This is a genomic window from Sodalis sp. RH16, from assembly GCF_047324245.1.
GTDB lineage: Bacteria > Pseudomonadota > Gammaproteobacteria > Enterobacterales > Enterobacteriaceae > Acerihabitans > Acerihabitans ligni.
The window spans coordinates 5400833-5458503 of record NZ_CP178737.1 but is presented as its reverse complement, the minus strand read 5'-3'; the positions used below and the strand labels follow the sequence as shown (position 1 = coordinate 5458503).

General features: G+C 54.7%; 49 protein-coding genes, 1 pseudogene and 1 riboswitch (1 of these 51 cut by a window edge). Of the genes and pseudogenes, 25 read left to right on the top strand and 25 right to left on the bottom strand.

Annotated features, from left to right (window positions below; genetic code table 11):
* Positions 1-1204: the 3' portion of a sigma 54-interacting transcriptional regulator gene (locus ACL2XJ_RS25070; protein WP_413724905.1), read on the top strand. 425 nt of this gene lie to the left of the window's left edge; the window shows 1204 of its 1629 coding nt (coding positions 426-1629); its start codon lies beyond the left edge, outside the window; the stop codon is at positions 1202-1204.
* On the opposite strand, the gene atzF is transcribed toward ACL2XJ_RS25070, so the two are convergent.
* The 12 genes from atzF to ACL2XJ_RS25010 form a co-directional block, all read right to left on the bottom strand.
* Entirely contained in the window at positions 1191-2999 is a 1809-nt protein-coding gene (gene atzF, locus ACL2XJ_RS25065; protein WP_413724904.1) for an allophanate hydrolase, read from the bottom strand. The genes ACL2XJ_RS25070 and atzF overlap by 14 nt on opposite strands.
* An 87-nt stretch (positions 3000-3086) precedes the next feature.
* Positions 3087-6701 (bottom strand): urea carboxylase, encoded by a 3615-nt coding sequence (uca, locus tag ACL2XJ_RS25060; protein WP_413724902.1) that lies wholly within the window; start codon positions 6699-6701, stop codon positions 3087-3089.
* 172 nt (positions 6702-6873) lie between these two features.
* Positions 6874-7512, bottom strand: a complete 639-nt coding sequence (locus tag ACL2XJ_RS25055) for an urea amidolyase associated protein UAAP2 (RefSeq protein ID WP_413724901.1) — start codon at positions 7510-7512, stop codon at positions 6874-6876.
* Positions 7505-8305 carry an urea amidolyase associated protein UAAP1 gene (locus ACL2XJ_RS25050; protein WP_413724900.1) on the bottom strand — a complete coding sequence of 267 codons (801 nt, stop codon included), beginning with the start codon at positions 8303-8305 and terminating at the stop codon, positions 7505-7507. Before ACL2XJ_RS25050 ends, ACL2XJ_RS25055 begins: the two co-directional genes overlap by 8 nt.
* A gap of 21 nt (positions 8306-8326) precedes the next feature.
* On the bottom strand, positions 8327-9106 hold the full coding sequence (locus ACL2XJ_RS25045) for an ABC transporter ATP-binding protein (RefSeq protein ID WP_132921028.1): 780 nt from the start codon (positions 9104-9106) through the stop codon (positions 8327-8329).
* Between the two features lie 10 nt (positions 9107-9116).
* Positions 9117-9929 carry an ABC transporter permease gene (locus ACL2XJ_RS25040; protein WP_132921029.1) on the bottom strand — a complete coding sequence of 271 codons (813 nt, stop codon included), beginning with the start codon at positions 9927-9929 and terminating at the stop codon, positions 9117-9119.
* Positions 9930-9944: 15 nt separating this feature from the next.
* Complete coding sequence (locus tag ACL2XJ_RS25035) at positions 9945-11012, bottom strand: putative urea ABC transporter substrate-binding protein (RefSeq protein ID WP_413724899.1); 1068 nt, start codon at positions 11010-11012, stop codon at positions 9945-9947.
* Positions 11013-11080: 68 nt separating this feature from the next.
* Positions 11081-11198, bottom strand: a riboswitch (guanidine-I (ykkC/yxkD leader).
* A gap of 364 nt (positions 11199-11562) precedes the next feature.
* Positions 11563-11793, bottom strand: a complete 231-nt coding sequence (locus ACL2XJ_RS25030; RefSeq protein ID WP_413724897.1) for a hypothetical protein — start codon at positions 11791-11793, stop codon at positions 11563-11565.
* Between the two features lie 310 nt (positions 11794-12103).
* Positions 12104-13150 (bottom strand): 5'-nucleotidase, encoded by a 1047-nt coding sequence (locus ACL2XJ_RS25025; protein ID WP_413724896.1) that lies wholly within the window; start codon positions 13148-13150, stop codon positions 12104-12106.
* A 328-nt stretch (positions 13151-13478) separates the two neighbouring features.
* Positions 13479-14849, bottom strand: coding sequence for an efflux transporter outer membrane subunit (locus ACL2XJ_RS25020; protein ID WP_413726966.1), 1371 nt, complete (start codon positions 14847-14849; stop codon positions 13479-13481).
* 6 nt (positions 14850-14855) lie between these two features.
* Positions 14856-17975 (bottom strand): efflux RND transporter permease subunit, encoded by a 3120-nt coding sequence (locus tag ACL2XJ_RS25015; RefSeq protein WP_413724895.1) that lies wholly within the window; start codon positions 17973-17975, stop codon positions 14856-14858.
* Entirely contained in the window at positions 17975-19108 is a 1134-nt protein-coding gene (locus ACL2XJ_RS25010; protein WP_413726965.1) for an efflux RND transporter periplasmic adaptor subunit, read from the bottom strand. The genes ACL2XJ_RS25015 and ACL2XJ_RS25010 overlap by 1 nt, the downstream gene beginning before the upstream one ends.
* 648 nt (positions 19109-19756) lie before the next feature.
* On the opposite strand from ACL2XJ_RS25010, the gene ACL2XJ_RS25005 reads away from it, so the two are divergent.
* Positions 19757-20242: a PadR family transcriptional regulator gene (locus ACL2XJ_RS25005; protein ID WP_132921033.1), complete on the top strand. Its 486-nt coding sequence runs from the start codon at positions 19757-19759 to the stop codon at positions 20240-20242.
* Positions 20243-20244: 2 nt separating this feature from the next.
* Here the strand turns inward: ACL2XJ_RS25005 and ACL2XJ_RS25000 are convergent, their stop codons facing one another.
* The 3 genes from ACL2XJ_RS25000 to ACL2XJ_RS24990 are packed head-to-tail and all read right to left on the bottom strand — an operon-like array spanning position 20245 to position 23256.
* Positions 20245-21600 carry a peptidase gene (locus tag ACL2XJ_RS25000; protein ID WP_413724894.1) on the bottom strand — a complete coding sequence of 452 codons (1356 nt, stop codon included), beginning with the start codon at positions 21598-21600 and terminating at the stop codon, positions 20245-20247.
* Positions 21601-21613: 13 nt separating this feature from the next.
* Positions 21614-22990: a hypothetical protein gene (locus ACL2XJ_RS24995; protein WP_413724893.1), complete on the bottom strand. Its 1377-nt coding sequence runs from the start codon at positions 22988-22990 to the stop codon at positions 21614-21616.
* Positions 22987-23256: a hypothetical protein gene (locus ACL2XJ_RS24990; RefSeq protein ID WP_413724892.1), complete on the bottom strand. Its 270-nt coding sequence runs from the start codon at positions 23254-23256 to the stop codon at positions 22987-22989. The genes ACL2XJ_RS24995 and ACL2XJ_RS24990 overlap by 4 nt, the downstream gene beginning before the upstream one ends.
* Before the next feature lie 180 nt (positions 23257-23436).
* Here ACL2XJ_RS24990 and ACL2XJ_RS24985 point away from each other — a divergent pair, with 180 nt between their 5' ends.
* Complete coding sequence (locus ACL2XJ_RS24985; RefSeq protein WP_413724891.1) at positions 23437-24108, top strand: TetR/AcrR family transcriptional regulator; 672 nt, start codon at positions 23437-23439, stop codon at positions 24106-24108.
* Between the two features lie 15 nt (positions 24109-24123).
* On the opposite strand, the gene ACL2XJ_RS24980 is transcribed toward ACL2XJ_RS24985, so the two are convergent.
* Positions 24124-26250, bottom strand: coding sequence for a TonB-dependent siderophore receptor (locus ACL2XJ_RS24980; RefSeq protein WP_413724890.1), 2127 nt, complete (start codon positions 26248-26250; stop codon positions 24124-24126).
* Between the two features lie 523 nt (positions 26251-26773).
* Here ACL2XJ_RS24980 and ACL2XJ_RS24975 point away from each other — a divergent pair.
* The 5 genes from ACL2XJ_RS24975 to ACL2XJ_RS24955 are packed head-to-tail and all read left to right on the top strand — an operon-like array spanning position 26774 to position 31542.
* A complete protein-coding gene (locus tag ACL2XJ_RS24975) occupies positions 26774-27598 on the top strand; it encodes an ABC transporter ATP-binding protein (protein WP_413724889.1) in 825 nt (274 codons plus the stop codon).
* On the top strand, positions 27598-28623 hold the full coding sequence (locus tag ACL2XJ_RS24970) for a FecCD family ABC transporter permease (protein WP_413724888.1): 1026 nt from the start codon (positions 27598-27600) through the stop codon (positions 28621-28623). The genes ACL2XJ_RS24975 and ACL2XJ_RS24970 overlap by 1 nt, the downstream gene beginning before the upstream one ends.
* Positions 28620-29672, top strand: a complete 1053-nt coding sequence (locus ACL2XJ_RS24965) for a FecCD family ABC transporter permease (RefSeq protein ID WP_413724887.1) — start codon at positions 28620-28622, stop codon at positions 29670-29672. Before ACL2XJ_RS24970 ends, ACL2XJ_RS24965 begins: the two co-directional genes overlap by 4 nt.
* 16 nt (positions 29673-29688) lie before the next feature.
* Positions 29689-30636: an ABC transporter substrate-binding protein gene (locus ACL2XJ_RS24960; RefSeq protein WP_413724886.1), complete on the top strand. Its 948-nt coding sequence runs from the start codon at positions 29689-29691 to the stop codon at positions 30634-30636.
* Positions 30637-30648: 12 nt separating this feature from the next.
* On the top strand, positions 30649-31542 hold the full coding sequence (locus tag ACL2XJ_RS24955; protein ID WP_413724885.1) for a MurR/RpiR family transcriptional regulator: 894 nt from the start codon (positions 30649-30651) through the stop codon (positions 31540-31542).
* A gap of 154 nt (positions 31543-31696) precedes the next feature.
* On the opposite strand, the gene ACL2XJ_RS24950 is transcribed toward ACL2XJ_RS24955, so the two are convergent.
* Positions 31697-32593 carry a LysR substrate-binding domain-containing protein gene (locus ACL2XJ_RS24950; RefSeq protein ID WP_413724884.1) on the bottom strand — a complete coding sequence of 299 codons (897 nt, stop codon included), beginning with the start codon at positions 32591-32593 and terminating at the stop codon, positions 31697-31699.
* A 124-nt stretch (positions 32594-32717) separates the two neighbouring features.
* Here ACL2XJ_RS24950 and ACL2XJ_RS24945 point away from each other — a divergent pair, with 124 nt between their 5' ends.
* From ACL2XJ_RS24945 to ACL2XJ_RS24930, 4 genes are all read left to right on the top strand, one after another.
* The gene (locus ACL2XJ_RS24945; protein WP_132921044.1) at positions 32718-33131 is read left to right on the top strand and encodes a GlcG/HbpS family heme-binding protein; all 414 of its coding nucleotides are present in this window, start codon (positions 32718-32720) and stop codon (positions 33129-33131) included.
* Between the two features lie 64 nt (positions 33132-33195).
* On the top strand, positions 33196-33990 hold the full coding sequence (locus ACL2XJ_RS24940; RefSeq protein WP_413724883.1) for a siderophore-interacting protein: 795 nt from the start codon (positions 33196-33198) through the stop codon (positions 33988-33990).
* A gap of 200 nt (positions 33991-34190) precedes the next feature.
* On the top strand, positions 34191-34919 hold the full coding sequence (locus ACL2XJ_RS24935) for an SDR family oxidoreductase (RefSeq protein ID WP_413724882.1): 729 nt from the start codon (positions 34191-34193) through the stop codon (positions 34917-34919).
* A gap of 121 nt (positions 34920-35040) precedes the next feature.
* Complete coding sequence (locus tag ACL2XJ_RS24930) at positions 35041-35961, top strand: alpha/beta hydrolase fold domain-containing protein (protein ID WP_413726964.1); 921 nt, start codon at positions 35041-35043, stop codon at positions 35959-35961.
* Positions 35962-36168: 207 nt separating this feature from the next.
* Here the strand turns inward: ACL2XJ_RS24930 and ACL2XJ_RS24925 are convergent, their stop codons facing one another.
* Positions 36169-37284, bottom strand: a complete 1116-nt coding sequence (locus ACL2XJ_RS24925; protein WP_413724881.1) for an oxidoreductase — start codon at positions 37282-37284, stop codon at positions 36169-36171.
* Between the two features lie 162 nt (positions 37285-37446).
* Here ACL2XJ_RS24925 and ACL2XJ_RS24920 point away from each other — a divergent pair, with 162 nt between their 5' ends.
* The 7 genes from ACL2XJ_RS24920 to ada all read left to right on the top strand — a co-directional run bounded on the left by ACL2XJ_RS24920 (position 37447) and on the right by ada (position 43960).
* On the top strand, positions 37447-38949 hold the full coding sequence (locus tag ACL2XJ_RS24920; RefSeq protein ID WP_413724880.1) for a sugar ABC transporter ATP-binding protein: 1503 nt from the start codon (positions 37447-37449) through the stop codon (positions 38947-38949).
* Complete coding sequence (locus ACL2XJ_RS24915; RefSeq protein WP_413724879.1) at positions 38946-39941, top strand: ABC transporter permease; 996 nt, start codon at positions 38946-38948, stop codon at positions 39939-39941. The genes ACL2XJ_RS24920 and ACL2XJ_RS24915 overlap by 4 nt, the downstream gene beginning before the upstream one ends.
* A gap of 19 nt (positions 39942-39960) precedes the next feature.
* On the top strand, positions 39961-41025 hold the full coding sequence (locus ACL2XJ_RS24910; protein WP_413724878.1) for a sugar ABC transporter substrate-binding protein: 1065 nt from the start codon (positions 39961-39963) through the stop codon (positions 41023-41025).
* Between the two features lie 9 nt (positions 41026-41034).
* The gene (locus tag ACL2XJ_RS24905) at positions 41035-42279 is read left to right on the top strand and encodes an LVIVD repeat-containing protein (protein ID WP_413724877.1); all 1245 of its coding nucleotides are present in this window, start codon (positions 41035-41037) and stop codon (positions 42277-42279) included.
* A 6-nt stretch (positions 42280-42285) separates the two neighbouring features.
* Positions 42286-42498, top strand: coding sequence for a hypothetical protein (locus ACL2XJ_RS24900; RefSeq protein WP_413724876.1), 213 nt, complete (start codon positions 42286-42288; stop codon positions 42496-42498).
* The gene (locus ACL2XJ_RS24895) at positions 42495-42632 is read left to right on the top strand and encodes a hypothetical protein (protein ID WP_413724875.1); all 138 of its coding nucleotides are present in this window, start codon (positions 42495-42497) and stop codon (positions 42630-42632) included. Before ACL2XJ_RS24900 ends, ACL2XJ_RS24895 begins: the two co-directional genes overlap by 4 nt.
* Before the next feature lie 263 nt (positions 42633-42895).
* Positions 42896-43960, top strand: coding sequence for a bifunctional DNA-binding transcriptional regulator/O6-methylguanine-DNA methyltransferase Ada (ada, locus tag ACL2XJ_RS24890; RefSeq protein ID WP_413724874.1), 1065 nt, complete (start codon positions 42896-42898; stop codon positions 43958-43960).
* Between the two features lie 266 nt (positions 43961-44226).
* Here ada and ACL2XJ_RS24885 read toward each other — a convergent pair whose 3' ends face one another.
* Complete coding sequence (locus tag ACL2XJ_RS24885) at positions 44227-45267, bottom strand: aldo/keto reductase (protein ID WP_132921054.1); 1041 nt, start codon at positions 45265-45267, stop codon at positions 44227-44229.
* Between the two features lie 82 nt (positions 45268-45349).
* On the opposite strand from ACL2XJ_RS24885, the gene ACL2XJ_RS24880 reads away from it, so the two are divergent.
* Positions 45350-45901 carry a TetR/AcrR family transcriptional regulator gene (locus ACL2XJ_RS24880; protein WP_413724873.1) on the top strand — a complete coding sequence of 184 codons (552 nt, stop codon included), beginning with the start codon at positions 45350-45352 and terminating at the stop codon, positions 45899-45901.
* A 122-nt stretch (positions 45902-46023) separates the two neighbouring features.
* On the opposite strand, the pseudogene ACL2XJ_RS24875 reads toward ACL2XJ_RS24880, so the two are convergent.
* Positions 46024-46249, bottom strand: a pseudogene (locus ACL2XJ_RS24875) (Arm DNA-binding domain-containing protein); the annotation flags it as partial.
* A gap of 427 nt (positions 46250-46676) precedes the next feature.
* On the opposite strand from ACL2XJ_RS24875, the gene ACL2XJ_RS24870 reads away from it, so the two are divergent.
* From ACL2XJ_RS24870 to ACL2XJ_RS24850, 5 genes are all read left to right on the top strand, one after another.
* Positions 46677-47048, top strand: a complete 372-nt coding sequence (locus tag ACL2XJ_RS24870) for a hypothetical protein (protein WP_413724872.1) — start codon at positions 46677-46679, stop codon at positions 47046-47048.
* Positions 47045-47578, top strand: coding sequence for an RES family NAD+ phosphorylase (locus ACL2XJ_RS24865; RefSeq protein ID WP_413724871.1), 534 nt, complete (start codon positions 47045-47047; stop codon positions 47576-47578). Before ACL2XJ_RS24870 ends, ACL2XJ_RS24865 begins: the two co-directional genes overlap by 4 nt.
* Positions 47579-47786: 208 nt before the next feature.
* On the top strand, positions 47787-48068 hold the full coding sequence (gene tnpA / locus ACL2XJ_RS24860) for an IS66 family insertion sequence element accessory protein TnpA (protein WP_413726963.1): 282 nt from the start codon (positions 47787-47789) through the stop codon (positions 48066-48068).
* Positions 48062-48397, top strand: coding sequence for an IS66 family insertion sequence element accessory protein TnpB (gene tnpB / locus ACL2XJ_RS24855; RefSeq protein ID WP_413724870.1), 336 nt, complete (start codon positions 48062-48064; stop codon positions 48395-48397). Before tnpA ends, tnpB begins: the two co-directional genes overlap by 7 nt.
* A gap of 65 nt (positions 48398-48462) precedes the next feature.
* Entirely contained in the window at positions 48463-49161 is a 699-nt protein-coding gene (locus ACL2XJ_RS24850) for an IS66 family transposase zinc-finger binding domain-containing protein (protein ID WP_413724869.1), read from the top strand.
* On the opposite strand, the gene tldD is transcribed toward ACL2XJ_RS24850, so the two are convergent.
* From tldD to ACL2XJ_RS24825, 5 genes are all read right to left on the bottom strand, one after another.
* Complete coding sequence (tldD, locus tag ACL2XJ_RS24845) at positions 49124-50575, bottom strand: metalloprotease TldD (protein WP_413724868.1); 1452 nt, start codon at positions 50573-50575, stop codon at positions 49124-49126. The genes ACL2XJ_RS24850 and tldD overlap by 38 nt on opposite strands.
* 4 nt (positions 50576-50579) lie before the next feature.
* The gene (locus tag ACL2XJ_RS24840; RefSeq protein WP_413724867.1) at positions 50580-51935 is read right to left on the bottom strand and encodes a TldD/PmbA family protein; all 1356 of its coding nucleotides are present in this window, start codon (positions 51933-51935) and stop codon (positions 50580-50582) included.
* 11 nt (positions 51936-51946) lie between these two features.
* The gene (gene trxA, locus ACL2XJ_RS24835; RefSeq protein WP_413724866.1) at positions 51947-53203 is read right to left on the bottom strand and encodes a thioredoxin; all 1257 of its coding nucleotides are present in this window, start codon (positions 53201-53203) and stop codon (positions 51947-51949) included.
* A gap of 3 nt (positions 53204-53206) precedes the next feature.
* A complete protein-coding gene (locus ACL2XJ_RS24830) occupies positions 53207-54919 on the bottom strand; it encodes an ABC transporter ATP-binding protein/permease (RefSeq protein ID WP_413724865.1) in 1713 nt (570 codons plus the stop codon).
* 109 nt (positions 54920-55028) lie between these two features.
* The gene (locus ACL2XJ_RS24825; RefSeq protein WP_413724864.1) at positions 55029-57452 is read right to left on the bottom strand and encodes a TonB-dependent siderophore receptor; all 2424 of its coding nucleotides are present in this window, start codon (positions 57450-57452) and stop codon (positions 55029-55031) included.
* Between the last annotated feature and the right edge of the window lie 219 nt (positions 57453-57671).

Genomic DNA, 57671 nt, shown 5'->3' with positions numbered 1-57671 from the left:
GTTTTTTTTCCCTATAGTCCTGGATGGTAAAACCCGCGGGGTGTTTTGCGCCAACCGTTTTCGCGGCATATCGCGCAACCTGACCGCGGATATCGGGATCATGCACGAGGTGGTGGGACATATTGGCCAGATGCTGCGGGTTGAAGAACTGATTGCCGAACGGGTGCAAACCCACACCGTGGCGCTGGAGCATGAAAACCGGGCATTACGCCAAGCCTTGAAGCACGATACGCTCAAGTACGGCATCTATGGCGATTCCGGCAAGGTCCGTACCGCCATCCGGCAAATCGAACAGGTGGCGGCTAGCGATGTCACGGTATTGCTGGTGGGGGAATCGGGCACCGGCAAGGAGCTTTTTGCCAACGCGTTGCATATCGCAAGCCGGCGCGCCGAGGGCAAATATATCAAAATGAACTGCGCAGCGGTGCCGGAAAGTCTGTTCGAGTCCGAATTATTCGGTCATGAAAAAGGGGCCTTTACCGGTGCGATGACGGCAAAAGCCGGACAGTTTGAACAGGCTGACAATGGGACTCTTTTTTTAGATGAAATAAGTGAATTACCGCTTAACTTGCAGGCAAAGCTCCTGCGGGTATTGCAGGAGAAAACCATACAGCGCATCGGTGGCAGGGAACGGGCGGTGAACGTGCGGATCATCGCCGCCACCAACCAGGATTTACGCCAGCGGGTGGCGGAAGGCCGATTTCGGCTGGATCTCTTCTATCGGCTGTATGTGGTGCCGATTTTCCTGCCCTCGCTGCGGGATCGGCCGGAAGATATACCGATTTTGATTCAGCATTTTATCGAGGAAGCCAATGTTGCTTTTCAACGGCGGGTTCACTGCTCGGGGGATGCTTTAGCCGCCCTGATCCGCTATTCCTGGCCCGGAAACGTTCGCCAATTGCAAAATGTGGTAAACCGGCTGGTCCTGCTGTCCGAGTCGCCCCTGGTTGACGCGGCCGAGGTGGCGCCCATCTTGGCAAACGAAGAGGGCACCACGTCCGCGCCGGCGGAAAATCCGGCGCCGGAACCGGAGAAAAAATGGATGGGGGTGCCGGCGGCGCGCATCGAAGCCGACGATGCGCAGGCAATATTGCAGGCGCTTCGCCAGTCGGACGGTAATAAGTCCCGTGCGGCGCAGAAACTGGGCCTGACGCTGAGCCAGCTGGTCTACCGGTTACGCAAATTCGGCCTTACTTCGGGATAGCGGCCATATAGTTTCTCCAGCCGCCATAGGCGGTAATATCCTTCGCATTGCGCAGCGCCTCCGGTTCGCAGATAAAACCTTTAACATGGCGACCGTCCGCCAGCGTCAGGGTGCCTATGCCCAGGGGGGCTGGTATTTCGGCGACGAACTCCCCAAAGCGCGCCAGAGGGATATCCCACAGCTCCACCTCAATGAACCCGCCATCATCGGTCTTTACCAGCCCGGGCTTAGGCGGCTGCGTGTTCGCCAAGGCATAGAGACGATATTGCCGCGCGGTTTGCGTTTTTTCCACCAGTACTCCATTCCGGTCGGTAAGCTGGAAATTGAGCGGCATACCGCTGAGATGGGCGCCCACCACCGCGACCCGCACCTGATGGGCCGGCGCAGCGGGTAACCCTGCGTCCGGCGGCGGCAATGGGCGGCCGGTCGCCCCCAGCGTAAGACCGAGGGCCTGTTGCCAACGCCGGCCGAAATCCGCCAGCGCGTGGTCATGCCAGGCAGGGGCTATCAGGGTAATGCCGGCCGGCAAACCGTCATCCCGTAAGAAAGAAGGGAGCGCCAGCGCGCAGAGATCGGCCAGATTAACAAAGTTGGTGTAAGTACCGAACTGCGAATTATAACGAACCGGCTCCTGTTTCATTTCTTCCAGGGTACGGATGGTGGGGGAGGTGGGCACTACCAGCGCATGGTACCCCGCCAGCGCCCGGTTGATAGTTTGTGCCAGTTCGGCGCGCAGGTATTCGGCCCGCCAGGCATCGCAGGCGCTGAAGTTAAAACCGTTGGCGACAATGGCGCGCACCACCGGATCCAATGAATCGGGGTTGGTCTGCAAACGATCGCCGATTCCCACGGTGCGCTCGGCTACCCAGGCGGCACTGTAGAGTTGTTCCGCCAATTGAGCGAAAGGGGCGAAATCGATGCTTTCAAGCGTGGCGCCGCTGGCTTCCAATTGCCGTAAAGCCTGCCGGAAAGCTTGTTCGCTGTGCCTATCGCCAAAAAACTCCAGACGTTGCGGTACGGCGAAGCGCGGCGCGGCGGGCATTGCCGCCGGCGTGGTGTGGGGATTGCCGCGTGAATAGGCATCATTCTTATCATAACCGCCGGCCAGATGGGCTATCCGCTGGGCATCGTCGACGGTCAACGCAAAAATAGAGACGCAGTCCTGCAGGCGGCAGGCGGGCACCACGCCCGAGGTAGACAGCCACCCTTTGGTGGGCTTGAGCCCGACGATATTATTGAATCCGGCCGGAACGCGACCGGAGCCGGCGGTATCCGTCCCCAGCGCGAAAGGAACCAGCGCGCGCGCCACCACTGAAGCCGATCCGGAACTTGAGCCGCCGCTGACATAGGCGGGATTGAAACTGTTGGGTACGGCACCGTATGGAGACCGCGTACCCACCAGTCCGGTGGCGAACTGATCCAGATTGGTTTTGCCGATGACGATGGCGCCGCATGCCCGCAGCCGGGCGACCACTTCCGCATCCCGTTCCGCTTGATAAACAAAATCAGGACAAGCCGCGCTGGTGGGCCAGCCGGCCACGTCGATATTGTCTTTGACCGCAAAGGGAATACCGTAGAGCGGTAACGACAGCGGATCTCCCCCCAGATCCGCCAAGCGCCGCGCCAGTTCGGCCAACTGCGGCGCCAAACCTTCGGCGCCGGGCAGATAAATCCATGCCGTATCGTGTTTAGGAAGTCCGTCCAGCAGGGCGGTTAAGGTCGCCCTTACGCTGTCCGGATCGTTTTGGTAATGCCGTTGCCATTCATGCAGCGTGCCAAGGGTCATAGGTTGCATAATCCGATTCCTGTCAGGTCGGTAAAGAAATGATTTTGGCGCCGATTATCGGGATCGAGCGCCTGGCCCAGGTTTTCATCGGGAGGGTTAATCTCCTTCCTGTTCAAGTATCAGCAGCAGTTGGCCCGCATGGACCTGCTGTCCCGCCGTACGCACTACGCGGCGCACCCGGCCCGCGCCAGGGGCCGGAATGGGAATTTCCATTTTCATCGATTCAAGGATTCCCAGGGTCTGGCCCTCTTTCACCCGGTCGCCGGGTTTTACCTGCCACTGCCAGATGTTGCCCGCCACCTGGCTGTCAACGCCCAGGCAGCCCGGCGGCAGCATATCCGTATCCGCGATGGATTCTTCCGGCGGGGCGCTGTCAAAGGTGAACTGGCCTTCGGCGCGCCAGCGCGCCAGTTCCTGGTCGAACGCCAGCCGGCGCCGCTGGGTGAATTGCGTAATGTCTTGATGCTGTTCCGCTAACAGCCGCTGGTAATCCGCCAGGCGAAAATGTCCCGGTTCGGTGCGCAGCGGGTAAAGTCCGTAGGGAAAACGCTGGCGGATATCCTGGAGTTCGGCGGCGCTCACCGGATAAAACCGGATTTGATCGAAAAAACGCAGCAGCCAGGGTTGGGTAAATTCAGCGGTCTTGCGATCACGGTTCCACATTTGCAGGGTTCGTCCGACAAACTGGTAACCGCCGGGGCCTTCCATACCGTAAACGCAAAGATAGGCGCCGCCGATACCCACTGAATTCTCCGCGGTCCAGGTCCGCGCCGGATTGTATTTGGTGGTCACCAGACGGTGAAGGGGACTGAGGGGGACGGCAACCGGCGCGCCGAGATAGACATCTCCCAGCCCCATGACCAGATAACGGGCATTGAAGACGATGTCCTTGACCCGATCCACCGAGTCCAGGCCGTTGATCCGCCGAATGAATTCGATATTGCTGGGACACCATGGCGCGCCCGGGCGTACCGATTGGCTGTATTTATCGATGGCCTCCCGGCAGGCGTCATCATCCCAGCTTAAGGGAAGCCAGACGGTGCGTGAGGGGACGTCGACCTGCGATAAATCCCCTAATGCCTGCTCCCCTTGCTGCAAATGCGCGATCAGGGCGTCCCGCGGGCACTGCAGGCTGTCGAAGTGAATCTGCAGGGAGCGGATCCCCGGCGTAAGCTCCTGCATCCCCGGCAAGGTATGCCGTTCCAGCCATTGCATTAACGCATGGGCGCGAAAACGCAGCGAAATATCCGCTACCTGTTCACCGTATTCCACCAGGATGAAGCGATCGCCGGCGGCGCGGTAGCTCACCGCGGGGTAGGGGGATAGCGCGGGCCGGTGCCAAAGCAATGGTGAAGTACGGCAGCGGGCCGCCGCGCCCGGTTCCCAACCCCGCAACGCGGCGATGTCCTCTTCCGCCTGTTGCGCCAGCTGGTCGGCCTGTTCCAGCGATACCGGTACAAAACGCACCCGATCGCCGGCTTTGAGCTGGCCCAGTTGCCACAGGTCGGCATGGATAACCGTCGCCGGGCAGACGAACCCGCCCAGGGATGGCCCGTCGGGACCTAGGATCACCGGCATATCGCCGGTAAAGTCCACGGTACCGAACGCATAGGCGTTATCGTGGATATTGGACGGGTGCATACCCGCTTCGCCGCCGTCGCTCCGCGCCCACTGCGGTTTCGGACCGATCAGCCGGATGCCGGTGCGGCTGGAGTTATAGTGAACCTGCCAGACCGCGCCGAAAAACAGGTCGATGTCCTGTGGGGTAAAAAAGTCCGGTGCGCCCTGGGGGCCATATATCACCCGCAGTTGGCGAATATCCGCCAGGGCCGGCCGCAGATCCATGGGCCGCACGTCCGGTTGGGTCCTGTCGATGTCCGGCGGCGTAAAGTGAAGAACATCGCCGCTGCGCAATTGACGCCCGCCATGTCCGCCAAAACGGCCCAGCGTAAAGGTACTTCGGCTGCCAAGATAAGCAGGGCAACGCAATCCCCCCGCCAGCAGCAGGTAGCTGCGGCAGCCGTTGCCGTAGACGTTGCCCAATGCTAACGTTTGACCGGCGCGGACCCGGCATACACGCCACATGGGGAGGGCGGCGCCGTCAAGGGCCGCTTCGATATCCGCGCCGGTGATGACCAGCGAGCAGTCATGATTGATGCGCAGCACCGGCCCGCGCAGGGTGATTTCCAGCCCCGCGGCATCAGCGCCGTTGCCTAGCAGGTGGTTGCCGAGACGGAAAGCGCGGCTGTCGAAAGGACCCGATGGCGGTACGCCCACATGCCAGTAGCCGGTACGGCCGGGGAAATCCTGGATGCTGGTCAATGTGCCCGGCGAGACGACATCCAGCGTCGCCGGGCGGTACCGTACCGTTCCCAGGGACGCCGTGCGGATTTCGCCCGCCCGCACCAGCGGCAGTTCCAGCAGATGGCGCAGGTAAACGAGATTGGTTTCAATACCGTATAATTCGCTGTCGGCCAGTACGGCGGCCAGGGCGTCCAGGGCGGCGTCGCGGGTTTCTCCCCGAACGATGACCTTCGCCAGCAGCGGATCATAATGGGGTGAGACGTCGCTGCCGCTCTCAACCCAGCCATCAATTCGCAGTTCTGCGCCGCCGGGCGCCTGCCGGGGGAATACCACCCGGGTCAGCAGCCCGGCGCAAGGAGAAAATTGCTTGGCCGGGTCTTCCGCATATAACCTGGCCTGAATCGCGTGGCCATGCGGCGCGTTAGGCGCCAGCGTCTCCAGCGGCGGCAGGCATTCCGCGCCCAGTTCAATCATCCATTGGACCAGATCCACGCCGTACACCATCTCGGTGACGCCATGTTCAACCTGCAGCCGGGTATTCACTTCGAGAAAGTAAAACGCTTCCGTGGCGGCGTCATACACGAATTCCACCGTCCCGGCGCTGCGGTAACCGACCGCCCGGCCCAGGCGCACGGCGGCGGCATGTAACGCCCGGCGCACCGGGGCCGGCAAATTCGGCGCGGGACACTCCTCCAGTACCTTTTGGTTACGGCGCTGCGTGGAGCAGTCACGTTCGCCCAGGGCAATGACATTGCCCGCGCCATCGCCGAAAATCTGTACCTCGATATGGCGCGCCGCGCCGATGTACTTTTCGACGAAAACGCCGTCATCGGCAAAATTATGGCCCGCCAGCCGTTTAACCCGGTTGAATGCCTCAAGGAGCATAGCGGCGTCATCGCAACGCTGCATGCCGATGCCGCCCCCGCCGGCGGTACTCTTTAGCATCACCGGATAGCCTATGTCCCCGGCGGCCCGCAGCGCATCATCCGTATCCGCCAACAGTCCGCTGCCCGGCAGCAGCGGCACACGGTTGATCTTTGCCAGTTCGCGGGCGCGATGTTTCAAACCGAAGGTAACCATCTGCCGGACGGTGGGACCGAGAAACACCAAGCCGTTCTGCTGGCAACGTTGCACAAAATCGGCGTTTTCACTGAGAAACCCATAACCGGGGTGAATCGCCTGCGCGCCGCACCGGGCGGCTAAGGCGAGCAGCTTATCCTGGTGGAGATAGGTCTCGCGGACGGTTCCTTCCCCCAGGCTATAGGCTTCGTCCGCTTGGCGGACATGCAGCGAATGGCTGTCCGATTCGGCATAGACCGCCACTGACCGGATGCCTAATGTTTTCAGCGTGCGGATAATGCGCACCGCGATGGCGCCCCGGTTGGCGATCAAAATGCATGTAAACATGATTAACTCTCTTGGCTAACGGCAGGTCGTCCTGCATCTCTTTGGCGCTTATTTTCCCGGGACGTCCCGCGTCGCGCATTGACCGATCCGCTTCACACCGAGGCGGAGACATCCACCGCCGGCCTTCCTCGACGTTAGGCATGCCCCGCCGGCATCGCCCGATATCCCCTGTTCATGACCAGACCGCCACCTCAATGGGGGTTGGGTTATAGCCGTTACAGGGATTATTCAACTGTGGGCAATTGGAAATCAGCACCAATACATTCATCGCCGCCTCCAGCTCGACATACTTGCCCGGCGCGGAAATGCCGTCGGCAAAGGTCAGTCCGCCCTCGGCCGTGACCGGTACATTCATGAAAAAGTTGATATTATGGCCCAGGTCCCGTTTGGTCAGGCCGAATTCCGGGTGTTCGGCCAGCGCCAGCATCCAGCTGTCTCGACAGGCGTGCATGTGGCGTTTTTCCAGCGAGTAGCGCACGGTATTGCTCTCGGTGGCGCAGGCGCCGCCCACCGTATCGTGCCGGCCGCAGGTGTCGGCGACGATCTTCAGCATCGGCCGATCCTCGCCGGAGCGCAGCACGCTGCCGGTGGTGAGGAACAGATTGTTTTGTCCCCGCACGGTGTCCGTCATGCTGTAGCGTTCAGCGGTATCGTCGGCGTTGAAAAACAGCGTATCCACCGCCTGATTGCCTTCACTGTCGGTGATCCTCAGCGTCTGTCCCGCCTCCAGGCGGTAGAGCCAATAATCCCCCGCATTGATTTGGCGCCGGTAGAGGGTGTCCTGTGTCCGGCGAAGGCTGGTTTTAATCATGATGGCATTCCTGGGCAGGCGCGGCATGGCTGTCGCCGAGCATTGTCCCGGCAGGGGCTATGGTTCCTGCGGGGGCTATGGTTCCTAAATAGTACAGCGCGTTATTCGCCTGTCCGCGCCGGTTTTCCTCGCGGGTCAGGCAGGCTTCCGGCAGCGGCGCAAGGTCGGCCGGCAGGGCTATCTCCACCGGCGAACGGGGATAAGCCCCGGCCTGACTGAGGGGATGGGGGCAGGTATGCAGCACTACCAGGGTATCCATGGCGAAACGCAGCGTGACGGACGCGCCGGGAAGGGCGGGCGATTCCAGCCGCAAATTGCCCTGTTCGTCGGCGCTGACCCGGGAAAAGACATTCAGGCAGGCGGCCAGGTCCCGTTTACCCAGGCCGTATTTGGTCAGTTCCACCAGGAAACAGTCATAACCGTTCTGGTGACGATCGTTGCGCGCCTGCTGGTAATCGGACGCACCGAAACGCTGCTCGGTGAGCTGCGCGTTCATAGTGCCGCATACCGTATCGTGCCAGCCGAAACTGTCTTGTTCGATTCCGCAGAAAATGCGGCCCATGTCTGAATAGAGGCAATGCCCGGTGGTGAGGCGGAACGTATGCTGGCACTTCATGGTGTCCGGCGCGTTATAACGCTCCAAGAGGTTCTCAGGGTTATAAAACAGCATGCCCACATTGGCGCCGCCCCGGATATCGGTCAGGCGCAACGCGGTGCCGCGCCGCAGCCGGAGCGACCAGTGCGCTCCGGCCGGCAATACGGTTCGATATAACAATTTACTGCTGTCGGTCATGATACCTCCTTATCAGCGGATTCAGGCTACGTCCTGCCGCGGATAAACAATGTCGTCGAGCTGTCGTTCCAGCCCGGTGGATTTACGGTCTAACGGAATGTCATAGGTAATGCTGGCGCCCCAGCGATCGGGGGCTTGCGGGTCGTGACGGATTTTGTCAAAAACCCACAGGCGGGACCCGAGGGAAAACCCCTCTTTAAGATCGTGGGTGATCATGAAAATGGTCAGCCGGTGCTGCCGCCACAAATCGGTGATCAATTGATGCATATCGCGGCGGATACCCGGGTCGAGGGCGCCGAAAGGTTCGTCCAGCAACAATATCCGCGGTTTTTTGGTTAGCGCCTGCGCCAGCGCCAGACGCTGCTGCATCCCGCCGGAGAGCTGGTGGGGATATTTGTCGGCGGCTTGTCCCAATCCAACCTGTTGCAGCATGGCGAGGGCCTGCGCGGCGATGTCGCGCCGGGCGGATCCCCAGACTCGCCCCAGCCAGCGCGCCTGCGTAAACTCGGTACCCAGCATCACATTCTCCAGCGAGGTCAGATGGGGAAATACCGAGTAACGCTGGAAAACCACGCCGCGATCGGCCCCCGGCTCCTGCGGGATCGGCTTGCCGTCCAACAGCAACGCGCCTCGGCTGGGCGGCTCGATGCCCAGCATCATATTCAGGAAAGTGGTCTTGCCGCAGCCCGATGCGCCAACGATGGACACAAACTCTCCTTCGTTTACCTCCGCGTTTAAACGTTCCAACACCACTTGATCGCCATAATGTTTCTCCAGCCGGCGCAGACTCACTAAACTCATGATGCGGTCCTTATTTGACGTAATACCAGGGCCATTGCCGGCGGCCATAGATGCGCAGGACAGCCTCAAGCATGAAGGCCAGCAGGGTAATCCAGGCGACGTAGGGCAAAATGACGTCCATGGCCAGGTATCGGCGCATGAGGAATATGCGATAACCCAGCCCCTCGGTGGAGGCGATAGCCTCGGCGGCGATAAGGAACAGCCAGGCCGAGCCCAGCGATAATCGAACCGATTCCAGCAGGCGCGGCAGCAGTTGCGGCAGGATCACCCGCCAGAGGATCTGTGCGCTGTGGGCGTTCAGCGTTTGGGCTTTGATCACCTGCTCTCGGGGGATGTTTTGCACGTGCTGTTGTAGGTCGCGGGCGATAAAAGGCGTTACCCCTATCACTATCAGCATGACTTTGGACAGTTCTCCCAGGCCAAAACAGATAAAAAGAATCGGCAGTATCGCCAGCGGCGGTATCAGCGCCGCCAGCATGACCAGCGGCGACAGCAGCGCCCCGACCGGCGGCAGGCCGCCGCAGAACAATCCCAGCAGCAATCCCAGCAGCGCGCTGATAAAGATACCGCTCAGCAGCCGCGTCAGACTGGCGAGGGTATCGGTCCACAGCAGATATTCGCCGGTACGGGCATCCGGCTCCAGCGCCATACGGTAAATCGCGCTGCTCATATCATTGAACCCCGGCAACAGCTTATCCAGGGGGTTGATCGCCAAACGGGCATCCGACGCAACCAGATAGACCAGTAACAAAAGCAACAGCGGCAGCAAACCCAGCAGGCCTCGCGACAGACGCTGGGGGTGGCTGTTGATCATCTTGCGCATCGGCGGATCCCTCTTTTATAGCTGGCCGGCCGCGGCCAGCTTTACGAACTCGTCGGAGAAACGCAGCTTGATATTGGCGGTGTTTCCCCATACGCCGGCGGGCGCGCCGATCCCCACGGCATCGGCCCCCGGCGCGCCGTTGCCCAGCAGTCCATGTTTGAAGGAGAATTCGGCCACCGACTGCATGGTCGTGAGGAGCGCCTTGCTCTGTACAAAATCCAGCGTTTGCTTGGGATTGTTAAACAGGTAGGTGTCCGCCAGCTGTGCGTCGAAGCCCGCCAAATCGGTGCCGGAACTCTTTCCCATCATGGTCCTGGCGGCAACGGCCGTCGGGTTGTCGCCGTGCATGGTGTTGAGGGTTTCATACCAGGCGCCGGTGAGCGCTTTACCCAGTTCCGGATGCTTTTTTAACGTTGCGCTGTTCACCACCAGCAAATCGAGAATTTCGCCGGGGATCTGGGCGGAGGAGAAAATTTCATGACTGCCGGGCTGTTTCTCCGCCTCGGCAAGCAGCGGATTCCACGTCACAATGGCATTCACATCGGCAGTGCCGAAAGCCGCGACCAAATCGGCATCGGCGGTATTGACCACCTTGATGTCTTTTTCACTCATGCCGTTTTTCGCCAGCGCGCGGGCCAAAAGATAGTGGGAAACCGAAAGCTCCACCAGGTTGATAGGCCGGCCTTTCAGGGAGCGGATATCACCTTGGCCTTTTAGCAGAATGCCGTCGTTGCCGTTGGAATAGTCGCCGACAATCAGCGCGGTGCTGTCGACGCCGCCGACCGCGGGAATGGTCAAGGCGTCCATATTGGTCATGGTGCAGCCATCGAAGCCGCCGGCGGTATACTGGTTGACGGATTCGATGTAATCGTTGACCTGGACGAAGCGGATGTCGATACCGTACTTATCGGCCCACTTTTTGACGATACCGGTTTGCTGGGCATAGTCCCAGGGCATCCAGCCGGCGTAAATAGACCAGCAGATTTTAAAAACCGGCTTATCGGCGGCCGGCGCAATGGGGCTGAACAGGGTGGTGAAACAGAGCGTTGCGAGCAGCAGCAGTCTTTTGACAACAGTAACCATATACACCTCTGACGTTAACGACGATAAATAGACACAGGAGGTCGGCGGCGAGAAAACGTCTCACCTTGGCCTCCCGGGCTTTTATCCCGCCGTGTAACCGCCAGAGGGTATTAACCGTCAGATGGTGGTCGGTCACTCTCGGACCAGACATTCGTTAACCGAACCGGAACCCTAGTGACCTGTTGCAAATTGTATGGCGACACCGGTTACCCGCTATCGCTCCTGCTGTGGGAAAACAAGCAAAAAACTTGCCATCTGGTAAGGATGTTAAAGGATGGGAATAAAATTTTGAAAATAATTCTTTTTTATCAATTAGATGATGGATAAAAAAATCAAACGTTGCGAAGGGTAGTCTGAATCGCCTTGAACCCGATCGATTAAAAAAACAGCGTGGAAACGCACTCTATTGGTGAATTGTTCCATGACGGGGCAACGCCTGGCATATTGCACGTTTTACTTCTCCCGCTTGGGAATGCCGTCGGGTTGATAAGCAATAATGCTATCAATAGCCCCATTGCCAGCGACATCGATGACGTACCACAGGGCGCCTTTATTCACGCTCAAAGGCGGCCATCGCCCCGAGAATCAGCCCCAGTACCAGTCCACTGCCGCCGCGCATATCCGAGAGCATTGAAACCAGCCACCTCATCGCCACCCCGATGGGGCCAATCAGCACATACAGATAAAGCATGCCGACCAGGCCGGTGGAGACGATATAGGACACGCCGGTGCTGAACGCTTTGACTAAATCATTATTAATGGCTTTCATCGTATCGGACATTATTTATTCCTCCCGAACAGAGCGCTTTTCATTTCATCAGAACGCCGGAGGGTGACGATTTCCTAGGCCAGCCGCCGGCATTTGTCGAAATTCAGCTCCCGCAGAGCGTGTTGATAGCGTGGAATAAGCCGTCACGTCTTGACTGACGCCTCTTCATATCCTGAAGCCAATGGTGTGGATTTATCCCTAGGGAAATTCCCCGACTATAACGAACTGATAATCAGTCCAAATTATGCGCGTTGAGGAATGTTGTCCTTGCCGGCACTCCAGGTGATAAGCGTCAGATGTGCGTTTATGCGCTGTATTCCGCCTACCTGGAATCGTTCGCCTGCGGTGCTGCTGGAGGATCGACAATTTTGCTTGATGGATTATTGATTATTCCAAAAGGAATATGGACGGAGGGTACAACAGCGCTCGTGCCCAGCAAATGCCGAGATTGATCATCAAAAAAGATATGTGGTTTAAGAATCTTTAATACTTTACCCTTTTCAATACCACCAAGAAAGAATGCGTCATTTGCCATAACGCCCCAGCTTTTTAATGTCGTTAATGCTCTTTCATGGGACGGCGCGTTCCTGGCCGTCACTATTGAAATTCTCAGCCGATTCTCATAACCGGGGTGTTTTATCTTATATTTTTCTTCCTCGGATTGGATTTTTGACATCCTGACAAGGAATTCTTTGAGTGGTCCGGGATTATGAGGCTGCATAACGTTCTTTACTTCATTAGCATGGAATTCACCGAGCCCGGAGGTTTGCATGACAGACTCAGAGGCGTCATCGGCCAGAACGCCGTCAAAATCGAAGGCGATTCTAAGAGATGTATCCGTTTCATCGTCGACGATTCTTGAATTTAATACTTGCCCCGCTGGGAATCCTGCCTTGATGGCAGCGTCAACATCAGCTTTATTGGCTGATAAAAATAATGCAATATTAAGTGCAGGAATATACTCATACGGTGAACGGCCTTGCATGAATATCGCTCTGGTCATGCTAAGCCTGTAATGCTCGATGGTTTTCATAACCCTCAACCCTGTATCAGGATCATTCCTTGACAGCAAAACTACTTCAACAAGCGGGTCGTTTATCGGATCAGCGCTGAGGTCATTAAGGGAAAGTAATCGTTTAATGAAGGGAAAGGCAATCCCTGGGGGTAAGGCTTGATTAAGATGTGCCTCCTGAAATCTTCTGTATTCTTCCTCGCCCTGACTTTTGAATACTTCATCGGATTCTTTCAAATCAAAAACAGCGCTTGAGGCGACACCTATGACAAGACGGTGTTCAAGGTCGTAAGCCATTTGATTTCCTTTAAGAATATTTTTCATATAGTACAACAGTTTTGCATCGTGTTCGACCATACGCAGAGAAACCTAAGGGCCAGAACCGATGGGGTGATTTTCTCAAAGAGGCCACAAAACGAGGAGTTAATTGAATGTAAAAGCCCGCTTCAGGGAACTGAAACGGGCTTTTCTGGAATTTTGGCTCCTCTGACTAAACCTGATCCATGCTATAAGAAATTGATTAAATTACTGTTTCATTACCCGCTCCCCGGGACTTCCACCAGGCGGCCTGCATCCAGGTCAGCCTGTATAGCCAAAACCGACTTTTTGCACAGACCCTGTCCCTGCAATGCCCACCGTTTTATGCGCTGGAGGACGGGTGGTCTGGCGCGGAGGTGGCGGCTTATCAACCGATGCCCCCTCCCAGTGCCTGCCATAACGTAATACGATTGTTGAAATCTGTCTGTTTAAGGGCTATCCACTCCAATTGCGCAGTCCAAAGCGTTCTTTGGGCAGTGAGAACCGAAAGATAATCACCTACGCCTGACTTGTAACTATTTAGGGCAAGCACCTGGCTACGCTGGGCCGCCGCCACATATTCCCGCTGGGCATCAAGTTGATCATTAAGGGTGGCCCTGCGCGCCAGCGCATCGGCAACCTCGGAAAAAGCGGTTTGAATGGTTTTTTCATACGTCGCTATATAGCCCTTTTTCTCCGCTTGGGCGTAGTGAAGCGCGGCAAGATTGCTGCCGCCGGTAAATAGCGGCAAGGTCAGGGAGGGGGCAAACGACCATACTCTTGACCCGCCGCTGAACAAGTTTGACAGCGAACTGCTTGCCGTACCTGCGCTGGCGGTCAGCGTCAGCGAAGGGAAAAAACTGGCTCGTGCCGCACCGATACTGGCATTGACGCTTTTCAGATTATGTTCCGCCTCAAGTACGTCAGGCCGCCTGAGCAGAACCGCTGAAGACAGGCCCGCCGGAATCAGCCTGACGGTCTGCTCGGGAAGCGTATCGAGCGCATCCGGCAGGAGCTCGTCAGGCAGGGCATCCCCGACAAGGAGATTCAGCGCATTAATATCCTGCAGGACGAGCGTGCGATAGCTCGCCTCGCTGGCACGGGCGGATTGATAAATCGTCATTGCCTCGCTGACGTCGGTGGCCGCGGCGACACCGGCACTCAGCCTTGCCTGAGTGATGCGAAGCGTGTCAGCCGCGCTTCTCATGGTTTCGCGGGTCAACTGCAGGTTGCTTTTGTCCGCCGCGAGGGTCAACCAAGCGGTGGTGGTTTCGGCTATCAGCGTGAGCCGGGTACTGCTTGTCGTCTCTTCACTGGCAAGCCAGAGTTCCTTGTACCCCCTGGCCAGGCTGCGGTTGCGGCCGAACAGATCGAGCTCAAAACTGCTGATGCTTACCTGGGCCTCCGCGGTGCCGCTTACGCCTGAATCCAGCGTGCGGCTGTGCGTACTGTCCAGTCCGGCATTAAGCGTGGGGAATAGCGTGGCCCGCTCTTCGCCATACTGCGCGCGGGCCGCTTCGATATCGGCAATGGCTTTGCGCAGGTCGCGGTTGCTTTTAAGCGCACGTTCCACCACATCTCTAAGACGCTCATTATCGATGGCCTGCTGCCAGCCAACCAGTTCAGGGACGCCGGCCGCGCTGGACGTGTTTGCGGGCCATGTGGTGGGCACCGGCGCGGCCGGTCTCTGGTAGGCCGGATCTAAAGAGAGGCAGCCGCTCAGCAGCAGAGGGAATATCATCATACCCATTCTAAATATCATGACTTACTCCTTGTCGGCATGGCGGCGGACAAAATGGCGGTTGATCAACACAAAAAAGAGCGGGACAAAAAAGATTGCCAGCAAGGTAGCCGTCAGGGTGCCGCCGATGATGCCCGTGCCAATGGCGATACGGCTGTTAGCTCCGGCGCCGGTTGCCAGCGCCAGCGGCAGTACGCCGGCAATAAACGCGATGGATGTCATCAATATGGGGCGCAGACGAACGCGCGCGGCGCAAAACACCGCCTTCGCGGCGGGCACGCCTTGCTGAACCGCCCGCTCGGCGAACGCGACTATCAGGATGGCGTTTTTCGACGACAGACCTATGATGGTCAGCAAGGCGACCTGAAAATAGACATCGTTACTCAGGCCGCGCAGCGCGGCCGCCAGCGCGGCGCCAAAAATGCCCAGGGGAATGATCAGCACCACGGAAAACGGCACGGACCAGCTTTCATAAAGCGCGGCAAGGCAGAGAAAAACCACCAGTATGGAAACGCCGTACAGCATCGTTCCCTGGCCGCCCGCCATTTCCTCCTGCAGCGACAGGCCGCTCCACGACCAGGTCGATCCCGCTGGAAGGGCGGCAGCATATGCTTCCATGCTGGCCATCGAACTACCGGAGCTGTAGCCGGGCGCGCTGTCGCCGGTAATTTCATAGGCGGCCGCGCCGTTATAGCGCATTAGCGTATCGGGGCCCTGGGTCCAACTGCTGCCGGCGAAGGCGGAAAATGGCGTCATCGTCGTGTTACCGCTGGCATCCGCGCCGCGGACGAACCATTTGCTAAGGTCGTCAGGCTGCGCCCTGAATGGGGCATCCCCCATGATGTAGACTTTTTTCACCCGGCCGCGATCGATAAAATCATCCACATAGGTTCCCCCCCACGCGCTGCTGAGGGTATCCGTCACATTGGCAACGGACAAACCCAGCGCAACGGCCCGGTTATTGTCGATATCGATCTGCAGCTGGGGCGTCTGCGGCAGGTCATTGGCCCGTACCGACATCAGCTGCGGGTCCGCCTGCGCTTTTTTCAGCAACGCATTACGCAGCGCCAGAAGCTTAGTGCGATCCGTGGCGCCGCTGGCCAGCAACTCCAAGGTAAAGCCGTTGGTCTGCCCCATACCGTCAACGGGGGGAGGCGTAGAGACAACCACCTGGGCATCCCGTATGGCTGACAAGGCTTTTGTCGCTTTTAACGCAATGGCGCTGGCGGTGTTATCGCTACCGGAACGAGTAGACCAGGGTTGCAATGAGACGAAAGCCATACCCGCATTCTGCCCGCTACCGCTGAAATTGAAGCCCGTTTGGGCAAAAATGACGCTGGTATTGGCTTTTTCCTCGGTCAGAAACCAATGAGTGATCTGGTCTCGGATCTGGTTGGTGCGGTTTGCGCTGGCGCCGGCCGGAAGGGTGAACTGAACCATCACTTCCCCCTGGTCTTCGCTGGGGAGAAAGCTGGTAGGAAGGTGCCGCATCAGTAACGCGGTGAGACCCGCAAGGAGGATAAAGAAGCACACCATGATGACGGGACGGCGCAATGCCCAATGCACGCGGCCGCTATAACCCTTTTCAGTGCGGCTGTAGAAACGGTTGAAATAGCCGAAGAAACCATGTTGACGGGGAGGGGAGTGCTTAAGAAACTGGCCGCAAAGCGCCGGCGTCAGCGTCAGGGCGACAATAACGGATAACGTCATGGCTGAAATGATGGTGACGGAGAATTGACGGTATATCACCCCGGTAGAGCCGCCAAAAAAGCTCATAGGGAGGAACACCGCGATTAACACCAAGGCAATGGCCACCAGTGCGCCGGATATTTCCCCCATGGATTTTTCAGTCGCCAGCCTGGCGTCGAGATGCTCATCGCGCATGATGCGCTCGACATTTTCCACCACCACGATGGCATCATCCACCAGAAGTCCGATGGCCAGCACCATCGCGAACAGCGTCAGCGTGTTAATTGAATAGCCGAACAGCGTCAGAACGCCAAACGTACCCAGCAGGACGACCGGCACGGCGAGGGCAGGGATTAAGGTGGCGCGTATGTTTTGCAAAAAGAGATACATTATCGCCACGACAAGTGCGATGGCGATAATGAGGGTAAGTATAACGTCTTCGACAGAAAGCTTGATGAAGGCCGTGCTGTCCTTGGCATAGGCTACGTCGTATCCTGCCGGCATGCCGCCGCGGTACTCTTCTACCTTGGCCTTGACCCGTTCGGCGGTGTCAAGCGCATTCGCCCCGGGGGCCATCATAACCGCCACGCCGGCGGCGGGATGATTGTTAAGCATTGAGCTGGATGTATAGTCCTCACTGCCCATTTCCACACGCGCCACGTCGCTGATATGGACCACCGAGCCGTCGGACTCGCTTTTTACAATAATCTGACGGAACTGTTCCGGGGTCTGCAGACGTGATTGCGCCCTGACTGTCGCGGTCAGTTGCTGGCCGTCCGGCGAGGGCTGATCGCCGATCTTGCCGGCGGCCACCTGCACGTTCTGCGCCTCAATGGCCGTTTCCACATCGGACGGCATCAAATCATAGGCCGCCAGCCGGGTGGGGTTCAGCCAGATGCGCATGGCGTATTCGGCGCCGAACACGCGCAGTGACCCCACTCCCTCTACCCGCGCCAGGGGATCTTGCAGGTTGCTCACCAACCAGTCGGCCACATCCGAGGTGCCGGCTTTATCGGTCTTGTCATACAGCGCCATGATCAACAGAAAATTAGACATGGATTTGGTCACGGTTAGCCCGGCGGTCTGCACTTCGCTGGGTAAACGTGACTCTGCCTGCTGGACACGGTTCTGCACCTGCACCTGGGCGGTATCCGCATCGGTACCCTGCGCAAACGTCACGGTAATATCCACCTCACCGTCAGAGCTGCTGGTGGAGGTGAAATAGAGCAGGTTATCCAGCCCGGTGAGTTGCTGCTCAATAACCTGCGTGACGCTATTTTCCAGCGTTTCCGCCGACGCGCCGGAGTAGGTGGCGGTTATCTTCACCGAAGGCGGGGCAACGTCAGGGTATTGAGCGACGGGAAGGGTACGGATGGCCATAATTCCTGCCATCGTGATAAGGATGGCGATAACCCAGGCAAAAACCGGACGACGGACAAAAAATCGAGCTAACATCAGTTGGCGTCTCCGTCTGTGGACTGCACTTCGATGGCCTTCACCGTTTCACCGGCGGTCACTTTGCCGCTGCCTTCCACAACCACGCGCTCGCCCAATTTCATCCCGGCCAGAATCAGCCATTTATTATCAATGACATCTCCGGTCGTCACGCTGCGCTGTTCGATTTTGCTATCGGCAGAAACCACCAGTGCGCTGGCATTGCCCTTGACATCGCGGCTGATGGCGGCCTGAGGCACAAGAATGCCGTCGGCGATCGTACCGTTCTCAACATTTGCGTGAACAAACATGCCGGGCAACAGGAGATGTGCAGGATTGGGGAAGACGGCGCGCATGGTCACTGATCCGGTGGATTCATCTACAGCCACTTCCGTCAGTTCCAGCCGGCCTTTGCTGGGATAGACCGTGCCATCCTCAAGGGTCAGCGTGACGTTGAGACTGTCCCTGTTGACGGCAAGCGCCTGTTTGCGCAATGCCAAGAGTTGCTTACTCGATTGCGTCAAGTCGACATACATTTCATCAAGGGAACGAATGGTTGCGAGGGCGGTGTCCTGCTCGGCGGTCACCAGGGCCCCCGGCGTGACGGCTGAAATACCGATGCGGCCGGAGATGGGGGCCGTGATAGTCGTCCACTGTAAATTGACCCTTGCGCTTTCAAGCGCGGCGGCTTTTTCATCCACGGCCGCTTTATCCACCGCACAGGCCGCCCGCGCATCATCCGCATCCTGCTGTGAAATCCCCTGAAGCTTCACTAAACCGGCATAACGGCGGGCCTTCAGGCAATCGGTCAACACTTGCGCTTTGGCACTTTCAAGGCTGGCTGACGCCTGGTCATAGGTGGCTTTATAGCTCGAATCATCCACTTTAAATAACGGTTGGCCTGTACGGACATTATCGCCTTCGCGAAACAGGCGCTTTTGAATAATGCCGCTGATTTGGGGGCGAACATCAGCATAAAGCGTCGCGGTGGTCCGTCCGGTAAGATTACTGGTTATCATGACCTGCGCGGCTTTGAGCGTAACAACGCCGACTTCCGGTATTGTTACAGCCGCTGGCTTTGTGGAATTATCGCAGCTTGCCAAGCCCAGTATGGCAAGTAAACATAACGCCGGGCATAGAATAAAATCCTTCATAAACATCTTCCGATATACCTGTGGAGTGAATTGCACAGACTGATAATAAAGAGAATAAAATCAAGTCTCATAAAAACGGAAAATTATATTTATATTATCCACAGTGAGAGAAATTAAAAATTTCCGTACGGCTATCCAGCGGGAAATATTTCTTTTAATGGCAAGGGTAATATAATATGTGAGTATCTTATACTGTTTCACAAGATATGTCTTGATGATGTGCGTTTGGTTAAAACCACTTATTTATTAGTATGTTATATGAATAACAATTAATGTCCCCAGTGAAATGAAAGGGGATTGTTAAGGCGAAGATGTTTTTGGTTGATGAATGCTTTCCATAACCATTTGTTTTTTAATATATTATTTTTTTGTTTTAAAAAACTACTTAAAAATCATGGCAATGTGCCTCGTATGAAAAGGTCGTGTAAGAAAAGCGTAAATTATCATTGCAATGTGCTTGGTCCCTTTTATTAATGAGTCTTTAACGTTAGCCAGGCCTTGGGATTCATCGTTAATTGGGGTTGCCACCGCTTTCCATCTGTTTAATTTTGCAGTACCCTTTGGCCAGGCACTATTCTTACAATGATAAAGAATTAGAAATTAGCTGTGGGGGAGGACTTGCCATCGCTCGATATAGGGGTTCAGTAAATGCGAATGTTAAAGCCAGAGCGCCAGCCAAAAAAATTTACCGGTGAGCAGCTTGCATTGCTCGTTTTATATTTGATCAAACTCAACCCCAAACATGGCTACGAGTTGATAAAATCTTTTGAAGATTACTCGATGGGAGCTTATATCCCGAGCTCTGGCGTGATTTATCCGCTGCTGACGGCTCTTGAAGATAAAAAGTATGTCAGGGCAGAAAACACAGTGAGTGGAAAAAAAAGATATCTGGCTTCGCCTGAAGGGATTGGATACCTTGACTCTCATGAAGAAGAACTCAATGCCGCGCTTTTAACGCTCCGAAAAATGATGCATGGCATCAGCACGCAAAGAATTGAAAAAATAGATTTGGCTATGGAGAATCTCAAAATAAGCCTGCGGAAAAAATTACGTGAAAGGTCATTAACAGATGAAGAGATCGAATTATTTTGCCTGATAATATTGAATGCGGCTTCAAGTATTGACAAAATATGACGTTACTTCAACGAATTTGAACCTACCCGGCGCTGCCGGAAAAGCCATTCCCGGATGGGTTCGATAGTATAGGCAATGCGCCAGGTGTTCCGGTGGCCGCCGGCTCCCGCCGATGATTGGCCGGCTGGAATGACGGTGCCTTTGCGTAAGGTCACGTAGTTGATAAAACAACCTTCGGCGTCCACTTTCTCGAAGGCGGTTCGATATTCTGCCGGCGTCCAGGTCCCGTCCCATGTGGCGCGGCTGATTTTTGCACCGCTCTTTTCCAGCGTGGCGGTAATGGCGTTTTGACCGGGCCAGGCTTTGTCATCGTCCTGGGAAACCAGGATCCAGAGTTTCTGCCGCGCGAGAGGTTGCACCAGAGAGGCATCCCACTGGCCTGCGACCAGGAAGGACGCGGCGAAAAAGTCCGGATACTTGATATCCATGGCGATAGACATCATGCAGCCACCCGACTGACCGGTGGTATAAAGCCGGTTACGGTCAATGCTATATTTGCCGGCCAGCATGCTGATGAGGTTAATGGTGGTATCGAGCATGTCCGAGGTATGGGCATCATCGTCAGCGATGATTTCAGCATATTGCGGCGCCAGGACGAAGCAGGGCCGCTTGGCCTGATCCTCCGGACTCGCCCATACCACCGCCCCCAGACCCTGGAACAAAGTGGTGCGCGTCACGTCACTGGTGGCGCCGGCATCATGCATAAACAATACCAGCGGCCAGGATGTGCCCGCGCGATAATCCTTTGGCACGAACAGGTTGTACCGCAGCATTTTCCCCGTCTTCGGGTCATTGAATTCCAGCTGTTGGAAGTCGTCGACAATGAGATTCTCGATCTGCGTTGTTTTCAGCGCCCGAGGGCTCGCGGAGATGGCATGGCCGTCGACCCTGGTCACCGGGCCGGACTGAACGATGTCGGCTTCAGCTCGCCGGTAAACCGTATCATAGACGGGGATATCTCCGGCTTTGCCGGGTCCTCCACCAGCCATCGGCGACAACGGGCTGCCGTTTTTCGGCGCTATTTTTTCGGCAAGAACAGCGTTTTTGTCTTCTGGTGACAGTGTCACAATAATAAAGTGGCCCGAGTTCGCCCGGAGGGCGGGGTCGGCAGAGGTGCTGACGAAGGCCCCGGTGACGGTCCGGCCTTCGACACGGAAACTGGCGGCAGACAGGTTTTTATCGGTTACCGGCGCGTCATATTCCACGGCCACCGCCGTCAGGCGGATACCGTCGCCGAACACCTGCGTGACGGCTATGGCGCTTTTGGCGCGCGAGGCGCCGTTGCGGGCGAAGGCGGGTATGCTGATGGCAAGCAGTGCCCCTGCGCTGGCGATCAGAAAATCACGACGGGATGGCATGTCTTATGTTCCTTTATTTGTAGGATGCGTTCATTCGTTTCAGGCTGCCGACAATCGCGGCGGCGGCAATTTCAGCCGCGCCTTTGGCATAAGGGGAGTTGCGCGCTTCGTAGGTGAAGCGGTCATAGCTTTGCGCATCGGGCAGGTACTTGGCGGCGCCATCGACCATCGTCGCCACTATCGTGGGCGAAGAGGGCGAATTAGCCCGGATGTGTGCGCCGATAATGGCGGCAAGCTCGGGCTGGATACCCACCAGCGTCATGTCGCCGATGCGCAGCAGCACGACCGGGATCATGACCTGTGCTCCGAGCCGGTAATCGAAAGCGGTCACGGGGCCCACCGGTTTGTCGGCCGGTGAAAATTCTTGCGAAGTGACTTCAATTTTCTCCCGTTGTATCCGGAGATGACCTGAGGGTTTAGTCAATATATTTTCGCAGACCTGCACGATATCCGCTCCGAGCCGTTCGCCAAGCAGATCCACCAGCGTGAAACCCGTCTCGTGCAGGTCGCTTTGGCCGAGGCTGCCATCCCGGTTAAAGATCTGCCGGTTCGCCTGAAAATAAGGCGCCTGGTCGCCGGCCGCGCCGACCAGAAACAGCGCCACCGTATCGGCGCCATAATGCGTTTCAACATAGCGTGCCGCCGATCCGGCGAGGTCGGCGGAAATCAGCTTGCCGCCCGCCGCGCGCTGAGAGCCGTCCATGACCGAGGATTGGACGGCGAAGTTCATCAGTATAGCCAGCGGCTTGCCCTCAACATCGTCGATACGCAGCACGCCGAGATAGGGATCCGCGAAGCCTGACTCATTGGCTCCCAGCCACCATCCGGCCGGCGTGGGAAGGTCCCGGTTGACATTGACCCGGCTGGTGCCGGAACCATAACCCAGATGTGCCGGTTGCAAGGCTGCGACCGCCTGTGTTGCGGCCGTTCTGACTGCCGCGCCGAAAGCGCGCGACATGGCATCGTTGCGCGCCATATCCGTGCCGGCGGGAGCATGGCCGGGGGAAAACAGATGCGGGGTAGAGAAGGTATGGCTGGCGCAAATGAGGGTATTTTCGGCCGGGACGCCCGCGATATCGGTGAGGATCGTCTTCATGCCGGTAATCATTTCATCCGACACCGACGTCAGGTCGATGACGACGATTGCCACGCGCTGCCTGCCGTCATCCAGCAGCAGAACACGCCCGAAGAGGGGATCATGTTCACCGGCAAAACCGTCCAGGGGAAAAAGCCCGGCTGGGAACGCCACCTGAGCCTTCCCTGCGCCGGCGCTAAGTGAAGGTGTATCCGCCGCACGGCCTGATACCAGACGGGGCAAGAGTATAGCCGTGATGGCTATTGCACATCCTGCCGCCAGGAACTTCCGCCGTGACCACTTGGTTCTCTTCATGCTACTTTCAGGGCCAGTTCCGTACCGCGTTTAATGGGCAGCGAAATGGAAATAAAGCCGTTCTGCGGATGGCGGATGTAAGCAAGAAAATCCGGCTCGGCGTTATCGTTAAGCACATAACCGCCGATTCGCAGCTGCGGCGCGCCCTGGAACGCATGGGGAGGAGGAGAACGGCGCGAGCTGTACATTCGCGCAATGACGTCAAGAATCCGGGGATCCCGTATTGGACTCGATCCGGTTCCCTGGGACGCTTGATTATGTGGCATATCAATTCTCCTTAACTCAGTTAAACCAGGGCGCTAGCGCTTTGACGAAACGTATAGGCGGCGCGAAGCAGGTGTCAACTTACGCTATCCGCGGGCAAGGTCTGCCGCTGGTATATTCGGTACTTGTATAGTACCATATTGTGAACAGATCATATTGTCAATTGAAAAGCGGAGAAGGGGATGGGAGACGCCGATGACAAGCTTGCCACAAAACGGGGACGGCCGAAGGTTATCGGGGATGAGGAACGCCGACGGTCCATCCTCCGGGCCGCGCACGAATCCTTTGTTGAATTAGGGTTCGCGCGAACGACCACGGCTATGGTTGCGGCCAGGGCGAAGGTCTCGAAGCGTTCCATCTATGAGTCCTTTGGCGATAAAACCGAACTGTTCGCGGCCGTTATCCGCGAGCAGCGGCATCTCATTCTCGATCTGCCGCGCCCCAGCGGCGAGGAGCTTCCACTCCTGGATACGCTGGTCAGAATTTTCCGCCTGGATATCAGCGAAGAAGCCGGCCGTGCCCGGGAAGCGATCCTCAACCTGCTCGTCAGAGAGTCAGTACTGTTTCCGGAACTGTCCGACTATCTGTATGAAAACGAAGTCATTCGTTCCCGTGAAGCGCTGATTGAATGGCTGCAATCGGAGATGGATCGCGGCCGCATGAAGAGCGACGACACGTCGGTTTGCGCCGGCATGTTGATGGACTGCGTCTTTGGCGCGCTTTTGCCGCGAAGAAGGCTGCATAATGCTGCGGAACGGGCCGATAGGACAGAGCACATCAAGAAACGACTTGAGATATTTTTACGGGGTATTCGAAATGATCCGGATGCCACCTCTCAAAATGCACCCCTTTGATGGGCCTACGTCCCGCTAAAATTCAATGCTGGTGGTCAGCACCACATTACGCGTTTGCCCCTCCGCCACACGCAAATTACCGCCGCTAGAGGTGTAGTAGTGCTTATTGAACATGTTATTGAGATTTAATTGCAGGTGCGTTTTTTTACCCAGCAGCTGATTATCCCAAGCGATAAAACTATCAGCGACCGTATAGTCGGGTAATGTGAAACTGTTATCGGGATCGCCCGCACGAGACCCCACATAACGGGCGCCGCCGCCCACTCGGAATCTGCCCGGCAGAGGATGCAGCTCAAGGTTGTGGCTCAGATATAGCGCACCTGAGTGGCGCGGCGCGTTCTGCAGACGATTGCCGTTATTGTCGGCGTTATTTTGGTCATCGATAATTTTCGCCTGATCGTAACTGTAATTGGTGCTGATATCCCAGCCCGGATAGATCTCGCCATTAATTTCAATTTCGACACCATTTGATTTGGCTTTATCCACGGCGTAGGTAGAGCCATTTAATGATAACGAAACATCCCTTTCATCAATGCTGTAAAGGGCAAGGCTGGCAAACAGTGCAGGCGTTGCTTGCCATTTTCCACCGACTTCGTAGGTTGTGCCATGCTCTGGTTTACCGACGTTGCCGTCATCATCCACATTGGTCGAAGGAGTAAATGACTGGCTCATGGTGCCATACACCGAAACATTGGGCGTCACTTTATAAATTAGGCCGGTCTGCGGCAGAAACTTATTCCCCTTATCCACGTAATTATCGGTAACTGAATCAAAACCTTCCGATTCGCGCTGCTCATAATGTTGATAACGCGCGCCAAGTACTGCGATCCAGTGAGACGTCAGGTCGATGCTATCTTTTGTATAAATAGAACGAGTATGAATTCGATTCAGTAAATTACCGGCAGCGGTCTTTTCGGTAGTGCCGTCGGTAACGGGCGTCATGCCATAAACCGGATCGCTCAGCGTAAAATCGGTATTCGTTTTGCCAGTGTAGCTATGTGCACGGTAAGTTTGATCCATTTCATAGTCGGTCCCAACGACCATATTGTGTGTCATACCTGCCACTATCGGCGTGCCGATAGCATCCCAGGATACATACTCGGTTTTATGGTTAAAGCCGCGGTTGGCGTCTGCGCGTCGGGTTACCACTCCCGTGGTCGGGTCAATAGCCGTTACCCTGACTTCGTTATTGCTGTATTGCCGCTGATTAAGCCCCAGGGTAACCCGCGTGCTCCATATATCGTCGAATTGATAATTCCAGTGCGAACTGAAGGTCTGATTTCGGCCCCACGCATGGTTAGCATAATCATCCAGTCGCGTTTTATACCCGACATTAACTGGCTTGCCGTTAATAAAAGCCGTGCCGCGATCATAAGGTATATCGTACTGAAAACTTTCATAGCTGATATCGAAGCTGGCTTTGTCTCCGTACCACTGTAATGACGGTGCGATAAGGTTGTGTTTGTCGTTGCCGAATCCGCGCCAGTAATTTTGCGCCTGTTTTTCAGCGATGAGACGAAAAGCAAAACCATTGCCCAAGGGGCCGGTGACATCAATACTTCCCGCGCCGCCGCCGGTACTGTTGTAATGGCCAGCGACGATAGTATGCCACTGGTATTGCGGTTTTTTACTGATGGTGTTCACCAAACCGCCAGGATTGAGAATGCCATACAATAAAGATGCCGAGCCCTTTAGCACTTCGACGCGCTCGGTAGTGGCATCCAGGTTCAGTCCCTGGCTGCTACGGATACCGTCGCGGAAGATTGACCCATCAGAGTTGGTACCAAAGCCGCGGCGAACCAGACCATCTTCAGTGCCCCCCAGGGTATTGGTCTGGGTAACGCCGCTGACAAAGCGCATGGCATCAAACAGGTTGGTGGTCTGGTAATCGTCGAGCTGCTGCTGTGTAACCACGCTAACGGATTGTGCTTCATCCAGGCGCGAAGTCGGTGTTTTGCCGGCGATGGAACTTGTTGGACTGGTGTAGGCGTTTCTAGCCTGTTTTGCCGCCGTGACCGTGATGGTATTACTCTCTTCGGCGGCATTGCTGTTGGCAGAGGAGATAAGCGCGCTGCTGTAAATCGCGACCAATATTTTTCCCAGATAGATTTTATTACCAGGACCCTGCGTACATTTACTCATTTTGATCAGCTATCCATAATCTAAGAAATCTTTTAACTTTTCGCGAAATAGCGATGGCCTGCGGTTATAGAACGTAGCCCAACCCTGATAAAAGCGGGTTAGACTGGCCTTGACTGACGGCAAATTATTCCCCGCATCTCCATCTCCTTCCCAAATTTCCATCGGCTGGCCGAAAAAAGGCGCCAAAATGTGCCCTACATGTAATTGAGAATCATTCAAACATGAAAAAATGTAGTAGTAAATGCTAAAACAACATTTATCAATTTGCTGGGGTATATCAGGGATTAACGGCTGTTTTCTGAGCAATATTGTGTTTTAACTTATTTATATTTAACAGAATTAAATTAAGACCATCAGACCATTTTTTATAAAAAAATAAAGCAAAAAAGACTTTTTTCTGTTGCTACATTATTCTTGACTACTACATTCCGCTCCCATAAGATAAAAGAGAAATGATACTTATTCCTATTTACCGAGTAGATGGCACGCAGGTAAACCACCGGGTTACGGCGTGGGAGCGAACATGCCACAACAGGTGGAAAACAGCTTGGAAAAACGCGGTTTGATGGTTGAAAATCTGCGTGCGGGCTATCAAAAAAAAGTCATTATCGATGATATCAATCTGGTTATTCCATCGGGCAAAACGACGGTGCTGATTGGCCCCAATGGTTCTGGTAAATCCACATTGTTAAATACCATTGCCCGCATGCTCGCGCCGCTTGGCGGCTGTATCACGCTGGACGGTAAATCCATTCATCAGCAGCCGACCAAGGCCGTCGCGCAGCAGTTGGGGATCCTGCCCCAATCGCCGTTGCTGCCGGAAGGATTGACGGCGATGGAACTGGTCTCCCGTGGACGCTTTCCCTGGCAACGCTTTTTACATCAGTGGTCAGAAGCCGATGAACAGGCGGTAAGACAGGCTTTATATTTGACCGGGACAGAGGCATTTGCCCATCATCCGGTGGAGAGTCTTTCCGGAGGTCAGCGTCAGCGTTGCTGGATAGCCATGGCGCTTGCCCAGGAAACGCCGGTGATTTTACTGGATGAACCGACGACATTTCTCGATTTGCGTTATCAGGTGGAGATCCTCGAATTACTGCAAAATCTGGTTCGCCACCATGGCAGAACGGTGGTGATGGTACTGCACGACCTTAATTTTGCGGTTAACTACGCCGATATGCTGGTGTTGCTTAAGGCGGGGAAGCTGCAAAGCGTTATCCATGACAGCAATGACTGCACCGCGGAATTAATTCGTTCGATATTCGATGTCGAGGTACAGATGTTACGCAATCCGCTGACGGGAAAGCCACTCTTTATGCCGTTCCCCATCCCTGCCGGTGACGTGTAATGTCCATGGCCGCCTTTATCGCGCCTCGCCGCGATAGACGATTTCTGATTGCGCTATGCATTATGCCGTTGCTGGTGTTGGTTGCGGCGGTGTTCCATCTGGCGATCGGCGCACGTTATATACCCGCTCGCACCGTGCTAGCGGCGTTTTTGCATTACGATCCGAATAACTTCTCCCATCGCATCATCATAGATCTCCGCATGCTGCGCTTAACCGCCGCGCTGCTTGTCGGCGCCGCGTTGGGAGTGGCCGGGTTGTTGCTGCAATCGGTGATCCGCAACCCTTTGGGGGAACCCCATATTCTGGGCTTGAATGCCGGCGCCGCGCTGGCCGTCGTTATCAGCGCGCTATGGGGCTCCTCATGGATGACGTTGACATATGCCCGCCCTCTGGCAGCGGCAGGGGGCGCGGCAGCGCTGTTTGCACTGGTGTTAAGTTTATCTTCCGCCGGGCGCAACGGATTAACCTTGTTAAAGTTGACCCTCTGCGGCGTAGTGCTTTCCGCCTTCGCTTCGTCATTGACCGCCGCCATTCTGATTCTGGATGAGCAGACCCTGCTGGAGCTGCGCACCTGGCTGGTGGGCGATCTGGCGGGCTTAAGCTGGGATATTGTGCGTGCCGGCGTATGGCCTATCGCCATCGCGATGTTACTGGGCATTTGGTTGATCCCCTCGCTTAACGCGCTGGCGCTAGGGGATCAGATCGCCAGCGGTCTTGGCGTAAATCTGCTGCGTACCCGATTATTGGCTATTGCCGCCATTGCTTTGCTAAGCGGATCGGCGGTGGCGATGGCCGGACCGATTGGTTTTGTCGGCCTGATTGTGCCGAATATTGTGCGCCGCCTGGTGACCGATGATCTTCGTTTGGCTTTACCGCTCTCGGCGCTTTGTGGAACTCTGGTGCTGCTGGTGGCCGATATCGCCGCCCGTACCCTGTTTATGCCCCATGAACTGGCGACCGGCGTGATGACCGCGCTGGTCGGCGCCCCGGTCTTTCTGTTCATTGTTTCGAGGTTTTTCAAATGAACCGCATACTGCAACGGGCCGGATTACGGGCGATCCGGCCCGCGGGTTACTCGCTGCTGCTGCGGCCCGCCGCGTTGCGTCTGCTGTCTGCGTTGCTGCTTGGCGCGCTGGCGCTACTGCTATGGGGCATCAGCCGCGGCAGCTTGCCGGTTCCGGTTTCTGCTATTGGTAAAGCCCTGTTTTACCCGCAAAGCCTGAGCGCATCGCAGCAGTACATTGTCTGGGATATTCGTCTGCCGCGGCTGTTAATGGCGCTGCTGGTCGGTGCCATGCTGGGCATGGCCGGTGCGGCTATGCAATCCGTCACGGGTAATGGACTGGCTGATCCGGGATTACTGGGGGTGAAAGAGGGCGCCAGTGTGGTGGTGCTAACGCAAATTTTGCTGTTTCCCTCGGTTAGCGAGTTCTGGCGGCCCTTGACCGGCATGGCCGGCGGCCTGCTCGCCGCCTTGATGGTGGCGGCGCTGGCGCGGGATTTTTCCCGCCCCCGCTTTATACTGACGGGGCTCGGCATCTCCTGGATATTCGCTGCCGGTATCGGTGTTTTTATAACTACCGCTGATGCCAGGGATGTGCAAACCGCATTGGTATGGATGGCGGGTAGCCTGAATGCGGCCACCTGGCCGCTGCTGGCTATTGCCGTCTGTTGGGCCGTCCCCGCCGCAATCTTGCTATTTTGCACCGCCAGGGCCGGCGATGTCGCCTTGCTGGGTAATCCAACGGCGATCGGACTGGGCGTGCGTTTGCCGCAACTGACATTACTGCGGTTTATCGCGCCGGTGCTTCTGACCGCCACCTGTGTCTCCTGCGTCGGCAACATTGGTTTTGTCGGGTTGATGGCGCCTCATCTTACTCGTTTGCTTATGCGGGGCGGTCAGACGGCGCTGCTAAGCGGTAGCGCGCTGGTAGGCGCCCTGTTGGTACTGCTGGGGGACAGCGTCGGGCGCTTGGCGTTTGCACCGCTTCAGCTTCCCGCCGGTATTATTATCTCGCTACTCGGCGCCCCCTTTTTCCTATTACTGCTCTGGCAACGCCGAGACAGGTTCTGATCTCTTAAGGAAGGTTATGCGCGTTATTTGTTCACTGTTGCTGGTACTGAGTTTTTTTTCGGCGGCCGCGCCGGCGACCCAACGGTTTACCGATGACTTAGGTCGCGTCGTGGCCGTGCCGCTGCATCCGCAGCGCATTGTCTCACTGCATGACCTCGATATCACCATACCGCTAATTGAGTTGGGCGTATTGCCGGTGGCAAGTCATGGCCGCACAGCGCCCGATGGCGGCCATTTTATTCGTTCCGGCAAACTGTTGACCGGCATCGATTTTGATAACTCGGACATCAAATTTATCGGTTCTACCGACATAGATATCGAAGCTATCGCCGCGGTAAAACCTGATTTAATTATTACCGAGCCGACCCGTAATGTCTCGATAGCGCAGCTGGAGAAAATCGCTCCCACCGTCAGCATCGACCATCTGCAGGGGGGCGCCCCCCGTATTTACAGCAAGCTGGCGCAGCTAACTGGCACTGAGGCACGGTTGGCGATTTTGCAGCGGCGTTACCAGGAGCAGATAAATCAATTGAAACACGCGGTGGATACCCAACATATCTCCGTATCGGTGATTCAGGCCAATAAAGGCAAAATCAACGTGCTGCACACCTATCAGTCTCTTGGACGCGTATTGCGTGATGCGGGCTTCAAATTCCCTAAGCTTATCGATGCCATCCCCGACGGAGGGCGTATGGATGTGAGCGCCGAGCGTCTACCTGAGGTCGATGCTGACTTTGTTTTTGACACCTGGCGCGCTGACACCGGCGGTAAACCCCAGGATGAGATAGCGGCCATGAATACGGCGCTACCGGGCTGGTGTGATTTCCTGACCGCCTGTAAAGGCGGGCGCTTTATTCTGGTGTCGCGCGAAGAAGCCATTTCCAACTCCTTTGCCGCGCTAAGCCTGATGACCGCTATAGTACAATCCCAAATTGCCGGGCGGGCGCTGTCTAAAGTGAAATAAACGGAATCCATCATGCTGCCAGTTAAAAAGACCAAGAATCGAGTAGATATCTATGGCGAACGCTTTCGTACCCGCGCGCATCAGCTATCGCCGGGTTTGCAAACAGTACTGCAATATATCAATGAGAATAGGGAAGTGGTGCTGGAGTGTACGGCAATGGAGATTGCTGCCGCGACCAAAACCTCTGACGCCACCGTCGTAAGGGCTGTCCAGGCATTGGGGTTCGCTGGATTGCGTGATTTAAAGAAAATCCTCAGCCAGTGGTTTGATCCGGTGATGACCTCTACCGAGAAGATGTGCACCACGGTGAGCGAGCTTACCAGCGACGTCGATTCAAGCATTGATTTTGTACTGGACGGGCATAGGCATGCCTGTGATGTACTGTCGGCCCCCCATAATCGAGTCGCTTTCTCTCAGGCCGTCTCCCTGCTGTTGGAGGCTCGACAGGTGGCGATATTTGGTATTAATGCTTCGGGTATTCTGGCCGATTATACCGTGCGGCTATTTAATCGCATTGGTCAGCCGGCGATATCACTCAATCGACTCGGCATTGGGCTGGCGGAACAGTTGCTGGCACTGCAACGCGGCGATGTGCTGGTGATGATGGCGCAAAAATCCGCACACCGTGAAGGAATGACCACGCTACGTGAGGCAAAGCGGCTGGGTCTGCCTGTTATCCTGTTGACCAATGCGATGGATTCACGCTTCTCCCAGGAAGCCAATGTCACGCTCAATGTGCCACGCGGCGGGGAAAATGGCCGCTTACCCTTGCACGGTACGGTATTGGTTTGTCTGGAAATGCTGGTGTTATCCGTCGCATCGTTGGCATCGCAACGCACGATGAAGTCGATGAAACGGTTGCAGGAACTGCACAAAGGACTTAAATCCGGTACGAAGAGGCCCTGACGTCAGCCGTTGAAACGGTGGGCGGCGCCGGCCGGCTGATTTTGGCGGGGACGTACAAACCCGCCATCACCGGAAGGTCATTCTATAATGCCATATAACTATTTTTGATCGCCTGAAAAGCCGATGCAAAACAGGGGAGAATTGCCTGCGGCTGTCAGGGTCCCTGCAGCGCATCCCGGCAATAGGCCACCATTTCATCAAACAGCACCCGCACCTTGCCCGCCACCCGCACGCCCGGGGGACGCAAAATATACAGATCGTGTTCCGGCATGGCATAGTCCGGCAACAGCCGCACCAGCCCACCCCCGGACAGGGCCTCCTTGACCATGAAATGGGGAAATACGGCGATCCCGCGCCCATTCAATGCCCACTTGAGCAGCACCTCCCCGCTATCGGAATGGAAACGCCCCGAGGGCAATAGGGAAATCCTGTTTTCGCCCTGCTGAAAGACCCACTCGGCATGGGTCCGGCCGGAATAAATCAGGCATTGGTGTCCCGAAATCAGATCAGGCGTTTGCAATGTCCCGTGCTTTTCCAAATAGGCCGGACTGGCCACCAGGACGGTAGGTATGGGGCCGATACGGCGCGCGGCAAAGCTCAGTTCGCTAATGGCGCCGATACGGATGACGGCATCAAAGGATTCTTTTAATAAATCCACGTAGCGATCGTTGTATGAGATATCAAATTCCAGCAAAGGATAACGGGTGCTCAGCCGGGTCAGCACCGGCTCTAAATGGCGAATGCCGAAAGAATAGGGCGTGCTGATATGTAAACAGCCGGTGATCTCTTCTTTTCTTTCGGCAACGGCCTGATAGGCGTTATCCAGCTCCCGGAGGATCAACTGCGCCCGACGGTAAAATTCATTGCCCGCCGGGGTCAGCGTGACGCCGCGGGTATTGCGCAGCATTAAACAGACCCCAAGCTCGGTTTCCAGCCGATCAATACGACGGCTGACCACGGAGGTTGAAATAGCCAGCTTTCTGGCCGCGCGGGTAAATCCACCGGTTTGCGCAACGGTGACGAATCCCTTTATATCATCCAGTACCGGCATGATGACTCCCCTTTTAGTCAATGCTCTGTTACCAGGAATGACGGTACCGCATGGCCCGGACAACTGTTAGGTTAGCCCATTGAACACGGCAGTGTAATGTCTCCCGCTTTTTCAAGGAATAGCCATGTCTAATTTAAATTATTATGCCGCTAATAATATTACTTTCATGGCGGCGCAGGCATTACTTAACGTTGGCATCGAGACCGCCATAAAGCAAAACATCTCCGTTAGTATTGCGGTGGTTGATCGCGCCGGACAGCTGGTGGCCTTCGGCAAAATGGACGCCGCGCCGCCGATTTCAGCCAGCGTAGCGGAAGGTAAGGCCCGCACCGCCGCCGCCATTCAGGACAGTACCGAGCTGTTTGAAAGCATGATCAATCGAGGGGAGGTGGCGATGCTTTCCGTGCCGCATCTGGTGCCGTTAAAGGGCGGCCTGCCGCTGTGTGCCGACAGTGAGATTATCGGCGCCGTGGGCGTCAGCGGATCCACGAGTGAAGGCGACCTGAGCTTGGCTAAATGTATTGTCGCCGCGCTTTGAAGCGCTAATGGCCGTGTGCGCCAACCAGGACATTTTATTCCACCGTGACGCAAGGAGTTTTCTTTTGGGTAAAAAAAAGACTGACGATAATCATAGCCGTGAACCGCAGCGCGTACGCCACGAATTGTGTTTCCGACGCATTAAGATTGCCAACAAAACTCGCGTGGCGAAGGACTTCTGGCGCATTGAGTTCGTCGGTTCGGATTTAAAAGGTTTTAACTCCCCTGGTTTTGACGATCACGTCAAACTGTTCTTTCCCGATCCGAAGACCGGTGCCCTGAATCTGCCCCAGGTGACCTCAGAAGGCGTTGTCTGGAAAGACGGGGTGCGTCCTTTGGCGCGCGATTATACGCCGCTGGCATTTGACGCTGAAAACACCCTGACGCTGGATTTTTATATCCACCAGGGTGGTGTCGCCAGCGATTGGGCCGAGCATGCGCGGCCCGGACAAGATTTGGTGATTGGTGGTCCCCGGGGATCGGTTATCGTACCGGATGATTATCTTTTCCAGCTCTATATCTGTGATGAAACCGGCCTGCCGGCGTTCAAGCGCCGCAAGCCCGCCATCAAAGCTGAGCGACTCCATTTGTTTGCCTATGCGAATGAATCCACTGGCCGTGATTATCTGAACGATCTCAATGGCGTCGACGTCCACTGGCTGGGAAGCGGAATGATGCATACCGATAATCTCGGTATGCTTATAGGCGCCCTCGATAAGGTTTCTTTGCCAGCTGAGGACTATTTTATCTGGCTGACCGGCGAAGGAGAGACGGTAAAGATGCTGAGCGATTATTTTACCCAGCGCCGTGGCTGTGATGAGGCTTTTGTTCGCGCGGTGGCTTACTGGCACCATAAATAAGCGCACATTTAATTCGCTGCCGACAAGGCGGCGTTTTGGACGGCGGCGCATGACCAGCAAATTTCTTTCATTTTTATCCCAGGCATGGCCGGTGCCTGGATGGGGCCTACTGGATAAAATATGAATACTATAAAAACGGCTAAACAGCTTGGTAAAGCGGTTTATATCGGTGTTTAAACAAGAACCTATCAGGAATGTATATGTATACCATGAAAGATAAGACGCTGGTCGTTATTGGCGGCAGTTCCGGCATCGGGCTGCGCGTGGCGCATATGGCCGCGGATGAAGGCGCACGGCTGATCATCGTCGGGCGGCATCAGGAACGGCTGGATGCCGCACTTGACTTTCTCACGCGGCGCGGGACCAACGTGCAAACATATCTGGCGGATGCCCATGACCACGACCTGCTTGCAGACCTGTTTGAAAAGCTTCCCGCATTCGACCATCTCGTCTCGATGGTTGGCGATGTAATGGGGGGCGGCTTTGCCCGTTCCGACATCGCGGTCATCCGTCATGTCATCGAGTCAAAGTTCTTTACCAACGTACGCATCGGTCAATTGGCTGCCGGCAAGATCAATGAGGGTGGCAGCATGGTGTTCACCTCAGGAACGGGCGGAAGGGCGCAGGACGCCTGTGCGAGCTACGTGGGCAATATGGGTATCAATGCCCTGGTGGAGGGACTTGCGGCCGAGCTGGCGCCTAAAGTCCGCGTCAACGCGGTCTCGCCGACCTGGACGCTCACCCCTTTCTGGCGCGACGTGCCGCAACGGCAGCTTGATGCCACGCGCCAACATTTTGAACAAAACATCCCCTTGCGCCGGTTGGCCAGTATCGATGAACTTGCCTCAGCATATCTGTTTTTAATGAAAAATGGCTTCGTCACCGGTCAGCATATTGCCGTGGACGGCGGGATCATGCTCGGCGCTTGAGCATCTAATTTATATGCAGACCGCCTTAAGGAGCGTAATAAGAATGAAAAACAGGATTGGATATCTCTTGCTTGCCGCATTTTTCGCTGGCATCCCATTGAGTCATGCGGCAGATGTGCCGATGCCATCAGATTGGCATGGCAAAAAAATCATTGGCCCACCGCAAGGACCAAACGCTTGCGGTCAGGCCCCGGATATTTCTCGGATTAAAAACAAGTATCTCGATGTCAGTTATGCAAATGTTTCGCCTGCGGAAAAGATGGATATCTTTCTTCCGGAACAGTGGAAGTTAAAATACCCGGTCATTATCAACGTCCACGGCGGCGCGTTTTTTGGTTGTGATAAAATGGACAACCAGTTGGTTCCCGCGCTCTATGGTTTACAGAAAGGTTATGCCGTAGCGAACATCAACTATCGTCTCAGCCCTGAAGCACCCTGGCCAGCGCAGATCAACGATGTGAAAGCCGCAATAAAATTCGTTCGCGCCAATGCGAATAAATATAACTTCGACCCGGATAATATCATCCTGATGGGCGGTTCAGCCGGGGGCAACCTGGTGGCGCTGGCGGGTGTTTCTGCCGATGTAAAATCCCTGGAAGATCCTAAACTGGGTAATGCCGATGTTTCAACGCGCGTACAGGCGGTTATTGCCTGGTATCCTCCGATCAATTTTTTGACGATGGATCAACAATGGAAAGAAATCGGCATAGATGGACAGAAGCATTCAACGGAAGACTCATTTGAGTCTTTGTTAATGAGGAAACAGATAACCAAAGTTGATAAGAGCGTAATGGATACAACTAACCCAGAAAACTATATTACTGCAGATGCTCCCCCGTTCCTTATCCAGCATGGCTATTTGGATGACACCATTCCACGCTTGCAAAGCCAAGAGTTCGCTGTTCGCATTGCAAAGGCCATTGGTAGCGATAATGTTGAATATAATTTATTGATGAGCGCTCATCATGCAGAAGATTTATATTTCCATACGACCAATAACCTCGAGCGTAACTATCAATTCTTGGCGCGTCATATCTATTAGCCATAAATGGCATTGTGTTTGCTCATTCTAACACTCAGGGATAGTGCCCAACAGCACCCTCCCTGAATGCGCTCTGGAATAATATTAATAATACATATTGAAAATGAATGTGCTATCAGAAATATTATTATGAGTTAATCCCTTGGCAATGCATGATGATGTGGTCGCCGGCCTGTTGCCGGAACAGACTGGCGAGAAAGGTATCGGCTATGAATGAGCGGGTATTGAGCGGGGATGGCCGATGCTTTCCACTTTTTCGAAAGCGGCCCGCAGGGTCTCCGGCGTCAGCTTCACCGGCAGGTAGTGAATAGATTCCGCCGGACGCAAGGTATGGGCGATGACTTTATCCAGATCCGCGCGGTTATGGATATCCACCTCCAGCGCCGCCAGCGTGGTGGGCAGGTGAAAACGGCGGTAGGCGGCAATCAGCTGCGCCAATACATCGTCCTGGCCGAGCAGGGCGCTTTGCACCAGAATGCCGTAGGCGACCTTGGTGCCGTGCAAGAATTTTTCCGTTTGCGGTAATACCGTCAAACCATTGTGCACCGCATGCGCCGCCGCTACGCGGGTATAGCGCTCGCCCAACCCGCCGACCATGCCGCCGCCGGCGATAATGGCGTCCACCACGTCCCGGAAAACCTGGCTGAGTTCGCCTTGCCGCTGATGTGTGAGCGCCGTTTCACTGCCTTCGAGCAGTACATCGCGAATCGCCAGCGCGCCATTGATGCCAAGCCGCACCGTTAACGGCAGATTCTGCGGCTCGGGCGCCAGCACCACCGCTTCATACCATTTCGCCAGCGTATCCCCGATCCCGGCCAGCAAATACTCCGCCGGCGCCTTCAGGATGATTTCCGGCTCCACCAGTACCAGAAAATTGGCGTCATCGAAAATTTCAAAATGCAGCGCCTGGCCTGCGTCGTTATACCAGACGGAAAGCGGCGTCCAGGCGGCACAAGTGGCCGCAATGGTCGGTATATTCACCACCGGCAGTCCCAAGCGGCGGGCCACCGCTTTGGCGGTATCCAGCACCGTCCCTCCGCCCACGCCGATCACTACCGCGCGGTCATCGCCGGCGTCCTGCGCCAGCCGGGCCACATCGCTCTCGCTGCAATGGCCTTTGAACAACAGCTGCTTTGCCCCCGGCGCAGTAAAGGCCGCCGGCAGATAAGGGCGCGCGGCCTCGATGGCGCGTTCGCCGAAAATCCAGACGGCGCGGGCCAATTGCCCGGCGGAGAAAAAATCGCCCAGCCGCGTCAAGCTGCCGCTGTGCGAATAGTAGTTGGCCGGCCCGGTGACGACGCGGATATCGGTGGTAGTGCTCATGAATCTTGTCCTGTTGGTGTACGGCTAACCCTATGTTATGTCTGGACGCCTGGATGGCTAATAACATTTTGCTTTATCTTATGCATTTTACGTCGTTGCCAGTCAAGGGACACTATGAAAAATTCGTTAAATCAAACCATTAATCACAAGGATTCGCCGCGGATGGTAGCCAACCGACTTGAGATGCGCGGAGTCAGTCTGGCCTTTTCGGGGTTCCAGGCATTAAAGCAGGTGGATTTCACGCTGTCGGGCGGTTCCGTACATGCGCTGACCGGCGCCAACGGCGCGGGCAAATCGACATTGATGGCGGTGTTGTGCGGCACCCACATCCATTATGAGGGCAATATCGCCATAAATAATGAGAGCGTGACGATTCGCCATCCCCGCGAGGCGAAACGGCTGGGTATCCACCTGGTGCAGCAGGAAGTGGATGTGGCCCTGGTGCCGGGGCTCAGCGTCGCGGAAAACATCATGCTCGACCGGCTGGCCGAGGGCGGCCATCGTTTCCACTGGCGGGATGTGCGGCAGCGGGCGAGGGCGGCGCTGGCCCAGCTGGATATGCAGATGGATGTCGGGCGCAAGGCGGCGGGCTGCTCGCTGGCGCAAAAGCAGCACATCATGCTGGCGCGCGCCCTGTCCCATCACTGCCGTTTTCTGATACTCGATGAGCCCACCGCGCCGCTCGATCAGCAGGAAAGCGAACGATTGTTCACCGTGGTGAGACGCCTGAAGGCGCAGGGAATTGGCGTGGTCTTCATCTCCCACCGTATCCATGAACTGAAAGCCGTTTGCGATACCCTGACGGTATTGCGCGATGGGCAGCTGATTGAATCCGGCCCGATGGCCAGTCTCAGCGGCGAGGCCATCGTCGAAAAGATGCTGGGACATGAAATACGCGATATCTACCCCCCGCGCCGGCCGCCGCACAGCAACGAAACGCTGCTGCGGATTGAGGGTTTGCATGACGAAGGATTATTGAGAGATATCTCCCTGCATCTGCATAAAGGTGAAATCCTGGGCATTGCCGGGCTGGCCGGCGCCGGGAAGACCGAGCTGTGCAAGGCGCTGTTCGGCGCCAGTAAAAGCCGTCTGGACCGCGGCGAGCTGCAGGGGCGGACGTGGCGACCGCACGACCCGGCTGATTCGGTCAGTCGGGGCCTCGCGCTGGTGCCGGAGGAGCGGCGTAAAGAGGGTATTTTCATTGATGAATCCATCAGTATGAACCTGTCGGTCAGCGCCGATAACAGCTTCTCGCGCTGGAGTATCTTTGGCCATCGCCAAGCCTGGCACTGGGCGCAACAGGTGATAACCCGTCTGGGAGTGAAAACCACCGGACCGGCGCAAACCCTGCGCCGTTTGTCAGGCGGCAACCAGCAAAAAGTGGCCATAGGCAAATGGCTGCGCGCCGATGCGCGGGTGTTGATCTTTGATGAACCCACCAAGGGCGTGGATGTAAAAGCGAAAACTGATGTATTCAATTTGATCGACGGCCTGGCCAGGGAGGGAAAAGGCGTGATTTATGCCTCCGGAGAGTTCGGCGAACTGGTGGGTTTATGCGATCGCATCTGCGTATTGTGGGACGGCCGCGTGGTGGCGGAAATCGCCGGCGCCGACGCCCGTGAAGACACATTATTGTACTACTCGACCGGAGGCGCGGCGTCGTGAGCAAGGCTCTTACTGCGAAGAAGACGGTATCGCTCCGTCAACTGATGTTCGATTTTCTCTATAAATGGGGCATGTTGCTGACCGTAGTGGCGCTTATCGCCATCTTTGGCGTCGCGTCGGATAATTTCCTCGATCCTTTCAATATCATCAATATCCTGCGGTCTATCGCCATCGTGACGGTTATCGCCATCGGCGTGTCGATTTCATTGACGGTGGGCGGGTTTGATCTGTCGGTGGGCTCCACCGCTTCGCTGGCGAATGCGCTGGTTATCTCGATGTTTGTCTGGCACGGTTTCGGCGCCACCGAAGCCATTGTGCTGACGCTGGCGCTGTGTACGCTGGTGGGATTATTCAACGTCTTACTGATTGTGGTGCTGCGCATTCCGGATATGCTCGCCACCCTCGCCAGCCTGTTTGTGATCCAGGGCGTGGCGATGACCTACAGCTATGGCGGCTCCATTACCGAAAATATGGTGCTGCCGAGCGGCGACATGGCGCAAGGGACCATTCCGCCCGGCTTTGGCCTGCTGGGGCAGGTGCCGACCATCGTCATCGTCATGCTGGCGGTGGCCGTGGCGGCGCAGCTCGGGCTGTCGTTGACCACCCACGGCCGCCGTATGTATGCCATCGGCGGCAACCCGGAAGCGGCCCGCTTATCCGGAATCCGCACCACGCGCTACAAAGTCATTGCCTATGTGCTCTCATCGCTGCTGGCCGGCCTGGGCGGCATTCTGCTGGCATCGCGTATCGGTTCTTCACAGGTCAACGCCGGCGGAAGCTATTTAATGGACGCCGTCGCCGCGGCCTGGATCGGGTTTTCACTGGCGGGGTCCGGCAAACCCAACGCCTTGGGCACATTGGTGGGGGCGGTTATCCTCGGCGTGTTGCAAAACGGCCTGGTGATGCTGTCCGTCCCGTATTATGCCATGGACATTATCAAGGGACTGGTGCTGGCCGGCGCTCTTGCATTGACCTATTTCCAGCGACGTTAACTTCAACAGGGGAAGAATAATGAAACATTTCGCAGGTTCATTGCTGATGCTCGGGCTGCTGGCCGCCATGCCTGGCCATGCCGCCGTGCCGGCGCCGGTACCGTCAGCCATCGCCAATCATAACGGTCCGATACGTATCGCGATTATCCGCAACCTCGGCTCTGACGATAACACCACCCAATTTGTGTCAGGGGCTGTACAGGAAGGTAAAAAGCTGGGCTTCAAAGTCAGTACCTTTCTCAGTAACGGCGACGATGCCAAATTCCAGGATTTTGTGAATCAGGCCATCAGCCAGAAATATGACGGTATCATTCTTTCCCAGGGACGCGACCCGTATTCCACGCCGTTGGTCAAACGCGCGGCGGATGCCGGGATTGCCGTGTCGGTGTTCGACACGGCGGTTAATGGAGATATCCCGGGCGTGACGGTAACGCAGCAGGATGACGTTTCGCTGACGCAGCTCTCGTTTGGCCAATTGATCAAAGACTTCAATGGCAAGGCGAATATCATCAAGCTATGGGTCGCCGGCTTCCCGCCAATGGAGCGCCGCCAGGCAGCGTATGAGGCTTTGCTGAAACAGAATCCGGGCATCAAAGAGCTGGAATCCATCGGCGCGGTATCAAGCGATGTCCAGGGCGACACCGCCAATAAACTGGGCGCGGTACTGGCGAAATACCCGAAAGGAAAGATTGACGCTATCTGGGGAACCTGGGATGCCTTCAGCCAGGGCGCCTACAAAGCGTTGAAAGAAAATGGCCGTACTGAAATCAAGCTTTATAGCATCGATGTGTCCAACCAGGATCTGCAATTGATCCGTGAAGCCAACAGCCCGTGGAAAGTGAGCGTGGCGGTGGACCCGAAACTTATCGGCGCAACCAACGTGCGGTTGATTGCCAATAAGCTGGCCGGTGAGAAAACCCCCGCCACCTATGATTTCAAGGCGGCGGTTATTCCGCAGGCATTGGTCGCCGGCCAGCCGGGACCGGTGAGTGTGGCCGGCCTGGGGAAAATAATCCCCGGCTGGGGACAGACCGAGGACTTTATCGCCCCTTGGTTTGCCACGCTTGAAGAGAAAAACCACTAAGGAGCGGCTATGGTTAACGAATTACCGCGCCCGGACTACAGCCGCAATATGCGGCTTCTAGGCCACAGCGATCAGGGCGGGCGCCCCGACGGCGTACAATTGATGGTGCATCGCGGTTTTGCCTACATCGGCCATATGGTGTCGCAGGGGTTCTCCATTGTCGATGTGCGTGATCCGAAGAATCCCAAGGCGGCGGGGTATGTACCCGCGCCGCCGGGCACCTGGAATGTACATTTACAGGCGTATGACGACCTGTTGCTGGTGATTAACGCCCGAGATCTGTTCGCCGATGTCCGGTTTGCAGATGAAAAGGTCTACTACACCCGGGCGGTCAGCGAGACGGTAAGCGATGTGTGGGATCGGGGCTGGAGCGCCGGCCTGCGTATTTTTGATATTTCCACCCCGGACCAGCCGCGGGAAATCGGCTTTCTGCCGCTCAATGGCATCGGCATCCACCGCATCTGGTATGTCGGTGGCCGCTGGGCTTACGTGTCCGCGTTGATAGACGGTTTTACCGATTATATCTTCCTGACCATTGATTTGGCCGATCCGCGTAAACCGGAGGTGGCGGGGCGCTGGTGGCTGCCGGGGATGAACCAGGCGGCGGGGGAAACGCCGGTCTGGCCGGGAGGAAAACGCTACGCACTTCACCACGCCATTATCAGCGGCGATACCGCCTATGGCAGTTGGCGCGATGGCGGCCTGACCATCCTGGATGTCAAAGACCGTACACGGCCCAGGCTTATCAGCCATCGCAACTGGAGCCCGCCGTTTGGCGGCGGTACGCATACGGCGCTACCCCTGCCGGATCGCGACCTGCTGGTGGTGCTGGACGAAGCGGTGCTGGATAACCAGGAGGACGGCGAGAAGCTTATCTGGCTGTTCGATATCCGTGAACCCGCCAATCCGGTGAGCATCGCCACTTTCCCGCAGCCGGATGAAACGGATTATGTCGCCAAAGGCGCCCATTTCGGACCGCATAACCTGCATGAAAACCGGCCGGGCAGCTTTATCAGTTCAACGCTGATTTTCGCCACGTACCAGAACGCGGGCGTGCGCGCCTACGATATCTCCAATCCGTACCGCCCGGTGGAAACCGGCGCACTGGTGCCCGCGGCGCCGGCGAAGATGATGGATACCCGGCCGAACCGCCCCAGGGTTATCCAGTCCTGCGATGTGTTTGTGGATGCGCAGGGGATAATCTACAGCACCGACTATAACGGCGGTTTGTCGATAATAGAGTATTTGGGATAGAGAAACTTGAGCATTTTTGATATGTCTGGACAGACATTGCTGTTCCCTGATCGGAAACAGCAGATAGGAAGTGATGCCGATAATCAGCGTTCTGGCGGTTATTTTAACCAGCATGGCTTCCGGTCTATCTCTCTGGCGGCCGATATTATCGCTATCGAGCGCGTTAAGCAGGCACCAGTAACAATAGGCATTAAATCGCCGGATGAATTTTTCCCTTGATGACGTTGATAGGCGGCGGCCAGAAAAGAGTCTTGTTTATGCCGGTCGCTTTCTGCCTGGGTGTGCTGGCCAGGGAGCTGGGCTTTGACGACCCGCGGGCCGCTATCGACGTTGGGGCAGCCAATGGCGCCTGAGTCTGAAGAGCCGCATACCATCATGCCGCCGGGAATTTGACCTTGACGGGAACCATTGCCGCAGACCTATCGCAACGTGCGTACCGGCGGGCCATCGAGTTTCTATCCAATCTGGACGAGGACTGGCGCCCTTGGCGCACAGTGGCTGCCTGGTATTTGTGGCGACTACCCAGCCGATGAAATTCATTCGCAAGAATCAGAGTTCTTGCGAATGAAGTCCCGCCTATACTGGCGCAGTGATTAACGAATTCAGGATTACCGCCATGAAAACGACGACTCCTTACGACACGGACGATGCTCGCTGGGAAGCAGTCCGAACGCGGGATGCAGCCGCCGACGGACACTTCATTTATGCCGTGCGCACCACTGGCGTGTACTGCCACCCCAGTTCCACGGCACGGCTACCGAAGCGCAAGAATGTGGAGTTCTTCGATTCGGTCGAGGCGGCTGAAGCGGCGGGCTATCGATCGAGCCGCCGCGCGCACGGCGACCATACCAGTGCCGCGTCAGAGCGCGCCGCGCTGGTAGCGCGCGCCTGCCGGCTGATCGAAACCTCGGAGACGCCGCCCCAACTCGACGTCCTGGCCGCCGAGGTCGAGTTGAGTCCGTTTCATTTTCATCGTTTGTTCAAAGCTGAAACGGGCCTGACGCCCAAGGCCTATGGCTCGGCCTACCGCGCCCGCAAACTGCGCGAGGAGTTGAGCGTCCCAAAAGCCTCTATCACGAGCGCCATCTATGATGCCGGCTTCAATTCCAACAGCCGCTTTTATGAAACATCCGAGCAACTATTGGGCATGCGCGCCCGGGACTACCGGGCGGGCGGTGTAGGAGCGGTCATCCGTTTCGCGGTGGGACAATGTTCACTAGGCGCCATTCTGGTCGCGCAGAGTCAGATCGGTATTTGCGCCATTCTGTTGGACGATGACCCGGACGCTCTGGTGCGCGGTCTACAGGACCAGTTTCCCAAGGCGCAGCTCATTGGTTGTGACGGTGAGTTCGAACAATTGGTGGCCCAGGTTGTAGGTTTCATCGAAGCGCCGGAAATCGGCCTGAATCTTCCGCTGGATGTGCAGGGCACAGCCTTCCAGGAGCGTGTCTGGCTGGCGCTGAGTGAAATTCCCCCGGGCACAACGGCGAGCTACACGGAGGTAGCCGAGCGCATCGGGTCGCCCAAAGCGGTGCGCGCCGTCGCGCAGGCCTGCGGCGCGAACCACCTGGCCGTGGCTATTCCCTGCCACCGCGTGGTACGGCGCAATGGCGATCTTGCCGGCTATCGCTGGGGCGTAGATCGCAAGCGCGAACTGCTGCGCCGCGAAGCCAAGAGCTGAGGAGAATCTTCAAATGACCGCACGCTACACGAATATTGAACGATTGGATTGGGTTGGCATTTCCGCGCAACTGGACATCGAAGGTTACGCCGTGTTGCCGCGGGTACGGCACGCGAACTTGAGCGGTTAAACACTACCTGAAGACCAGCTTTGTCGTTCCCCTGGCGGTGACGCTAAACCATCCGGCACCGACAGCGGATTAATCATATAGCCCGGTATTTGAATAACGCCACAAGCTGATGGCGCAGTGCAACGTCTTTGTAAATTCAAGCGTCAGCGCTAAACCCTGTGGCCGCTTCCGCAGCACGGCGCAATTGGGCCGGTACAGAGATTCCTTGGTGGTCCACGCGAGGGGTGTAAGGATTTTCCAGCCTCTTCGCCTCATCTTCAGTCAAAGTGATGGAGAGCGCCGCTATCGCGTCATCAATATGCTTGGTTTGGAGCGCCCCTACAATCGGTGCGGCGACTACGCGATTGCGGCGGAGCCATGCAAGCGCTATCTGTGCCTGGTTTACGCCGCGTTCCGCCGCGATAGCGCCGACTACTTCTACGATTTTCTGATCGCTTGCCGCTGTAATCGAGTTTTGCTCGGCGCCCGCCGGTTCGGTTTTTGACCGCTCGGTGGTTTGGCCCCATGGGCGGGCAAGACGGCCGCGCGCAAGCGGGCTGTAGACCATGGTTTGCACGCCTTGATCAGCGCAAAGCGGCAGCATTTCTCGCTCTTCCTCCCGAGCGAGCAAGTTGTAATTGTCCTGCATGGAGATGAAACGCGCCCAACCGTTTTTTTCCTGCAAATGCAGCGCCTTACTGAACTCCCAGCCCATCATCGAAGAGGCCCCGATGTACCGCACCTTGCCCATCTTCACCAAGTCATGCAGCGCCTCAAGTGTTTCTTCCCAAGGCGTCAGTTGATCGCGACGATGAATTTGATACAAATCTATATAATCTGTCCCCAACCGGCGCAGGCTGTGATCCACCTCAGTCATGATCGCCTTACGTGACAAGCCGAGAGCATTGGGACCATTACGCGTGGGCGCGGACAGCTTGGTGGCGATGACCATTGCGTCACGGTTAGCGAAATCCTTTAGGGCCCTGCCCAGGAATTCCTCGCTTGATCCTGTCGAATACATATTGGCAGTGTCGAAAAAATTGATGCCTGCTTCGACAGCATGCCGTATCAGGACGCGGCTTGCGTCTTCGCAGAGGGACCATGCCGGATGCCCCTGTGCCGGGTGGCCGAAACCCATACAGCCGATGCAGATGGGGGATACGTCCAAACCAGAATTGCCGAGTTTTTTGTATTGCATGATTGTGTGCCTTTCGTTGAAAATGAGAGTGCTCTCCGTTTTTAGCGGAGATGTCTCCGTTTAGTCAAGAGGAAAGTTAAAGGTGAACGAAAAACTACGTTCTGACGCGCGTGTCAATCGTGACCGCATTCTTGAAGTGGCGCGGGACATGCTGACTACCGATCCAGAGGTCTCTATGAACTCCGTCGCCAAGATGGCAGGCGTTGGACCGGGCACGCTTTATCGCCACTTCCCGAGCCGGGAAGCCCTGGTACTGGGTGTGTATAAAAACGAGATTGACGCTCAAGTCCAACTCGCACCGGCGTTGCTGGCCAAACATAGACCACTCATGGCGTTTCGTCTGTGGTGCTACCGGCTCGCTAAACTAGGGAGGGTTAAACATGCGATCGCGGCGTCGCTTCACGTGACGCTTTCAGACAAAGATTCCCAGGACGCCTACCTGCCGATGCTTGACGCAGTTCAAAAGCTGATGTTAGCTTGCGAAGCCTCTGGCGAGATTTTGCCAGGAAACAACGCGGCTGACATATTGGTCCTTCTGTCTTGCCTATGGCGCATTCCACCCACCGATGATGGCGAAGCACAGGCGAATAGAGTCCTCACACTCACCTTCCGCGCCATGGGCGCAGAACAGTAACGAGAAATAAACACTTGGCGTCGCCGCAGCACCAAGGATGGGTGCTACCTCCTGCCGTGGCGTGATTCAGCGAATGTTGGTGCTAGCGTCAGGGTTAAATTTAAAATGATCGGTATCTTGACTAGTAGCCTGCTGGCACTGTCACGCTGTTGCCGGGCCTGAACCAACGAAACTGCAGGGTAGGCTCCAAATGCCAGTTTCTTTTTTTTTGCCCGCGTAGCGATATTTAAGATGCCAGAGTTTTGAACCATTGGGTTTGACGAGGAGGTAGAGGCCCTGAGTATCACTCAACTTATAGACTGTTGATCGGAGCTTGGCATAACGAAGGGTGGTATGGGTGAGTGACATTTAGGACTTTGTGAAAATCGAACCGGTCAAGGCCCCCAATAAAGCCCCCAAAATGATGTGGCAGTCAATAGAACAATACGGAACTGAGTGTCACCGTATTAGAATCCAATCTATTGATTTTGAAGCTTCCATGGATTTCAGCAGACATCCACAGAACAGAAATTGGCTCCTCTGACTGGACTCGAAGTCAGATTTATATGAATGAAATATATATATTTTAAATTGAATATATATGTATTTGACCCAAAATGGAAACGATACAAAATTGTGATTTATATCGCATCCAAGTATGTTTCAATTGTCCTCATTTACCATCCAAGTGATAAGCGTCAACTGCGCGTCTGTGAGTTGTTTCTACAGTGGCGCTGGAATATTTGCAATATTAGTGCATAATAAGTGCGCGTTGATTGCATTGAAAGGAGTGGCTATGAGCGCATCACTTCCGAACCCGTTGAGCGTTCAGTTTCGCGAGCCCAACACCGCCTACCTCTCACCCGCCAGGGTAGGGGATTTTTTTGGCTTCCGAATTCAGGAACTGGCTGAGCGTGCGCATGTGCATCGCAACACACCTTCCTCACGGCCTCAAGCACAGCAATTGCAGCAGTATCTGGTGAATCTGGTGCGGGTTCTGGCCGTGTCCACTGAGATGACGGGCGATGCGCAGCAAGCCGTTTTCCTTATCCGCAACGAACCCCTGCGCGCGTTCGGCTACAAAACCGCTGATGCTCTGCTCAGAGATGGTCGGGCCGATGACGTTATCGCCTACCTGGAGTCTCTCGCCGGCGGTGCAGCTGGATGATTGACGTTATTCTTGACGGCGGGCGGTTCCCGGCGTTCTATCGGATTATTGTACCGGCCTTTGCCTCTACGCCCCTTTCCGGCATGGGTGCAGCGAGGCAGGGTGGACGCTTCAAACGTCCTCGGCAGGAAGCGCTATACCTGTCGGCTGACGAGGTCACGGCATTGGCCGAATACAAACAGGATAATCCCTGGCTGCAGCCTGGCACAATTTGTACTTTTTTCGCCAAAGAACTGCGGGTAGCCGATTTGAGTGCAGGATTCGACCCTGAGCACTGGGGCGACCTGTGGGCCGACTTTGCCGTCGACTGGCGCACAGAACGGTTTGGCAACGGTGTCGAACCTCCCAGTTGGTATATGGCCGACGACGTGGTCGCAGCTGGTCTGGATGGCATACTTTTTCCTTCCCAAGCCCGGCCAGGCGGAACCAATTTGGTGATTTATCGAAGTTCCCAACTGACAGACTCACAACTGTGCGTATACGATCCATCCGGTAATCTGAAAAGTATCCTGCCAAACACTCTTATGTAGCGCACTGCATAGCGATGTCGCAGGGGTAAAAGCCTGAAAAATCATTGTATCAGAGCAAAATGAAAGGTCAAAAAAAGTGGTAATATCTAAGAAAGGCGGCGCTAATTCGGGGTTCGGGTCAAGAACCGACATCACTAACTGAGGGTTGTATCTAATCCTAGGGGCAGTCCAAAAGCGAGGCATGCAGAGTAGTATTTTATAATCTTTCATCGAACGACAACAGCATCTCGACGCCTGGCAACACAGTGGACTCACCCAAAAAGGCTATTGCCGCCAGAACAACATTTCGCTCAGCGCCTTTTATTATTGGATGAAGCACAGCAAGGATAATGCTGGAGCAACGCTAACCCCGGCCTTTATTCCCGCCAGACGCGTTACCGTTGACAATACTCATGCCCAGACCGTGACGCTCAATCTACCCAACGGCTGTTCGGTCAGTTGTTTTCCGACTCAGTTAATGGGCGTGATGCAGACATTGTCATTATGCTAACCCCACAGCACATCTGGCTGGCGCGCGAGCCGGTGGATATGCGTCGCGGCATTGATACGCTCACCCAATACATCACCGATAACCTGCACCAGGCCTGGCAGAATGAGGCCGCCTTTGTTTTTTGCAACAAGGCCCACTCCCGCATGAAGGTTCTGCGCTGGGATAAACACGGCGTCTGGTTGTGCCTGCGCCGTCTCCACCAGGGCCATTTTATCTGGCCCAAACAGGGCGATGCCGCCTGGATGTTATCGCCGGAACAGTTCGACTGGTTGACCAAGGGCATCGACTGGCTGCGCGTTGACGGCCTGGATTTAACCCAATGGAAATAAAGGTAAAAATGAATTAATACATTGATTTAAATGACAATATTACAGCATTTTGATAAAATCAATGCATGGATATCGACTCGCTGCTCACCTCACAAAACCCCGATGACCTGCGCTCCCTGGCGTTGAAATTACTCGCGGACCTTGAACAGAAAACGTCGGCGCTTGAGCAGCAAACACAAAAAAACCAGGCATTGGCCCACTATATCCAGCAGTTGGAAGAGGCGTTGAAAAATGCCCGCCGCTGGCGCTTCGGCCGTAAAAGCGAGGCCTTCCAGGACGAGCAGCGCGGGCTGTTCGATGAAGATATCGAGGCTGACGCCGCCGATATTGAACAGCAGTTGTCCACACTGCTACCCGAACCGAATACCCCAAAACCGGCGGTGCCCAAACGCCGCCCGCTGCCGCCGGAACTCCCGCGCCAGGATATCCGCCTGGCCCCGGCATCGGACACCTGCCCGGACTGCGGCCATGCCCTGCGCTTTATCCGTGATGAAATCAGCGAACGGCTGGAATATGTGCCGGCACGTTTTATCGTGCACCGTCATATCCGCCCGCAGTTCAGCTGTGAACACTGCGATACCGTGGTCAGCGCCGCCCTACCGGTACAGTTGATAGAAAAAGGCCAACCTGGACCGGGGCTGCTGGCGCAGGTGGTATGCGCCAAAAGCCTTGACCATCTGCCACCTGGCAGGTGGCTAAAGCAACGCAGAAAGCCTCACTATTGTATTAACCTGTGCCCCCCACTAAAAGCGAATCGACTTTGAGGGTCGGCTGCCCGACACACACCGGAACGCTTTGGCCTGCTTTTCCGCACACAGCATTGCCGTTGTCCAGCGCAAGATTATTTCCCACCATGCTGATTTTTTGTAAGGTATCCGGCCCGTTTCCGGTCAGTGTGGCGTCTTTAATTGGTGAGGTTAACTTCCCGTCTTCAATCAGATAAGCCAATGCGGTCTGGAAGCTGTACTGCCCGCTGACAATATCCACCTGTCCTCCGCCCAAATCTTCCAGGTAGATACCCTTATCGACCGATGCGATAATTTCTTCAGGATCATAAGAGCCATTGCGCATAAACGTATTGGTCATTCTGGGCATTGGCAGATGTGCATAAGATTGTCTGCGACCGTTGCCGGTAGGCGGTACTTTCATCAGGCGTGCGCTGAGGGTATCGTGCATATAACCCTGTAAAATACCGTCTTCAATCAATGTCGTACATTGTGACGGTGTGCCTTCGTCATCGATAGTGATCGAGCCTCGCTGGTTATGCAGCGTTCCGTCATCAACGATAGTGACGCCCGGAGGGGCGATACGCTCGCCAACCCGTCCGGAATAAACGGATGTTCCCAGGCGATTAAAATCTCCTTCCAGACCATGCCCCATCGCCTCATGGAGCAGCATTCCCGGCCAGCCTGAGGCGATAACCACGGGCATCATCCCGGAGGGTGCGTCGATAGCATTCAGATTAATCATCGCAGTATCAACCATTTTCCGCAGCGCCGGAATAAGCTGGTTATCATCAAATAAACTGAAATCACCGCGTCCACCAAGGCCCGTGCTTGCCCGCTCTCTGCGGCCATTTTTTTCAACCACCACTGAGACTCTGAGTACCAACATCGGCCGGATGTCGGCTGATTCATACAGATCGTGACGCAAAATATAATTAACCGAAAAGGATAATTCGATATTTGCCGTCACCTGCACGACATGCGTATCCATGGCACAGACCAGCCTGTACACCTTCTCCAGAAGTGCAATTTTTTGCTGGCTATCGCGTCCGGTGACAGGGTCATCAGCGCTGAACCGGCCAGGAAAGGGCTGAGTGCCTGGGGAGACTGTTATCATTTTTCTGCCGGGGGCTGCGACAGATTTTACCGAACGAGCGGCGTTTTTCAGTGATTGCAGATCAATATGTTGTGACAGGGCAAACGCTGTATGGTCCGTTTCTATGGCACGTAGGCCAAAACCCTGGTCGGCAGTGAACGAACCAAATTTAACCACCCCATTTTCCATCGACCAGGATTCGCTTCGTATTTTCTGAATATAGAGATCGGCATAATCTATCCTGTGTTCAGTTATTTCGCTCATCAGGGAATAGAGTTGTGTAGAGGTAACATTATTGCTGTCGAGCAACAATGATTTAGCCTGCGCGAGATAAGCGTCTGAAACTGATTTGAGCATAATGTTACACCTGATTGCCAGAGATTTGCAGGGAGTCAATTAATACAGAACCCGTGGTGAAAGGGCCTTCAGTAACGGCATCATTTCCGACCGCCAGAATACCTTTGAAAATATCAGCCAGATTTCCGGCGACCGTGATCCCATCAACCGCATATTGTATTTTGCCATTTTCAACCCAAAAACCCCTCAGGCTGCGGGAATAATCACCATTCATCAGATTGGGAGAACCGCCTGAAAACTGGCTGATCACCAGACCGTTATCCAGCTTGTTAAGCATGGCGTTAAAATCATCTTCAGCACGCGTCAGCCCGCTGGTTAAACGAAGGTTTCCCGGGCCCCAGGCATTGCCGGTGGAGTCCATATTCATACGTCGGGCGGAATAGGCAGACAGGAAATAGCCCAGCAAACGGCCATTTTCTACAATCTTGCGCTTTTTACCTCTGATCCCATCACCATCAAATAAACGACTGGCTAATCCCCGAGGAATAAAAGGATCTTCGGTTACGGTGATATGCGCCGCGGCAATCACAGACCCAAGCTGTCCGCAAAGATAGCTGTTACCCTGGTATAGTATTGCGCCACTGGTTGCCTGTACCAGGTGACTGAGAAGAGAGGTTGCCGCTAATGGTGCAAACAGCACCGGCAGGCGGTGATTACCCGCCAGAGGCTGGATATCTAATGCCAGACAGGCACCCTGAGCCGCTGTGCTGCCGACGTTGTAAGCTGGCATCAATGATTCTGCCGCGTTGCCTTCGGATGACCAGAAATCAAGCTGGCTCATGTGATGACGACGGCCCAATGCTTTGGCTGTCATTGCGTGATGGGTTTGTACCGTACCCTGAGAAAATCCCAATGAATTCATCAACCAGAGTTGAGACTGGCCTGCACTGACCCAGGCACCATCGCTGGTGACCTCCGGGCTGACCGAGTGAATGCCGGCTTCAATTTCTGTTGCCAGCGCGATGGCGTCCTGTTCGCTAATACTCCACGGATGATACAGGTCTAATTCCGGCAGTGTTGCCGGAAGGGGGGAAGGCGCAAAGAGGTCGCAGAATTCATCAACACCGGTAAACCGGGCAATACGCATTGCGGCCTGTACTGTCTCTTCAAGTCCTTTATCTGAAAAGTCAGAAGAGGTGGTAGTGCCCTGATGCTGACCGCGGAAAACCGTCAGTGACATCCCGCTGGCGGCATGCAGGGTACGGGTACGTACCACCGCTTGTCTCATTTCGATATGTAATCCATTTGCTTCCGAAAATATCACATTGGCACTGGTTGCACCTGCGGATATTGCCTGAGAAATAACACGTTGGGCTAAGGATTTCAGTTGTGATTGCGAATATGAAAAATAAACAGACATATTATCTCCGATTAATAATTTTCCGCGTCGTGCATAACCCTGAACAGTATTTTTTGCAGATTTTCATTATAAGGTTGCAGTAATTCATCGACGTGTTGATGGAAATATTCTTCCCTGGCAATAAAATCGCTGTGTGCAGCTACCCACTCTTCGCGTAATAACCTGATGTCTTCCTGAGTGAGTGTTCCGGTGGCTGAATTTTCCTCTTTCTCCTGAAACCATGCCATACGTAAGTCTGGCAATTCCCGCTCAGCAGGTGTCCATCCCAGCTGAATCTGAATGTGCTGGAATTTAGCGAAGCTAATGCACCCGGCAATGGTTAACCAGGCGTCATTATCCCGGGTGTCGGGTAGCGGGGAAAGCGTGGAAATTAAGGTCAGTAAACTGATTTCGGGTCCTTTTTGCTGTTGAGAATAATCCGCTAACTTATCCTTTGCCAGCTGTTTCAGTGATGACCATATTTCATCGGACAGAGTTTTACCCTCAAGCCGTTGCCCTAAGGCATCCCGCCATTTTTCAATAATACTTTTTAGCTCTTCGTCTTGTGTATAGGCTGTCCATGGGATGGAATTTTCACTTAACCAGATATTGATAAATTTGTGCGGAACCAGCCGGTAGTCTTTTCCTTCAGCAAGTGCCGTGAATAATGCGGAAACATGTTGTCTGTTCTGAATATCGCAACAGTCCAGCAGGCGGGCAACGGCTATGGGTAAACCGGTCATTCTTTCGAATATTACCGGATCATTGCTGTGGACAAACGCTGCAGAGGTCGTGCCCTGATTATTATCCCAAAAAGCATTGAGAGAAGAGGCGGTTAATTGTTTATTTTCGGCATGGCCGAGTAAACGCTGTCGAAAAAATTCCAGCAGTTGTTTGTCTGCATAAAAGGTTGGCCAGTCGAGGGATTCAGTGTGCTCAACGACAGGGCTTCCTGTCAGATCGATATTAAATTTATTAAGCCACTCCTCCAGTTTTCCCAAACTCTGGATGCCCAGTTGTCGCGATATTTCACTTTTATTTTTAAACAGCAACAGTGTCGGAATGCCGCGGACCCCAAACTCTTTCATGATCTCCGGGTATTTTTCCACGTCTATTTTTGCAATCAATACTTTGTTTTGACTTTTTCTGGCCAGTTTCTCAACGGTTGGCCCCAGCGTTTTACAGGGATTACACCAGGGTGCCCAGAGATCGATGAGTACCGGGGTTTCTTCCTGTCCGATAATCTGATGCAGGCTGATATCCGTCAGCTCAATGGGAGATGTTGACATGTGTTATTCCTTTTCTGAATGAGTGACGACAGGTGTCAGCGTTAAACAATGTGAGTGAAATTGTGTTAATTCAGGGCGATGGGCAATACTGACCATTGCGGAACCGGGCAGTCTGGTGATAACGGAGCGATAAAGATGATTTTCCGTTTCGCTATCCAGAGCACTGGTAGCTTCATCCATAAAAATGAACGCAGGGCGATGAAGTAATAATCGTGCAATAGCTAAACGCTGCTGTTCTCCGCCGGATAAAACCTGCTGCCAGCATTCAACAACAGTCAGGGAATTTGCACGTTCGGTCAGCTGGCAGTCTGCGAGTGCTTGTCGGTATTGTTCATCGGTGAAACTGTCAGGATCGGCCGGGTACGCTAAAGCATTTTTTAATGTCCCGCTCGGGATATAGCTTTTTTGCGGCAGGAACATGGTTGATGATGGCCGGGGGACAGAAATAAATCCGCTGCCATAAGGCCATAACCCTGCAAAGGCGCGTAGCAGTGTGCTTTTTCCGCAACCCGAACGCCCTGTGATTAACCAGCGCTCCCCGGGAGAAACCTGCCAGGAAGAGAGATGGGTGAGTGTGACGCCATTCGGACGGGTGAGCACCAGGTCACGACAGAGTAACGACGTTCCCTCTGTTTTCAGTATTATTTGTGATTGCTGTTGGTCTGCTTTATTCATCGCCCATTGCAAATCCCTCAGCCGGTTGGCCAGTGCCAGCCATTGGGTGAATGACTGGTAAGCTTGTGGGAAAAATGAGAGAGCGCTAAGCACAGACCCATAGGCCATGGTTATCTGTGTCAGCCCGCCCAGGGATATTTTTCCTGTGAGCAGCAAAGGCAGTGCCAGTAAGGTGGGTAACGGAGAGAATAATTGTGAGAAAACACTTTGAAATAAATTTATTTTCAGTGTTTTCCGCATTAACAGAAGCGAGTTTTGACGGATTTTATTAAAACGGGACCTCAGGCTGTTAAGTTCCCGATCCCCGCCATTATAAAAAGCGATTTGTTCGGCGTTTTCACGCAGCTGCATACCCAAAAACCTGAAATCGGCCTCGACGGTTTGCTTGTTCATGTTAATGCCAATCAGGACTTTCCCCAGATAATGCACTAACGCCAGTTGAGCAAATGAGTAAAGATACACGGCAAAAACCATATAGCCGTGAATATTAACACTGATATCTCCTAACGGCAGCGACAATGTGCCTGATAAATTCCATAAGATCAGGGTGAAGGTGACGACATTAACAATGACATTGATAATGTTGGTCGATAGGTTCACCGTTATCTCGGTAAAGAGATTAATGTCTTCAGCAATTCGCTGATCACTGTTGGAAATTAAATTTTCACGCTCAATCCTGTAGTAATGGCGTTTTTCTGTCCAGCGCTCAAGATAATTATTTGTCATCCATGTTCGCCAGCGGAGCGTCAGATATTGAATACTCAACACCCCGACCAGCGGTAATGCGACACTGATTGAACCAATACCTAATGTATCAAGCAGGGTGCTGCGTATTGATGTCCAGTTGAGTGCCACCAGCGCATCCGTCAAATTCCCCTGTAATTTATTTAATGCAACAAAAGCATAAGTGGTGGTGAAATTTATTCCTAAAATAATACTGAGTAATAAAATCCCCGGCCATTTTTCTGATGATGTCCAAAAGGGCTTTATTAAATCCATATTACCGGGTCGTGAATGTTTGATAGAGATTGGTTCTGCCATATTAATCCTGACGTTGAGTCAGCGCTGAAAAAAGAGATGCCAACACCCCCTGAATCAGGGCTATATTCATAAATAATTATCCGGAATATCATTAATGAATAAATTCAGATCAGAATGAATAAGTTGCTGTCAATCTCGCCACACGCCCGGGTTTTACACCAATATAATCTGCTGTGGAAGAGTATGAGAACAATGTACGGTCAAACACATTGTTTACACCCAGCGTGAGGGTATATTTAGGCTGGTGATAAAAAATGGCCATATCAGTTTGCGCCCAGCCACCCATTTTGAAATATTCCCCTGATGATCCGTTCCAGGTGTTACTGGCAGCCTGTACCCCAATCCCCGAACCCAGTCCTTTCAGCTGACCAGACTGGATTTCATAAGATGTCCAGATACTGCCTGAGTGTTTGGGTTGACCTGTTTGCCGGGTATCTGATGACGTTGATTCCGAGCTCGCGGATGTCGGGCTCTGGGCAATGGCATAGGTATAGCTTGAGGTAATATTCCAGCCCGGGAGAATTTGTCCGTTCAGCTCAATATCCCAGCCCTTGCTTTTCTGGTCCTGTATGCCGACGGGCTGACCGGCGCTGTTGTATATTGCAACATTGGTTTGTTCAAGCTGGAACAGATCTGTTGTCAGTGTCAGATTGTCATCAAGGAAATTAAATTTTAAACCAGCCTCTGTCGACTTGCCAGCGGAAGGGGGGATCGGCTGATGAGTGGTGGGGTTAATTGATTCTGCACCCTCAAAAGTCCTTAATAAATTAACATAAGCAGTGATATCCGGGGTGATATCATAACTTACACCGTAATTAGGGATCCATTTTGACGCCGTATATTTCGCATATGAAGTACTGGTATCGTAAAAGACGCTGGTGCTATTCGCATATTCAGCCCGTTTTGCTGATATCTGAAAATGCAGTTTTTTAAACACATCGATCTGATCCTGTAAAACCACACCTTTCTGGATCTGCAGCATTGTATATGATTTTAAATCCGCATCGGGTATCGCGGGGTAGGACATCGAACCAGGATTAAAAACATTACCATTGGTATAAATATCAAATGAAGAAGTGTCCCAGCTGGTCGATACACTGTGCTGGTAATCATAACCCAGCAGAATGTTATGGGTCACTGCGCTTCCTGTAGTAAACTTCCCGCGAATGTCATTTTGTAACGAATAGGAGTTCACTTTAATCCGATTGGAAAGGGCATGCGCCGTATAATCCCCGTTATCGCTGACACCGTAGTTCTCGTTGATTTTCACTACACTGGTATCATTGTTATAGGTGGCTTTACTGTTAAACGACCAGTTGTCGCTCAGATCTTGCTTAAATTCGTAATAGACCGTCTTATCGTTGCCACTGAAATGGTCATCCTTATCACCCATTCTGTATTCTGGAAGGTGATGAATCGTACCATTACTGTAGTAGGTTGCTGCCGGGCCTGAATTCCTGTAGCTGTTAAATTCAGCGCCGACTTTCAGATAAGTTTTATCATTTTGCCAGCTCAATACCGGGGCAATGTAATCACTATGATTACCATTGAAATCCGGGAAAGCATTATCGCTGCGCATCGTCGAGGCATTCAGACGATATCTGAAAGATTTATCATCATTAAGTGGACCGCCAAGATCGATAGCATTTTTTAATTCGCCATACTTTGAAACTTCCACTTTGTAGGTATGAATAGGGTCTGCTGTCGGTGCTTTGCGCACAACATTTATTGAGCCCGCAGGGGACGAACTGCCGGCAAGTACTGCCTGAGGCCCTTTTAACACCTCAATGCGTTCTATTCCATCGATGTTTGCATTACCGGTAGCAGTACCAAGCGCGGTGGTATTGGTGTTAGCAACACCGTCGGTAGAACCTGAGGTAACGGCGAAACCACGGATATAAATAGTGTTTACACCACGGTTTGCGTCCTGAATATTCACCCCTGCGACGTTTTTCAGTGCATCTTCTAATGACGTCGCCTGGCGGTCATCTAAAACTTTACGGCTGACCACATTGACGGACTGAGCCGTGTCCTGCAATGAGAGAGTCGTGCGCGTGGCTGAGCTGGATGTCGAAGGGTTATAGGTCGTCGCATCTTCACTTTGATCAGCCGTACCATTCACGGTGATTGCCGGTAAGCTTTTAGCGGTATCCTGGACGGGGTAGGCTGCTGACAATTTCCGGATAGTCAATGTGCCGTTAGCAGTAGACGAGACCGTCAGTGAAGTCCCCTGTAGTTGTTTGAGAATGATGGCCCTGGTCGAAAACTTACCCCTGATTGCTTTGGCCTGATAGGGGGCTACCAGCCCGGGGTCAAAGGCAATCGTCTGATTGCTTTGCCTGGCAATGTTAATTAATGAGCTTTCTAACGACCCGGATGGAATAGAAAAATTTACCGGCACTTCGTCAGCAGCATATAAGGCGGATGAATAAACTGATGTACCCGCGATGAAAGCAGGTGCCATGCTGATTGATAATGCCAATCGGCTGATGCTCGTGCCTTTTTTCCAGCCGTTTTTCTGTTTGCTCTGCATGTCTATTGCTCCCCAAATAATATCAATACTGCTTAATGGTTATGCGCGTGTTTTTTAATGATTCCTGATGTATGTGCGATGAGGATTTAAAAGTGTCACCCTGTTTGTGATGTTTTCTTTAACAGGGTAAAAATCGGGGGCAGGTAAGAAGTGCCGTTGTGGTTTAGCAACCAGATTGCTATAGATTGCAGTAAAAGAGATATTGCGTAAGCTTGCAAC

Coding starts and splice junctions, on each gene's coding strand:
- ACL2XJ_RS24980 (WP_413724890.1), bottom strand. CDS start 26,250: ATGAGTAAATGTACGCAGGGTCCTGGTAATAAAATCTATCTGGGAAAA.
- ACL2XJ_RS24985 (WP_413724891.1), top strand. CDS start 23,437: ATGGGAGACGCCGATGACAAGCTTGCCACAAAACGGGGACGGCCGAAG.
- ACL2XJ_RS24975 (WP_413724889.1), top strand. CDS start 26,774: ATGCCACAACAGGTGGAAAACAGCTTGGAAAAACGCGGTTTGATGGTT.
- ACL2XJ_RS25040 (WP_132921029.1), bottom strand. CDS start 9,929: ATGCGCAAGATGATCAACAGCCACCCCCAGCGTCTGTCGCGAGGCCTG.
- atzF (WP_413724904.1), bottom strand. CDS start 2,999: ATGCAACCTATGACCCTTGGCACGCTGCATGAATGGCAACGGCATTAC.
- ACL2XJ_RS25005 (WP_132921033.1), top strand. CDS start 19,757: ATGCGAATGTTAAAGCCAGAGCGCCAGCCAAAAAAATTTACCGGTGAG.
- ACL2XJ_RS24865 (WP_413724871.1), top strand. CDS start 47,045: ATGATTGACGTTATTCTTGACGGCGGGCGGTTCCCGGCGTTCTATCGG.
- ACL2XJ_RS24830 (WP_413724865.1), bottom strand. CDS start 54,919: ATGGCAGAACCAATCTCTATCAAACATTCACGACCCGGTAATATGGAT.
- ACL2XJ_RS24920 (WP_413724880.1), top strand. CDS start 37,447: ATGGTAGCCAACCGACTTGAGATGCGCGGAGTCAGTCTGGCCTTTTCG.
- ACL2XJ_RS25045 (WP_132921028.1), bottom strand. CDS start 9,106: ATGAGTTTAGTGAGTCTGCGCCGGCTGGAGAAACATTATGGCGATCAA.
- ACL2XJ_RS24840 (WP_413724867.1), bottom strand. CDS start 51,935: ATGTCTGTTTATTTTTCATATTCGCAATCACAACTGAAATCCTTAGCC.
- ACL2XJ_RS24970 (WP_413724888.1), top strand. CDS start 27,598: ATGTCCATGGCCGCCTTTATCGCGCCTCGCCGCGATAGACGATTTCTG.
- ACL2XJ_RS25010 (WP_413726965.1), bottom strand. CDS start 19,108: ATGAAGGATTTTATTCTATGCCCGGCGTTATGTTTACTTGCCATACTG.
- ACL2XJ_RS24825 (WP_413724864.1), bottom strand. CDS start 57,452: ATGCAGAGCAAACAGAAAAACGGCTGGAAAAAAGGCACGAGCATCAGC.
- tnpB (WP_413724870.1), top strand. CDS start 48,062: ATGCTAACCCCACAGCACATCTGGCTGGCGCGCGAGCCGGTGGATATG.
- ACL2XJ_RS24850 (WP_413724869.1), top strand. CDS start 48,463: ATGGATATCGACTCGCTGCTCACCTCACAAAACCCCGATGACCTGCGC.
- ACL2XJ_RS25015 (WP_413724895.1), bottom strand. CDS start 17,975: ATGTTAGCTCGATTTTTTGTCCGTCGTCCGGTTTTTGCCTGGGTTATC.
- ACL2XJ_RS24960 (WP_413724886.1), top strand. CDS start 29,689: ATGCGCGTTATTTGTTCACTGTTGCTGGTACTGAGTTTTTTTTCGGCG.
- ACL2XJ_RS24945 (WP_132921044.1), top strand. CDS start 32,718: ATGTCTAATTTAAATTATTATGCCGCTAATAATATTACTTTCATGGCG.
- uca (WP_413724902.1), bottom strand. CDS start 6,701: ATGTTTACATGCATTTTGATCGCCAACCGGGGCGCCATCGCGGTGCGC.
- ada (WP_413724874.1), top strand. CDS start 42,896: ATGAAAACGACGACTCCTTACGACACGGACGATGCTCGCTGGGAAGCA.
- ACL2XJ_RS24965 (WP_413724887.1), top strand. CDS start 28,620: ATGAACCGCATACTGCAACGGGCCGGATTACGGGCGATCCGGCCCGCG.
- ACL2XJ_RS25030 (WP_413724897.1), bottom strand. CDS start 11,793: ATGTCCGATACGATGAAAGCCATTAATAATGATTTAGTCAAAGCGTTC.
- ACL2XJ_RS24950 (WP_413724884.1), bottom strand. CDS start 32,593: ATGCCGGTACTGGATGATATAAAGGGATTCGTCACCGTTGCGCAAACC.
- trxA (WP_413724866.1), bottom strand. CDS start 53,203: ATGTCAACATCTCCCATTGAGCTGACGGATATCAGCCTGCATCAGATT.
- ACL2XJ_RS24990 (WP_413724892.1), bottom strand. CDS start 23,256: ATGCCACATAATCAAGCGTCCCAGGGAACCGGATCGAGTCCAATACGG.
- ACL2XJ_RS25055 (WP_413724901.1), bottom strand. CDS start 7,512: ATGATTAAAACCAGCCTTCGCCGGACACAGGACACCCTCTACCGGCGC.
- ACL2XJ_RS24870 (WP_413724872.1), top strand. CDS start 46,677: ATGAGCGCATCACTTCCGAACCCGTTGAGCGTTCAGTTTCGCGAGCCC.
- ACL2XJ_RS24935 (WP_413724882.1), top strand. CDS start 34,191: ATGTATACCATGAAAGATAAGACGCTGGTCGTTATTGGCGGCAGTTCC.
- ACL2XJ_RS24885 (WP_132921054.1), bottom strand. CDS start 45,267: ATGCAATACAAAAAACTCGGCAATTCTGGTTTGGACGTATCCCCCATC.
- ACL2XJ_RS24955 (WP_413724885.1), top strand. CDS start 30,649: ATGCTGCCAGTTAAAAAGACCAAGAATCGAGTAGATATCTATGGCGAA.
- ACL2XJ_RS25000 (WP_413724894.1), bottom strand. CDS start 21,600: ATGCCATCCCGTCGTGATTTTCTGATCGCCAGCGCAGGGGCACTGCTT.
- ACL2XJ_RS24995 (WP_413724893.1), bottom strand. CDS start 22,990: ATGAAGAGAACCAAGTGGTCACGGCGGAAGTTCCTGGCGGCAGGATGT.
- ACL2XJ_RS25025 (WP_413724896.1), bottom strand. CDS start 13,150: ATGGTCGAACACGATGCAAAACTGTTGTACTATATGAAAAATATTCTT.
- ACL2XJ_RS24910 (WP_413724878.1), top strand. CDS start 39,961: ATGAAACATTTCGCAGGTTCATTGCTGATGCTCGGGCTGCTGGCCGCC.
- ACL2XJ_RS24925 (WP_413724881.1), bottom strand. CDS start 37,284: ATGAGCACTACCACCGATATCCGCGTCGTCACCGGGCCGGCCAACTAC.
- ACL2XJ_RS25050 (WP_413724900.1), bottom strand. CDS start 8,305: ATGACCGACAGCAGTAAATTGTTATATCGAACCGTATTGCCGGCCGGA.
- ACL2XJ_RS24905 (WP_413724877.1), top strand. CDS start 41,035: ATGGTTAACGAATTACCGCGCCCGGACTACAGCCGCAATATGCGGCTT.
- ACL2XJ_RS24930 (WP_413726964.1), top strand. CDS start 35,041: ATGCCATCAGATTGGCATGGCAAAAAAATCATTGGCCCACCGCAAGGA.
- ACL2XJ_RS25035 (WP_413724899.1), bottom strand. CDS start 11,012: ATGGTTACTGTTGTCAAAAGACTGCTGCTGCTCGCAACGCTCTGTTTC.
- tldD (WP_413724868.1), bottom strand. CDS start 50,575: ATGCTCAAATCAGTTTCAGACGCTTATCTCGCGCAGGCTAAATCATTG.